Origin of the sequence: Streptomyces sp. P3 (genome assembly GCF_003032475.1) — a bacterium.
GTDB lineage: Bacteria > Actinomycetota > Actinomycetes > Streptomycetales > Streptomycetaceae > Streptomyces.
Genome location: NZ_CP028369.1, coordinates 6,704,405 through 6,760,845, shown reverse-complemented (window position 1 = coordinate 6,760,845; position 56,441 = coordinate 6,704,405). Strand labels below are relative to the sequence as shown.

Below are 56,441 nucleotides of genomic sequence, written 5' to 3'. Positions count from 1 at the left end.
TCTGGCGGGTTACCTCCTGCCGACCCTGATGGTGCTCTGCGGCCTGCTGATCCTGTTCAACCCGACTCAGCGGCTGTTCTACTCGATCATCGCCATCCTGCTCTCCCTGGGCACATGGCTCACCTCCAACATCGGCGGCTTCGTCGTGGGCCTGCTGCTGGGCGTCGTGGGCAGTTCGGTGGCCTTCGGCTGGCTGCCCGACCAGGAGCCTCGCGTGAGCCGCCGCAAGCGGCGCGAGGGGAACCAGGGGCCGTCGACGACGGAGACGTTCCTGAAGAGCGGACCGCTGCCCGACACGGGCAAGCCCGCCTGACGACGACCTTGCCTCACCTCACCGGCGGGGCCGGGACGACCTGCGCACAGCGGGCCGCCTCCGGCCCCGCCGGTCGTGCGCCGGGCCCGGGCCCGGGCCCACGCGGCCACGCTCGTGGCCTCGGCCCTCCCCTGTCCGGCCACCGAGAACTTCGCGACGGAGACCCGACACCGGCCGTCCCGCGCCGAGGCGCCGGGCATCCGGCGCTCCGGGGCGACCCGGCCCTCGCGGACGCCACCCGGTCACCCCCGCGGCGCCACCCGGTCACCCCCGCGGCGGCGCACGGGTCTGCCGCCGGCGGCCCGGACGTGCGGGTGCGACGGCGCTCCGCCGCGCGGTGGGCATCACGCCGGTCACAGGGCGCGTGACGGGCGGGGGGAGGGGTGCGACGACGCACGAGAGGGGATTCCGCCTGGACTGACCAACGGTCAACCCACCAGCGCACTTACGCCCGGACTCCCCTGTTCACCGCGTTCCGGATCACAATGCGGCTGCGTCTCCTCACTCCTGGTGGGTGCTCACTTGACTACCAGTGGTCACACGCGGTTGGCTCCGAGCCAACGCACGTCCTCCGCCGGTGCACACCCCTGCGTTCCGGCGGCGCTCGCCCCGTCCTCCTGCTCTGCCGCCCAGCGAGGTGCAGCCCCCCATGAACACTCCCGTCCCCGCTCCCGCCGGTCCGTGTCCCGGCGCAACCCTGCGTCTGGCCGCCCTCGCCGCGGCCTGCTGCCTCCTGCTCGCCGGCTGCACCGGCGCCGCATCGTCCGGCGCGGACGGGGCGGCCGGCGCGAGTGGCCGGCTCAAGGTCGCCCTGGTCACCCACGGCGCCGCGAAGGATCCCTTCTGGGAGCTGGTGCGCAGGGGGGCGCAGGCGGCGGCCGCCAAGGACGGCGTCGATCTGACCTACACCAGCGACTCCGACCCCGCCGGACAGGCCGAACTGGTGCGGGAGGCGATCCGCGAGCACGTCGACGGCATCGCCGTGACCCTGGCCAAACCGCAGGCCATGAGGAGTCCGGTGGCCGAGGCCAAGGCGGCGGGCATACCTGTCGTCGGCCTCAACTCCGGTATCGACGCCTGGCGTTCGCTGGGGCTCCTGGAGTACTTCGGCCAGGACGAGAGCGTGGCGGGCCGCGCCGTCGGCGACAAGCTCGACGCCCTGCGGGTGAGACACGCCCTGTGCGTCATCCACGAGCAGGGAAACGTCGCGCTGGAGGCGCGCTGCGCGGGCGTGAAGAAGACCTTCGACGGTGAGACCCGGATGCTCTACGTCGACGGGACGGACATGGACGCCACGACCGCCGCGCTGACGACCCGGCTGCGGCAGGACCCCGACATCGACGAGATCATCACCCTCGGCGCGCAGTTCGCGCTCGCCGCGGTGCGGGCGGCCGACGAGGCCGGCAGCAAGGCCGAGGTCGCCACCTTCGACCTCGACAAGGACCTGGTCACCGCCGTCCGCGACGGTCACGTGCAGTTCGCGGTGGACCAACAGCCCTACCTGCAGGGGTATCTGGCCGTGGACGGGCTGTGGCTCCACAGGACCAACGGCAACGTCAGCGGCGGCGGCGTCGCGCCCGTGCTGACCGGCCCGGCCTTCGTCACGAAGACCAACGTCTCCGACGTCGCCCGCCTGGCCGCCGCAGGAACCCGCTGACCCGTCTTCGACCGCCCCCTCCCCCCGCTGATCGCCCTAGGACGACTATGTCTCCACGGACAGGTGCCCGGCGCCGCCGTCTCGGCTCCATACGTCTCTCACTGTTCCTTCTCGCACTGGTGCCCAGCGTCACCCTGGCCGCCATGTGGGGTGTGACGACGACACAGATGTTCTCGGAGGGACTGCGGCTGCGCGAGCAGACCGAACTGAGCCGCTCCACCGGCGCCATGGGCACCGAGGCGACGCTCGCCCTGCAGCGGGAACGCAGCCTGTCGGCGGTGTGGCTGACCTCGCGGCCCGCGGGTTCCCGGCCCGCGCTGGAGGCCCAGCGCGCGAAGACGGACGTGGCGGTCGCCAAACTGGTCGCGCACGCGGACGACATCCAGCGGGCGCCCGCCCGCGTCCGGGACCGGCTTTACTCGGTCGTCGCCTCGGTGAGCAGCCTCGAGTACTACCGTGGTCAGGTGGACGCCCCGGTCGACATCACCGCCGCACAGGCACTGGACCAGTACACCTCGATCATCGACGACCAGATCCACGCCTTCCAGGAGCTGTCCCAGGTCGACGACGGCGACCTCACCTCGCAGGCCGGCCCGCTCATCGCCCTCGAACACGCGGCCGAGCTGGTCTCCGAGGAGGACCTGAACCTGACGCTGGCCGGGCCCGCGGGGCGGATGGACGACAAGGCGTGGGCCGAGTTCGCACAGCTGGTGAACAGCCGGCGCTGGCTGGTGCAGGACCAGATCGTGCCCTCGCTGACCGGCGCCGCGAAGGCGCAGACCGAGGAGATCCTGACGAGTTACCAGTGGCAGACACTGGAGGCCGTCGAGGACAAGGTGCTCGCTGCCCGGACGAAGCAGGGCGAGAACGGCCAGATCGCGCTGCCGGACGTGCAGAAGGAGTGGCGCGCCGCCCTGATCGACGTCTCCGACGCGTACGAGAAGCTGATCCGGCAGCAGACCGCGCACCTGCTGCAGCGCAGCGCGGACGAAGCGCACGGGCTGCTCCTCACCGCCGCCTCGCTGAGCGCCGGCGGTCTCGTCGCCCTGCTGCTGTGCGTCGGCATGTCGTGGCGGATCACCCGGTCGCTGTCCCGGCGGCTGCGCGGACTGCGCATGGCCACGCTGAGTCTGGCGCACGAGCGGCTGCCGGACGTGGTGGCCCGGCTGGACCGCGGGGAGACCGTCGACGTGGACGCCGAGACCCCGCCACTGGACTACGGTGGCGACGAACTCGGCCAGGTGGCCAAGGCGTTCAACACGGCGCAGCGCACCGCCGTGCTCACCGCGGTGGAACTCGCCGACACCCGGCGCGGCTTCGAGAAGGTCATCCTCGGTATCGCCCGGCAGAGCCAGAACCTGGTCAACCTCCAGCTCAGCAAGCTCGACGCACTGGAGCGCCGGCACCAGGACCCGGACGTCCTCGCCGGTCTGTACGAACTGGACTCCACGGCGAGCCAGTTGCGCCGCTACGAGGAGAACCTCGTCATCATCAGTGGCGGCCGGCCCGGGCGCAGCTGGTCGGAGCCGGTGGCGCTCACCGACATCCTGCGCAGCGCCGTCGGGGAGGTCGCCGAGTACCGGCGGGTGGAGGTGCACACGGAGGAGGAGGTGTGCATCGCGCCGCCCGCCGTGGCGGACGTCATCCATCTGCTCGCCGAGCTCATCGACAACGCGACCTCCTACTCGCCGGCGCCCGGCCCGGTCGGGGTGCGGGCCACACTGGTCGCCAGGGGGCTCGCGATCGAGGTCGAGGACCGCGGCCTGGGCATGTCGGCGGAGGACTACGCCTCGTTCAACGCGCAACTGGCGGTCCCTCCCCAGTTCGACGTGGTGGCGCTCGCCGACGACCTGCGGCTGGGCATGTTCGTGATCGCCCGGCTGGCGACCCGGCACGGCATCGGCGTGACCCTGCGCTCCTCGCCGTACGGCGGCACCACCGCGATCGTGCTGCTGCCGCACGAGGTCGTGGTCCGCGAGTCCCCGGACCCCGAGGACCCGGCTGTCGGGATCTCCCGCGCGGCGACGTCCGCCGGACCCGTGGCCGAGGCTGCGACTGCGACTGCGACGGAATCGGAGGCGGAGGCGGAAGCGGAGACGGAGGCCGGCGCCGGCCGGGGAGAGGCCGACGACCCGCCCCCGGGGCAGGGTGCGCCGGGCCCGGCGCGCGAGGGGCACGACGACGCGCGGGAAGCCGTCGGCGGGGAGCCGGCGCACTCCCCCCACGCGGCGCGCACGGCTCCCCCTGCGGCGCACGGCGGCCCCGGTGTGCCGCGCGAGGGCCTCGCTGCCGCGGACGAGTCCCCGAAGGGAGCGCGGAGCGTGTCCGGCGGGGAGAACGGGCACGGCCGGCCCCGGCCCGACGAGGACGCGTCCCCCGTTCCCGGCCAGGACCCGGAGCGGGACGGCCACGGCGGGAACCCCAACCGCGTCGCCCCGGACCGGGACCGCAGCCGGGACGACGGCCGGCCCGGAGACCGGACCCCGTCCCCCCTGCCGGTCCGCAACACCTCCGGCCGGGCGCACGAACCTTCCGCCGGCGCGGCCGGCGCGCCCGCCGCCGGCTCCCGCCCCGGCGGCCTCACCCCGCTGCCGCGCCGGATCCCGCAGACCAGCCTCGCGGACGAACTGCGCGAGGACGCGTCGTGCGCCGACACCGTCGAGGACGACCGTGTCCCGGACGACTTCACCGCAGAGCGCGCCGCGTCGTCCCTCGCCGGATTCCAGCGCGGCACGCTGCGGGCGCACGCCGACGCCGGCCGGCCGCCGTCCGATCCTCGGAAGACGACCGCCGAGGAGACCCCCGGCCCGCCGGTGACCGCCGCGGGCGCCGCCAAGAACCCGACCCCGCCCGCCGACCGCTCATGAAGGACACCGCCATGACACCCTCCCTCCCCGGCACGAACAGCCAGCTCGACCAGTTGCTCACCGGTCTCGTGGACCGCGTCGCCGACGTCAACCAGGCCGTGGTCCTCTCCGAGGACGGACTGGTGGTCAGCAAGTCCACCGGCTTCCTGCGCGAGGACGCCGAACGGCTGGCGGCGACGGCGTCCGGGCTGATGAGCCTCAGCAAGGGCGTCAGCATGGACTTCCGGGGCGGCCCGGTGCGCCAGGCCCTCATCGAGATGGCCCACACCTACCTGATCCTGACCTCGGCCGGTCCGGGCGCCCATCTCGTGGTACTGGCCGGCAAGAACGCGGACGTCGGCGTGGTGGCGTACCAGATGAACATGCTGGTGAAGAAGATCGGCGAGCACCTCAGCGCGGCGCCGCGGGCCCATGTCGGTCCCGCCGTGCGCACCCACGGCGGGTGAGGTGAGCGGAGGCGACGAAGCGGGCCGGCTGGTCAGACCGTTCGCCCTGACCGGTGGACGGACCCGGCCCAGCCGCGCCGACTTCACGCTCATCACGACGGTCACGGCGGTGCACCCGCCGCCCGCCCGGGTGGCGCGGCCGCAGCCGGAGTACGCCCGCATCCTGCGGCTGTGCGCCCGGCCCGTCGCGGTGGCGGAGCTCGCGGCCCATCTCGACCTGCCGGTGAGCGTGGTCGTCATCATGCTCTGCGACCTGCTGGAGGCCGGCCTGATCACGGCCCGGGCACCCCGCTCGGTCACCGGTTCCGCGGACCTGGACCTGGACCTGCTGCAGAAAGTGAGGGACGGCCTTGGCCGGATCTGACAGCGCCGCGCCCGTCGGCGGGTCGGCGGCGGCGCCGGACACCGTGAAGATCCTCGTCGCCGGCGGCTTCGGCGTCGGCAAGACCACCATGGTCGGGGCGGTCAGCGAGATCGTGCCCCTGCGCACCGAGGAACCGCTCACCGTCGCCGGCCTGGACGTCGACGACTTGAAGGGCATCGAGGCCAAGCGGTCCACCACCGTGGCCCTCGACTTCGGGCGCATCACCATCGGCGACGACCTGGTGCTGTACCTCTTCGGCACGCCGGGCCAGCAACGGTTCTGGTTCATGTGGAACGACCTGGCGATCGGTGCGCTCGGGGCGGTGGTCCTCATCGACGTGCGCCGGCCCGAGTGCAGTTTCGCCGCCGTCGACTTCTTCGAGCGCCGGGGCATCCCGTTCGTCATCGCGGTGAACGGCTTCCACGGGCTGCACCCCTACCCCATCGAGGACATCAGGGAGTCGCTGGCACTGCCGGCGCACGTTCCGGTGCTGCTCTGCGACGCGCGCGAGCGGGAGTCGTGCCGGGAGGTGCTGATCGCGCTGATCGACCACCTGATCGACGATGTCACCGCCGGGGCCCGGCGGGGTTAGTGCCTCTCGGCCGCGGCGGCGCGCGCCCGGCGGGCGCGCGCCGCCCCTCGGCGCCCCTCACCGCCCCTCGGTGCTCAACGGGCTCACCGCGGGCTCACCGCGCTCAGTGGGCTCCGGCCTCGCGCAGTACGGCGATCGTCTGCGGGTGGGGTCCCGCGGCCGCCCACTGCAGGGGCGTCATGCCCGTGCCGTGGTCCTCGCGGCGGTTGGGGTCGGCGCCATGGGCGAGGAGGACGCGGACGGTTTCGACGTGTCCCCAACAGGCCGCCGCACACAGGGGAGTTCCCTCGGCGCCGAGGCCGGCGCTCTCGGCGTCGGGCGGTGCCCCGGCCTCGAGGAGTCTGCGGGCCGTCTCGGCTTCGCCCTGGACGCAGGCCGCGTACAACGGAGTCGTCCCCTCGGCGTCGGCCGCCGCCGGGTCGGCGCCGGCCTCGAGCAACCGGCCGACGCCCTTCCCGTCCTCGAACCTCGCCGCGCACACCAGACGCTTCGTCAGTTTCTTCCGCCGTCTCCTGTTCACGGGCGCCGACCTTAGTCCGCTGCGGCGCAGACGTCGCCGGTATTCCTCATGAGCGTCACACAGGAATGCGGCGGGAAGCCGCCAAGCCTGTCCCAGTGATTGACGTGCGCCCCTTGCGCCCCTACCTTCTGACCGACTCACCGAACTTGGTTCGAAATGTCGAACCGACGTGGTATCCGGGCACCCCGCTGTATCCCCCTGGAGCGCACATGACCCCCAACCCGTCCCGCCGCCTCTTCCTCGGCGCGGCCGCCTCCGTCCCCCTGGCCCTCACTCTCGGCGTCCCGTCCGCCCACGCGGCCGACTCCGCGTACGTGATGGCCTATTTCACCGAGTCGACGAATCTCGGCGACGGCACCGACTACGGACTGCATCTGGCGGTCAGCACGGACGGGCTGCGCTGGATGCCGCTCAACCAGAACAACCCCGTGGTCACCCCCACCGAGGGCGCGCTCGGCCTGCGCGACCCGTTCATCCTGCGCAAGCAGGACGGCACCTTCGTCGTGCTCGCCACCGACCTCAAGGGGACGGACTGGAACTACGTCAGTCAGTACGTCCACGTCTGGAACTCCACCGACCTGCGCACCTTCACCGGATACCACCGGCTGAAGCTGCACGACATGAACACCCACAGCTGGGCGCCGGAGGCCTTCTGGGACGCGAGCCGCGGCCAGTACGCGCTCATCTACTCCGCCGTCAACAGCAGCGGCCACAACGTCATCATGGTCAACTACACCACCGACTTCGTCACGGTCTCGGCCCCCCAGGTCTTCTTCGACCCCGGCTACGACGTGATCGACGGCGACATGGCCGTCGGCGTGAACGGCGTCAACTACCTCTACTTCAAGAAGAACGGCACCCTTCTCGGCGCCAGGTCCAGCTCCCTGAACCCCGGCAGCTTCACGCCCTTCAGCACCGCCGTCTCCCACGGCGGCACGGAGGCCCCGACCCTGGTCAAGTCCCTCACCTCCGGCACCTGGTACCTGTGGGGCGACACCTACACCCCCAACGGCGTCTTCTACGCCTGGCAGTCCTCCGACCTGTCGGCCGGCACCTGGACCGCGCTGGACCAGAAGGCCTACACCCAGCCGGTCAACTCCAAGCACTGCGGCATCACGACGATCACCTCGACCCAGTACGACAACCTCGTGGCGAAGTGGGGCGCCCCGGCCTGGAACCGCCTCAAGTCCTACAACTTCCCGGCCCGTTACGTGCGCCACTCCAACTACGTCGGCCGGATCGACGAGTACCCCGTCGAGCCGTACAAGGACTCGCAGTGGACCCTGGTGCCGGGCCTCGCGGACAGCTCCGGCGTCTCCTTCCGCTCCGTGAACTACCCGACCCGCTACCTGCGGCACTACAACTACGCACTCCAACTCGACGTGAACGACGGCACGTCGACGTTCGCCGGGGACGCGACGTTCTACCGGACGGCGGGGCTGGCGGACGCCGGCTGGTCGTCGTTCCGCTCGTACAACAACCCCACCCGGTACATCCGGCACGCGAACTACGTCCTGCGCATCGATCCCGTCTCGACGGCGACGGAGAAGCAGGACGCGACGTTCTACGTGGGGTACTGAGGCGGCCGCTTCGGCGACGGCCTCACAACCGCGCCAGGAGCGGCAGCAGTTCGACGGCCGCCGTCACGTCGTCGGTGAGCGGACGGTCGTCCGTGCCTGCGGGCAGGGCGGCCGCCGCCGCCGCGAAGGCGGCGACCGGCGGCGACCCCGGCAGCATCCTCAACGCCCGTACCGATGCGACGAGTTCGCAGGCGACGACGACGGCGTAGGCGTGCGCCGCGCGCAAGGCCTGGCGGGCGGCCTGACCGGCGAAGCTGGCGGCCTCCTCCAGGCCCCGCGACAGGACGGCGTGCCCCGCCGACGCGGGCATCGCACAGGAACGCAGCTCCGCGAGCGCCGAGTTGGCGGTGTACTCGAGGATCATCGCGCCCGAGCTGCTCGCGGGCCCTGCGCCGAGGAAGGCGGGCAGTCCGGTCAGCCCGGGGTCGCCGAGCGCGGCCAGGCGGGCCGCGGAGAGCTGTGCGGTCTGCAGCAGCGCGAGTGCGCACGCGTCCAGGGCGAGGCCCAGCGGAGCGGCGAAGAACCCGCCGTGGTGGTAGGCCGCCGCGCCGTCGGGATCCATGAGGGGATTCTCCGACGGGCAGTTGATCTCCACCTCTACGACCTCGCGCAGTCGTTCGCAGGCGTCCAGGGCGCACCCGTGCACCTGGGGGAAGGCGCGGAACCCGAAGGGGTCCTGGACCCGGCTGCCCGGGTCGGGCGGCGGCCGGCCGGGCAGTCCGAGCAGCCGCCGTACCTCGCCTGCCGCGTGGGCCGCGCCGGGGTAGGGCCGCAGCGCGTGCACCGGCGCCGCGTACGCCTGGGGCGACCCGGACACCGCGACGAGTGAAAGAGCGGCGACGGCGTGGGTGGCCCGCAAGAGCATCCCCACCTCACCCTGCGCCAGAGCCGCCTGCGCCAATGCCAGGGCATTGCTGCTGAGCAGCGCGAGAGCGTCCCCGGCCTGCAGGACGACGGGGACCGGGACGCGGCCGGGGAGCGGCGCGAGGGCCCGGCCCGGCACGGAGCCGACGGGAGCGTGCTCGGGGCGGTCGGCCGGTCCGGACGGCGGGGCCGGCAACGCGGCCAGAGCGGCGGCGAGTCGAGAACCGTCGGCAAGCCGGGCCCCGGGCCTGCCGCGGGAGCCGGACCCGGCGGGTGCGCCGGAATCGGTGAGAGCGCCGGGAGCGGTGGGAGCGCCAGCCGTGGGAGCGCCGGTAGCCGTGGAGGCGTGCACGGCGACAGACACACGGCGGGGCGGCTCCGTGGGCGCCCCGGCATCCCTGGCGCGGCCGGCGGTCACACTCCGGTCCGCTTCGCCCGAAGCGATCGCCGCGACGGGCGCTGCCGGCTCCGCGAGCGCGGCGGGCGCCGCAGGCCCCTCGGGCAGTCCGGGCGGTCCGGGCAGGGCAGGTGGTTCAGGCAGCCCGGGCCGTGGTAGTTCGGGCACCGCGGGCCGATCGGTCGTGCCTTCCGGCCCCTCGCCGGCCCACGGCCGCTCCCCGAGGAGGGTGAGACCCGTCTGGGCCAGCGCCGTCAGGTCGCCGGTGCCGACACCGCCGTATTCGCTGACGGCCGGGTGGACGCGAAGCCGCAGGGCCTCGGTGAGAGCGTCGACGAAGGCCGGTTGGATGCCGGAACCGCCGGCGAGGAGTTGGTTGGCGCGGATCGCGAGCATCGCCCGGACCTGACGTCCGGGCAGCAGGTCGCCCGCCCCGCCGGCGTGGCTGCGCAGCAGGCGCAGTCCGTGCGCGACCTCGTCGTCCTGGTCGACCGCCACGGAGCGCTGGGCGCCCACGCCGGTGCCGCGGCCGTACAGCCGCCCGGCGGCGGCGAGCCGCCGGGCCGTCCGCCAGGAGCGCACGGCCCGCTCCCGGGCCTCGGGGGCCACCACGGGCACGGCCGCGCCGTCGGCGAGCGCGATCAGCTCGCCGACGGTGAGGGCGGTTCCGTCCAGGACGACCCGGGCGCCCTCTCCGTGCGGGGCGACCCGGGCCGTTCCGTCTGCCGGCGTGTCCAACGGTCCGGTGCGTCGGTGGTTCGGGCGGGCGGGGCCGGGCTCAGTCCAGACCCGCGGACTTCAGCCAGGCCCGGGCGACGTCCAGCGGGTCCTTGCTCTCCAGCTGCACCTGGGAGTCCAGGTCGAGCAGCGTCTTCGTGTCGAGTTTGGCGGATACGGCGTTGAGCGCCTCGATGCCCTCCTGGGAGAGGCCGCTCTTGTAGACGAGCGGCGTCACGTTCGCGAATCCGAAGAGGTTCTTCGGGTCCTGGAGGACGACGAACTTCTCCCTGGTGATGGTCGGGTCCGTGGTGAAGATGTCCGCGGCCTGCACGGTGTTCTTCTTCAGCGCCGCCTGGGTCAGGGGGCCGCCCGCGTCGAGCGCCTTGAAGTTCTTGAACTTCAGCCCGTACACCGACTCCAGTCCGACCATGCCCTGCTGCCTGGTCTGGAACTCGGGCGAACCGCCGAGAACGAGCTCGGGCGCGGCGTCCTTGAGGTCGGCGAGCGTGGAGGTCGAGGTGAGGTCGTACTTCTTCGCGGTCTCCGCGTTGATCGTGACGGAGTCCTTGGCCTCGGCGGGCGACGACTCCAGCAGCGTCAGCTTGGAGTCGAGCTTCGTCTTCACCGCGGCGTTCACCGTCGCCGGCGAGGTCTGGGCCGCGTCCTTGTCCAGATACGCGAGCAGGGAGCCGTTGTACTCCGGCAGGACGGTGATGGAACCGTTCTTGAGCAGCCCGTACGTGGTCTCACGGCTGCCGATGTTGGGCTTGTAGGACACCTTCACGCCCTTGGCCTTCAGGGCCTCGCCGTAGATGTCGGCGAGCAGGACGCTCTCGGCGAAGTTGTTGGAGCCGACGACCACCGTGTCGCCTGCCGCCTTGTCGCCGGCGAGCGGGTCGTCGGTGTCACCGGACGAGGAGCCACATCCCGCCAGCAGGAGCGCCGTCGCGGCCAGGGCGACGGCCGCCGCGCCGGGGTGGTTCCTCAGGGACCTGCTGCTGTGGGCGTTGGAAGTCACGGTTCCCGTTCCGAGCTGGGGGGTTGATGAGAACTCAAACACTTGTCTCCCGATCCAATCCATCCGCTTCTCGATCGGTCAAGAGCAGCCGGGTCACCGATCGGCGTCGATCCGTGATCGCCGCCATGCGAACCGTAAGTCCTCCCGCGCACCACGGGAGGTCTCCCTTCGTAATGGATTCTTGACGCGGGGCGACGTGCTCGCGCGTTCGAATGGGCGATAGTGTCGCCGTAGTTGACGTTCGCCACGGCAGTGGGCGTCGGCCACAGCGGTGTACGGGGACCCCGAACGTGTCACAGCCGTGCGGACACATGCGCGCACAGAACAGACGGACAGCTCGCATGCCCCCGGTGCACGCCTGCAACACCCTCTTGGAGGAGGCCCGGTGTCCACGAAAGAGGTGGACGCGCCCGCCGGCTCGGCGTCCTCGGCCTCGCCGCCCGCGCCCCGGGGCCTGCGGACCTTCGCCGACCGATGGCCCTTCCAGCGCAAGCTGAACGTGCTCGTCGGCATCCCGCTGGCGGTGATCGCCCTGCTGCTGACGTACCTCGTCGTCGACCTGGTGCAGGAGTCCGACCGCGCCGCGAACGCCGCCCGACTGGTCCGCGACAGCACGCAGGTCGCGCAACTCGTCGCCCTGCTGCAGGCCGAGCACCAACAGGCGATCCTGCTCTCCGTGCGGTTCGAGGCGGCCTCCGGCGTCGACGCCCCCTCCGCCGAGAGCTACCGGCAGTCCCAGGCCGCCGTCGACGAGCAGGTGCAAAAGGTCGTCGACGCCTTCGGCGACCGGCTGCCGGACACCGAGGCCCGCGCCCTGAGGGAGGTCCAGGGGCTGGCCGGACTGCGGCAGACCATCCAGCAGGGCTATCTGCCCGCCGACAACATCGACCCCGCGTACTCGGGCGCCGCCGACGGCCTCATCGAGGGCCTCGGCCTGGAGCACAACTCCGCGCTCGCCTCCACCTTCACCGGCAACCTCCTCGACTCGCTGCTGCGCGCCGACGCCGCCCACGGCGCCTACGAGACCGGCGTGTTCTCCGCCGGGACCGGTGACAGCAACGCGCTCATCGAGTTCACCGGCGCGGTCGGCTCCTACGAGTTGTTCACCTATCAGGCCGCGCGGTTCGAGCGGTTCGCGAGCCCCGCGCAGTCCGACGAGTTCAGCGGCATCGAGCACAACATCTCGCAGGCCTCCATCAGCCGTCACTACGCCGATCTGGCGGTGGACCCCAGCGCGTTGCAGGCCGAGTCGAAGGCCGACATCCGGGCGGCGCTGCGGGCGGCCATCGCCCGCTACCCCGACTACAGCGCACAGGCCGGGTCCCGGCTCGCGATCACGGCGTCACTCATCGGCCAGATCGCCGACCGGGCCGACTCCGCGGCCTCCAGCGCCCGGTGGCGCGCGGTCCTGCTGCTGAGCCTGGCGCTGTGCTGCTTCGCGCTGTGGATCACTCTCTCCGTCCTGGTCCGCCGTTCCGTGGTCCGTCCGGTGCTGGCGCTGACCGGGGCGGCGCAGGAGGTCGCCGACGTCGCGGGCCGCGAGCTCGCCCGTGTCGCCGACGACGACGCCGAGGAATCCGGCTCCCCACGGCTGCGCGAACTGCCGGTCACCGCCGACGACGAGATCGGTGAGCTCGCCGAGGCCTTCAACAACGTCCAGACCACCGCGGCCGCGCTGCTGGAACGCCAGGTGCTGAGCCGGCGCAACGTCGCCGAGATGTTCGGCAACGTCGGCCGGCGCGTCAGCAACCTGACCACCCGTCAACTCGCGCTGATCGACTCGGTGGAGCGCGGAGAGACCGACCCCGCGCTGCTCGAACGCCTCTACTCCATCGACCACATCGCCGTCCGGCTGCGCCGCAACGCCGACAGCCTGATGCTGCTCGCCGGCATCCGCGAGACCGTCCTGGACGCCGGCCCCACCGCGCTCACCAACGTCGTACGCGCCGCGCTGGGCCAGATCGAGGGCTTCCAGCGGGTCCGGCTGCGCGCGGCGACCGAGGCCGTCGTGGAGCCCGACATCATCGGCGACCTGACGCTGATGATCGCCGAACTCCTGGAGAACGCCGTGTCATTCTCGCCCGAGGACAGCCCCGTCGAGGTGGTGGTCGGCTCCGACGACGACGGCGCGTCGGTCACCGTCTCCGACCACGGCCTGGGCATGAGCGCGGAGCGCCTCGCCGAGGAGAACGCGCGTCTGGTGCGCCGCGAGCGCCTCGACCTCGTGCCGACGAAGGTGCTCGGCCTGTTCGTGGTCGGCGCCCTCGCCCGCCGCCGGGACGTCGACGTCACCCTCACCCGCACCCCGGGCGGCGGTGTGACGGCCGAGGTGATGATCCCGTCGACACTGCTGGTGACGACGAGCGAGGCCGGCCAGGGGGGCAGGCCCCTCTCCCCGGGTCCGTCGGCGTCCCCCGCCTCCGCCGGACGGGCCGCTGCCCCGTCGGCTCCCGCGGCGGGACCGTCCCCGTCCGTCTCCGTCCCGTCCTGGGCCGCGCGCGAGGAGGACCCGGCCGCGCTCCCCCGCCGGATACCCCGGCGCGAGGCCGCCCCGACGGCGGAGCCGGACGACTCCCGCAGCACCTCCACGGACCGGGAACCCGGATCTCCGTCCGGCCCGGCAGGCAGCCCCGCCGACGCCGTCGCCGACGCCGTTGCCGAGGACCGCACGACCGGCTCCGCCTCCGCCGCCACCCCGGGCACGGGGTACGAGCCGGGAGGAGCCGCTTCCGGCGCGTCTCCAGCCGTGCGCTCCCGCGCGCCCGAGGCCGAGCCGCCCACCCACGTCGGAGGGCCGGGCATCCCCGCGCCCCGCACGGCCGAGCGCACACCGCGCACCCGCGCCGAGGCGGAGCCGCAGGCACCCGCCCCGTCGGCGGAACGCCCGGCCACCACCACGGCGAAGAACACTCCGGCGGCCCACTCGCCCGAGCCGAGGCCGGCATCGGCATCGGCATCGGCTTCGGCATCGGCATCGGCATCGGCTTCGACGTCGTCCCCGCTGCCTGCCCGCCTGCCTGGTGGGCCGCAAGGCGCCGGCTCGTCCACGCCCGCCTCTGCCGGCGAGGCCGACGCCGCCCGGCCCCTGCGGCGTCGCGTGCGCGGCGCCACACTGCGCACGGACGCCGACACCGCCGCGCAGCGGACGGCGAGGCAGGCCGCCCGCCCCGCCGACGCGGACGCCGTACGCAGTGCGCTGGAGGAGTTCGAGGCCGCCGTGGCCCGCGCGCACCGCGACACCGGTGAACACCCGCTGCCCGCCGACCCGGCCGCTCACCGCGGCGCACGCGGGGACGACGGCCGCAGCGACCACGGACGCGACCACCGTCCCGACGGTGACCCCGACGGGGCCGACCGGACCGACCGGACAGCGACGTCCGACTCGTCGGGCCGGGACCGCACGCACCACCAGAACCACCTTCCGGAAGGAGCCGAGCAGTGAGCACGTCGACAGGTGAGACTCCCGCCGGAGACGCCACGCCGACCGATCTGCGGGCCGCCGCAGCCGACTTCACCTGGCTGCTCAGCCGTTTCGCCACCGAGACCGCAGGGGTCGTGGACGCCATCGCGGTGTCCTCCGACGGACTGCTGATCGCCGTGTCGGAGCTGCGCGAGCACGCCGACTCCGAGCGGCTGGCCGCGATCGTGTCGGGCATCACCAGCCTGGCGGCGGGCGCCTCCGGCAACTACGGTCTGGGCGGCCTGAACAAGGTCATCATCGATCTGGAGGGCGGTCACGTGCTGGTCTCCGCGATCGGCAGCGGCGCCGTGCTCGGCGTGGTCACCGACAAGGAGGCCAAACTGGGCAACATCGCCTACGAGATGACGGTGTTCGCCAACCGCGCCGGCAGCGCGCTCAGTCCCCAACTCGTCCTGGAGCTGAAGAACAGCGTCGGCGTCACACGGCCGCGCTGACCGCGAGCCACCGCAGAGAAAGCGAACACCGATGGCGGACGGCCGCACCCCGCGCGGGGCCGGCGAGGACGGCGTCGCCCCCGTCGGGCCCGCGCCCGCCGTCCGGCCCTTCCTCGTCACCGCCGGACGGGTCGCGGGCGGCCCGGGCGAGGCGTCGTCCGGCCGGACGATGCCCGTGGAGACCCAGCTGGTCGCCACGGCCGACGGGCTCGGCGCGCTGCACCGGCTCTCCTTCGAGCAGCACGACATCGTCGCCGCCTGCCGCGTGCCGCAGTCCATCGCGGAGATCGCGGCGCGGCTGCGGCTGCATCTGAACGTGGTGCGGGTCCTCGCCGAGGACCTGCGGGCGGCGGGGCAGCTGTCGGTGCACGTTCCCGACTCCGGCGTCACCCACGACGCGTCCGTACTGCGCAGGGTTATCGATGGCCTGCGGGCCATCCCCGACTCCCGGGGGGTATTCCGTGACACCGACTGAACCGCTGGTCCGCGCCTCGGCCGGACAGGCCGCCGTGCGACCGCCGCTGCCGGTGAAACTGGTGATCGCGGGCGGCTTCGGCGTGGGCAAGACCACCGCGGTCGGCTCGATCTCCGAGATCGAGCCGCTGACCACCGAGGCGGCCATCACCGAGGTCGCGGCGGGTGTGGACGACCTCAGCCACACCCCGCGCAAGACCACCACCACGGTGGCGATGGACTTCGGCTGCATCACCATCGACCCGACGCTCAAGCTGTACCTGTTCGGCACGCCCGGACAGGAGCGGTTCGGGTTCATGTGGGACGACATCGTGGAGGGCGCGATCGGCGGGCTCGTCATCGTCGACACCCGCCGCCTCGACGACTGTTACGCCGCAGTCGACTACTTCGAGCACAAGCGGATCCCGTTCGCCGTGGCCGTGAACGCATTCGACGGCCAGCTGGCGCACACGCTGGACGAGGTCCGCTGGGCCCTCGACGTGTCGGACGGCGTGCCGCTGCTCGTCTTCGACGCCCGCGAGCGCGGCTCGGTCCGCGACGCCCTGCTCGTCGTCCTGGAACAGGCGCTGGCCCGCTCCGAGGGCTGAGAAACACGTTCTGCAGTGGTGCGATGTCGCGGTGCGGGGCCTGGTCTGGTCTGGTCTGGTCTGGCCTTTGTCTCAGAAGCTGTTTCAGGACCGGTGTCAGAACCGGTGTCACGACCTGGGCCAGATCACGTTTCTCCACTGGTTTCGGAAGCAGTTTCACGACCTGCACCAGGTCGACTCCCGGGACCGGTCGAGATCCGGCACCACGAGGTCCGGTCCGACTCAGGTGCGGCCACGAACGAGTACGGCCGGCCGGGGCGTAGCCGGCCCGAGGAGCGTACGCTGCGGCCTCGGACGTGACAGCACAGGCGGTCGGGGCCGGTCGCTGTGAGCGCCGGCCGGCCACTACTCGGTCTCGGCCCGGTGAACCGTGCCGCAGCGCATGGCCTGATGTACGAGAGTGCGATCATGCGCTTCGAGCCGAGTTCGCACTCACCGCACTCACCCCACTCACCAAAGAACAGTGCCCGGGCTGGAAGACCTTCGGACTCGCGGAGCGACGGGTTCACGGGTGGCTGCATAAGTTTGATCGTCCTGCTCATCGAAATCCCGGTCGCCCTTCTGCTGGGGCTGACGTCGGCCGTCCGTGGATGGGGCCGTGCGGACGAGGACGCCGTGGCACCCCCGACGGACTGGGTCCCGGTGCTCTGGCTCGGCGGATTCACCTTGGGCGTGCTCGTGATCGCCGTGCTCTTCCTGCTCTCGGGGCATCCGTTCGCAGGAGCGATCCAACTGTTTGTGGCAGCCGTGGCACTGGTTTTCACCATCGCTGCCGGGCACGACCGGTATGAGGGTGCCGACCCGCCTTCGCCGTCGACCAGGGCCGCGATGCCGCACGCGTCTTCGAACGACGTCACCGACCGGTGGGCCCCCAGCGGCGGATGCCCGAGCGCAGAGCCCTGCACAGGCGCAGCGACCCGGCCGGCTCCTGCTCCTGCCGGCCGGTGAGGAAGCCGGCGATGCGGAGCATCGCCGGGCCCGTGCGCGGGTCGGGCATGCCTTCGCCCGCAGGAAGCACGACAAGATCCCTCGTGACTGCCGACAGCGCGGCGAGGGCCTCCACCACGCAGTCCATGGTGTCGCGCACATGCACGACCTCGCCTTGGCCGCGTGATCAGAACAGCCGCGGCCAGGCCCTGACCTGCAAAGTCGCGGCTTTCCGCAACACGCTTCAGTGGGCGCGCCGCACCCCCGGCGAGACCGTCGCGCGGGCGAGGGCCCAGAAGACGCCCAGGGTCGCGAGGGCCATACCGGCGACCAGGGTGGCGCCGCCGACGACCTTCTCGTAGTCGTGCTGGTAGAGGCCGTCCACGATGAAGCGGCCGAGTCCGCCGAGGCCCACGTACGCGGCGATGGTGGCGGTGGACACGATCTGGATGGCCGCCGAGCGCAGTCCGCCGAGGATGAGCGGCAGCGCGACGGGCAGCTCCACCTGGAGCAGGATGCGCCGTTCGGCCATGCCGATGCCCCGCGCCGCGTCCACCGGGGACGGGTCGACGGAGCGCACCGCCTCGTAGGTGGTGACCAGGATCGGCGGAACGGCGAGGACGACCAGCGGGATCATCACCGGCATCATGCCGAAGCCGGTGCTGAGGGTGATGAGCACCAGCAGACCGAAGGTGGGCAGCGCCCGGCCCGCGGTGGCGATCAGGGTGAGGGTGTTGCCGCCCTTGCCGTAGTGGCCGGTGAGGAGTCCGACCGGCAGTCCGATGAGGGCGGCGAGGGCGAGCGCCTCGAGCGAGTACTGCAGGTGCTCCAGCAGCCGGGTGGGGATGCCGTCGTAACCGTGCCAGTGGGCACCGTCGCCGAAGAAGGCGTTGACGAAGTTCAGTACGTTCACCGGACTGCCCCCTCCAGGACGGGCGCCGCCTGCGCGGCCCGGCGGCGGCCGGCGGCGCTCGGCATCCACGGGGTCAGCAGGAGCCGTACGAGGACCAGCGCGGCGTCCACGAGGACCGCGAGGACGGCTGTGGTGATCACGGAGTTCCAGGCCAGTTCCGGCCGGTTGTAGATCTGCGCGTCGTGCAGCAGGTTGCCGAGCGCGCCCTGGTTGCCGATCAGCATGCCGACGCTGACGAGGCTGATGCTGGACACCGTCGCGACCCGCAGACCGGCGATGATCGCGGGCACCGCGATCGGCAACTGGACCTGCAGATAGCGACGTACGGGCCCGAAGCCCATGGCGGTCGCCGCGGCGAGGGTCTCCTGCGGCACCGAGCGCACGCCGTCGACGATCGCCGGGACGAGCACGACCAGGGTGTAGACGGTGAGCGGGATCATCACCGTCAGCTCGGTCTGCCCGGTGTAGTCGATGAGGACGACGAAGAAGGCCAGGGACGGGATGGCGTAGAGCACGGTCGTCACCCACAGCACCGGCGGGTACAGCCAGCGCAGCCGCACGCACAGCTGGGCCAGCGGGAGCGCGAGCAACAGTCCGCCCAGCACCGGCAGCAGGGCTTCGCGCAGATGCAGCCCGATCAGGCCGAGCCAGTCGTGCTGAAGGTCGCTCGGGATGTCGAAGAAGCGGTTCACCGAACGGCCTTCGAAACGGTTTTCACGGCCGGCTGTTCCTCCTGGCGTTCCCGCCCCTCCTGCCGGCCCGCCGCGTGGGCGCCGCGGATCGCCTCGGCGATCGCCGCCTGCGACGCGACTCCGGCGGCCCGGCCCTCCGCGTCCACGGCGACGGCCCAGCCGGTGGGCGACAGGACGGCGCAGTCGAGCGCGGCACGCAGCGAGTCCTGACCGGCGACGAACGGCCGCCCGTACGACAGCAGTCGGCCGGTGTCGATCTGTCCCGCGGTCAGCGCGTCCGGCTCACTCCAGCCGAGCGGGCGGCCGTCCAGGCCGGTGACGAGGAGGTAGGGGACATCGGCCGTGGCCTTGGCGGTGATCTGCTCGGCGGTGGAGTCGACCGCGACGATGGGGGCGGTGAGCAACTCCAGCCCGGCGGAGGAGAAGAACGACAGTCGGCGGATGCCCCGGTCGGCGCCGAGGAAGTCCTCGACGAACGCGTCGGCGGGGTCGGACAACAGCTCGGCGGGCGGTGCGCACTGGGCGAGCCGCCCGCCGGTCCGCAGCACGGCGACCATGGTGCCGAGCTTGACCGCCTCGTCGATGTCATGGGTGACGAAGACGATGGTCTTGCCCAACTCTTCCTGGATGCGCAGCAGTTCGTCCTGCAGTCCCTTGCGGACGACCGGGTCCACGGCGGAGAACGGCTCGTCCATCAGCAGCACCGGCGGGTCGGCGGCGAGCGCCCGCGCCACGCCGACGCGCTGCTGCTGGCCGCCGGAGAGCTGGTAGGGGTAGCGCTTGGCGAACGAGGCGTCGAGCCCCACCCGTTCCATCAGCTCCCTGGCCCGTGCGCGGGCCCTGTCCTTGCTCCAGCCCAGCAGCCGGGGGACGGTGGCGATGTTGTCGACGATCGTGCGGTGCTGGAAGAGCCCGGCGTTCTGGATGACGTAACCCATCGACCGGCGCAGCGAGTTGACCGGCTGCTGACGGCTGTCGACGCCGTCGATGAGGATGGCGCCCTCGGTGGGTTCGACCATCCGGTTGATCATCCGCAGAGTGGTCGTCTTGCCGCAGCCCGACGGACCGACGAGGACGGTGATCGAGCGGTCCGGTATGTCGAGGGAGAGCCGGTCGACCGCCACCGTGCCGTCCGGATACCGCTTGGTGACTCCATCTATCCGTATCAAAACGCCGAACACCCTTCGGGTCTGGCCGTTTCCGCCCGTACTCGACCACACGAGTTCAGGTCATTGCGGGGAGAGTCTAGTCCGCCTCTGTTTCAGACGTTTTTTCGAGGCGGCAGGGCTCGGCACCCGGCAGTCAGGTCCCGGGAAAACACGTGAGAGCGCTTCCGCTGTGTGTGATCTGCGAGTTCTCTGAGTCTCACCCCGTGCTCAGCAACGGCTCGGGGATCCCTCGGACACCGCCTCCGCCGTCAGGGCCATGAACGAAACGAACGCGGGCGGCGTCCGGCAGCGGTCGGCCGAGATCGTGGTGCCGGTGCACCCCGAGGCCCACGTCCTCGCCGAGGGCACCGGGCGTCTCCCCGTACACCTCGCGATCGGCCGCCGGCTCAACCGCCGGGCCGCCGTGGTCCCGGGCGCCGAGCGGGAGTTCGTCTCCCGCGCGTGCGACCTGCCGGTCGGGGCCGGTCCGAGGACGCGCTTCCCGGAGGCGCAGTGCGGGTTCAGGGCCGCAATTGCCGGCGTTACCTGCGTTCCTGCGCTTCTTCCGTTACCTGGGTAACCTGCCGCGTCTGCGTTTCTCCGCGTTTCTCGACTCTTCTCCCGACGCGGGCCGACACGCCGGAGGGGCCTCTCGATCTCCGGAACGTGAGAAACGTCAGGCCGCCGCCGTTCCCGCGGCGGCCGCGGGGAAGCCCGGGGTGCGCAGCACGCCGCCCCCGGTGACCACGGCGTAGACCTCGCAGTCCGCCTGCGAGGCCGCCCACTCCACGCCCTCGCGGCCCAGCGCGAACGCGGCGGTGGCGACGGTGTCGGCCAGGGTCAGGTCCGGGGCGACGACGGTGAGGCTGTCGAGGCCGGCCGCCGGAAGACCGGTGCGCCCGTCGAGGATGTGGTCGCCGCGCTCGTAGCGTGCGGACGTGGCGACCGCCGCGTCGGTGAGGCCGAGGACGGCGCACACCTTGTCGGCGACGAAGGGGTGCCGCACGCCGACCCGCCAGGGACCGCCCGAGACGACGACGTCGCCGCCGGCGTTGAGGCAGAACCGGGTCAGTCCGGCCGCGGCCAGCAGGTCCGCCGCCCGCTGCACCGACCAGCCCTTGACGACCGCGCAGGGGTCGAGGCCACGACCCGGCAACCGGACGTCGAAGGCGCCGCCGGTGGCGATCCGGTACTCCTCGCACAGGCCGAGCACCTCGGCGAGGTCGTCGCTCATCCCGTCGGCGGACAGCTCGCCCCGGTCCAGCCGGGACACCTCGCTGTCCTCCCGGTAGGGGCTGAACCGCTCGTCGGCCTCGCGCAGCCACGCGAAGACGGCGTCCGCGGCGCCCTCGGGGACCGACGGGTCGGTGACGTCGTCCACTCGCAACGAGACGGGAAACCCCATGACGTGTTCGACGCGGTGCACGTCAGGCGCCCTTGGCGTCGATCGCGGCCTGCAGCGACTCCTTGTAGCCGTCACTGGTGAGGGTCGCTCCGGAAACGGTGTCGATGTCCGCGCTCTGCGCCTTAAGCGTTTCCGCAATCAACTTCGGCACCGCCGCCGTCGTCTGCGGATGATTGGGCTGCTTCAGCATCTGAACGGCCGTGATCTCACTGCCGTTGTAGGTGATCCGGACCTGGACGTCGCCCTTCTCCGTGGTGACCGTCGTTCCGGTGAACGTCTGCGTCCCCGGCGAGGACGACGAGGACGCGGGCGCGGGTGACTCGGCGACGGTGGACGTGGTGGTCGACGCCCCGGTGGACGGCTCGTAGCGCCAGACCGGGACGAGTCCCGCGACGGACAGGATCAGGACAGGTACGGCTCGCTTCACGATGTCTCTCTCATCCCGCCAGGCTGAAGCGTTCGAAGTGGATCTGCGGCCTCGGCACGCCGAGCTCGCGGAGGGTGCCGAGGACCGCGTTCATCATCGGCGGCGGCCCGCACAGGAAGACGTCCCGCTGCGCGATGTCCGGCACGAGTGCGGACAGTTCGCGCGGCGCCAGCCGGTCGGGCACCGGTGGCCCGGTGACCAGGTGAAGCTCCGCCCCCTTGGCGAGGGCGAGTTGGTGCAGCTCGTCATAGAGGACGGCGTCGCGTTCGCCGGCCACGCGGTAGATGACGACGGCATGCCCGTGGATCTCCTCGAGAAGCGCACGGATGGGGGTCACGCCGACGCCGCCGGCGATGAGCAGCGCTTCCGGGCGGGTGCGGTGCATCGCCGTGAACGCGCCGTAGGGACCCTCGGCGAAGACGCGCGTGCCGGGCTTGACATGGCGCAGGCCCGCGGAGCCGTCACCGGCGGCCTTCGCGGTCAGCCGCAGGCGGGAGCCGTCGGGCGCGGCCGACAGGGAGAAGGGGTTCGCCTGCCACCAGCGGTCCTTGGTCATGAACCGCCAGAGGAAGAACTGGCCGGCCCGGGCGGGCATCCGGTCCAGGTCACGTCCGGTGATGTAGACGGAAACGACGTTGTCGGCCTCGGGAACGACCGCCTCGACGCGCAGCTGGTGACGCCAGTTCCGCCACAGCGGCAGAACGAGGCGGCCCAGGAAGACCGAGCCGAGGGCGACGCCCCACACGCCGTACCAGTAGGCGGTGGCGGCGGACGACGCCGTGAAGGTGGTGCCCACCGCGATCTGGTGCGTGAAGGCCAGCACCACGGCGACGTAGGCGTACAGGTGGACGAAGTGCCAGGTCTCGTAGGCCAGCCGACGACGTGCCCAGCGGGCGGAGACACCGCCGACGACAAGGATCAGCGCCATGGCGACCACGGCGCGGAAAACGCCTTCGACGGTTTCGGCAAGGTCGACGAGCTGGTTCACCGGGTTCATCGAGGACGACTCGGCGTAGCCGAAGGCGATGAACACCACGTGCCCGACCAGCGTCCACAGCAGGCCGAAGCCGGTCCAGCGATGCCAGTTGGTGAGCCGGTCCATGCCGATGCGACGGTCGAGCCAGGGCAGTCGGGCCACCAGCAGCAACTGGAACGCCATCAGCAACGCTCCGTACAGACCGGCGAAACGGCCGATCACGACCAGTGCGTTGGAGGCGAAGCCGGCCTGGACGGCGAACAGGGTCACGACGGCCGCGTTGGCGGCCAGCACGGCGTACAGGCCGGTGCGGGCCACCACTTTGGGTCGGATCGCCGTGGGGGGCGAGGGGGGCGATTGGACGGTCGTCACGGACGGAATCTCCTAGATCGGGTCCTCAGAACACAGAGCTTCTCCGTGCTTTGCTGTCATTCTCCTGTCGTACAACTTTCAAGATCTTATCGATGTGCGCGCACACGAGACGCGGCTCTGGTGCTGCGGGGCGAGTGGCGCACTATGGGCGGGTGGAAAAAGTACGACTCCTCGTCGTGGACGACGACCCGCCGATCGCCGATCTCGTGGCGACGGTCGCCCGCTACGAGGGCTGGGACGCGGTGACCGCGAACTCGGGTGAGGAGGCGCTGCGCCGTGCCGCCGACTTCCATCCGGACATCGTGGTGCTCGACCTGATGCTGCCCGACATCGACGGTTTCGGCGTGCTCGACAAGTTGCGGAACAGCGGCACCATGGTTCCCGTCGTGTTTCTGACGGCCCGGGACGGGGTCGCCGACCGCGTCGCGGGACTGACCCGGGGCGGGGACGACTATCTGGTGAAACCGTTTGCGGTCGAGGAGCTGATGGCCCGGCTGCGCACTGTGCTGCGGCGCAGCACGGGTCCCGGGTTCCAGCGTTCCGTGCTGCAGGTGGCGGACCTCACCATGGACGAGGACACCCGCGAGGTACGGCGCGACGGGAAACTTCTCACGCTGACACCGACCGAGTACGAGGTCCTGCGTTACCTGATGCGCAAGTCCCCCACCGTGCTCACCAAGGCGCAGATTCTCGACCATGTGTGGGAATACGGTTTCGGCGGCCGTTCCAACGTCGTCGAGCTGGTCGTCAGCCGGCTGCGCCGCAAGCTCGACGCGACGGGCGACGACCCGCTGATCCAGACGGTACGCGGTTTCGGATACGTACTGCGGCAGGCGGCCGAGTGATCGCCCGGTTCCTCCGGTCGTACCACAGGCTCCGGCTGGGCACCCGGCTGGCGCTCGGCCTGGGCGCGCTGTCGTTGGTGGCGTTCGCGGTGGTCGGCGCCATGCTGACCATGTACATGCGGAACTATCTCGACCACCAGCTGCGCGACCAGATCAAGCTGGTGCAGGTGGTGCAGTCCAAGGACGCCAAAGCGCACGGCGTCGTGGAGCGCAAGCCGTACTACGGCTGGTACACGGCCGTCTACGACGTGTCGGCGGACGCGGCCGTCCTGCGCCGGCCGGCCGACGTGCCCGCCGACACCACGGCGCTGACCACCCTCGCCCGGCGGATGTCCGACTCGACCGTCGACGTCACCCGCACGGAACGGATCGGCGCGGGCACGTACCTTCTTCGCGCCTGCGAGGTGTCGCCCGGGGTGGTGCTGGTCAGCGCCGCGCCGACCGAGGACATCGACGGCACCGTGCGACAGCTGATCACGATGCAGGTGGTCGCGTTCGGTCTGGCCCTGCTGGCGCTGGTGGTGTTCGGCCGGCGGATGCTGAAGAACGGTCTGAAACCGCTCAGCGACATGGCGCACACCGCGCACGGGATCGCCTCGCACGACCTGAGCGAGTCGGCCTCCCGGCTGCACCTGCGGGCGGACTCCCCCGGCGGCGGCCCCGAGGTCGAGGAGCTCCGGACGGCCTTCAACACGATGCTGGAGCACATCGACGACTCCCTCGCCGTACGCGCGGAGGCCGAGCAGCGCCTGCGCCGCTTCGTCGCCGACGCGTCGCACGAACTGCGCACGCCGCTGATGTCGGTACGCGGTTACGCGGATCTTTTCCAGTACGCGGCCGCCAACGCCCCCGAGGAGCGCGACAAGCACCTGGCCCGGCTGCGCGCCGAGGCCGCCCGGATGGGCGTCCTCCTCGACGACCTCCTGCTCCTGGCCCGCCTGGACGCCGCCGAGGTGGAGACGCCCCTGCGGATGGAGAACGCCGACCTCGTGGACCTCGCCGAGCAGGCCGCCGACGCGTTCCGGGCGAGTCACCCCGGGCATCCGGTGACGGTGCTCCCCGGACCGGCCGCCGTACGGCTGCGGATCGATCCGCACCGCATCCGCCAGGTCCTGGACAACCTCCTCACCAACGCGGCCGTGCACACCCCGGCCGGCACGCCGGTCTCGGTCGAGGTGTCCGTCTCGGCGGAGACGGCCCGGATCCAGGTCACCGACCAGGGTCCCGGCATCCCGCCGGACGAGCGCGAAAGCGTCTTCGACCGTTTCTACCGCGTCGACAAGGCTCGCAGCCGCGACCGAGGCGGCAGCGGCCTCGGCCTCTCGGTCGCCCGCTCCCTGGTACGCGCCCACGGCGGCTCGCTGGACCTGGACGACACGACGACCGCCACCGTCTTCACCATGACGCTGCCCCTGGGATCGGTCCGGAGCAAGCCGGGAAACCCGGAACCGCCGGGCGGCCGAACAGTCGGGTAGCGGAGCAGGCGAAGTGACCCGGCGGCCCCCTGGGCCGACACGCCGACCCGTGCCGGTCGCCCCGCAAGCGCAGCGGACCTGGAAGGGGCCCCGGAAGGCCCGGAAGGGTCACGGTGCCGCGGGCCGGGTGAACCTCGGCAGGCGGCCGGGATGAACGGGGCGGGACGCGGGCAGAAATCCCACAGTCGCATCGCGTCTCACCGCACTCCGGCCCCACGGCACCCCCGCTCCCGCGGCGCGCCGCCGCAATCTGCCCCACCACGCCCCAGCCCGGCGCGCCCCGCCGCGCCTCAGCCCCGCCGCACCCGGTTCGACCGCACACCGGCCCACCGCACCCCTTGGGCCGCACCGCCGGACCCACGCACCCCCGGCCCCGCCGCACCCCGGCCCCGCCGCACCGCAGCCCGCCGCCCCACCGCATCGCGGTCGCCCTTCGGCCCGCACTCCGTCGGCTTCCGGACACCGCACCGCCACACCGGAGGGGAACGACTCCCGTCCCCCTCGCCGAGTTCGCCCCCGATCCGCCGCGCCGCCGGGTGCGGTGACGACGAGGAAGGACGACGCGCGCCGTGTCCCTGTTGCCCCTCGAAGACCCCGCGTCCCCGCCGCCGGCGTCGCCGCCCGCGGACGGCCGCCGCCGCCCGTCGGCCTCCACCGCCACCCGCCGCGCCCTCGCCCTGCTGCCGCTGCTGTTCCTCGCGGTGTGGGCGGCGGTCGACTGGCACGTCGTCCGCGACGGCGTGGCCCGGCTGGCCGCCGCCGATCCCCGGTGGCTGCTGACCGGGCTCCTGTTCACCTGTCTGGGGGCGGTCGCCTCGGCCTGCGTCCGGCAGGGCGCGATCACGGACCGGCTGCCGCCGGGCGCGCTGCTGGCCTCGCAGATCGCCGCGGGCGCCGCCAACCACGTGCTGCCCGCGAGCATCGGCGCTCATGCGGTGACCCTTCGGTTTCTGCAGCGCGAGGGCATCCCGCTGAACCGCGCCACCGCCTCGATCGCCCTGTACTCCCTGGTCAAGGGTGTGGCGAAGATCCCCCTGGTGCTGGTCTTCCTGCTCGCGGCCCCCACCGCCGTACCCCTCGCGGAATTGTTTCCGCAAGGGCGGACGCTGTTTCTGGCCGCCGCGTTCCTCCTGCTGGTCCCGGTGGCGGTCGCGGCGCTGTTCGCGGTTGCGCGGCCACTGCGCCGTCCCGCCCTGGACTTCGTCCGGACTGCCCTCAGCGACGCCCGGCGCCTGCACACCCGGCCCGCCCGCTTTCTGCCCCTGTGGGGCGGAGCGGTCGTGGCTCCGCTGCTCCAGGCGGGTGTGGTGGCCTGCGTGGGAACGGCGCTGGGCCTGCCCCTGTCCTGGTCGCAGCTGCTCTTCGCGTTCCTCGCGGCGAGCACCGCGGCCGGTGTGGTGCCCGCGCCGGGCGGTATCGGTCCGATCGACGCGGCGCTGGTGCTCACCCTGGCCGGGTACGGCACGCCGCTGCCCCACGCCACGGCGACCGTCATCGGCTACCGGGTGCTGACGGTCTGGGGACCCCTGTTGCCGGGGATGGTGGTGCTGTCGGCGATGGTGCAGCGCGGACGGCTGTGAGCCTCACCGGCCCGAGACCGCGCGACGAGCCGCCGTGCGCCCTTCGCCGAAGCGCCGGACCCCCGCACGCCGCACCCGGCGTCGGGCCCCGGCGCACCTGACGCGTCACGCCTGTCCGGCACGTCACACGCGTCATGCCGGTCGCACGCGTCCCCGCAGCGACAGCCGGGTCAGGTCAGTCCTCCGCCGCCAGCCGCAGGGAGACGCTGTTGATGCAGTACCGCTGGTCGGTCGGGGTCTGGTAGCCCTCGCCCGCGAACACGTGTCCGAGGTGGGACCCGCACCTTGCGCACCGCACCTCGGTGCGCAGCATCCCGTGCGAGCGGTCCTCGATCAGCTCCACGGCGTCGCTGTCCTTCGGGTCGAAGAACGACGGCCAGCCGCAGTGGGAGTCGAACTTGGTCTCGGAGGTGAACAGTTCGGCGCCGCAGGCCCGGCAGGAGTAGACGCCCCGGGTCTTGGTGTCGGTGTACTCGCCGGTGAACGCGGGCTCGGTCGCGGCCTGGCGCAGGACGGCGTACTCGGCCGGCGTCAGCTCCGCCCGCCACTGCTCGTCCGGCTTTTCGACGTCGTACGACATGAGCCTCAGCCCCTCACTGGGAAAGACGGTCCAGAATGCGCGGGCCCAGGTCCGTCACGTCGCCCGCGCCCATGGTGAGAACGAGATCACCGGCCCTCGCCATTCCCGCGATCACGGCAGGGGCCCCGTCCTTGTCGTGGACGGCTGTCACGTCGGCGCCCGCGGCCCGCGCCGCGTCGATGATCAGCTCGCTGGTGACGCCCGGAACGGGGTCCTCGCGGGCCGGGTAGATGTCCAGGACGACGGAGGCGTCCGCCAGGGCGAGCGCCTGCCCCATCTCCGTGCCCAGTTCCTGCGTCCGGGAGAACAGGTGCGGCTGGAAGAGGACGAGGATGCGGGCGTCACCTACCGCCGCGCGCATCGCCTCCAGGTCGGCCGTCATCTCGGTCGGGTGGTGGGCGTAGGAGTCGACGACCTGCACGCCCGCCGCCTCGCCCTTGAGCTGCAGCCGGCGCTTGACGCCCGTGTACGCGGCCAGGGCGGGTGCGAGCTCGGCCGCCGGGACGCCCAGTGCGACACCTGCCGCCAGCGCGGCGACGGCGTTGTGGGCGTAGTGCCGGCCGGGCACGGAGACGGTGAACGTGAGCTGCTCGCCGTCCAGCAGGACGGTCACCTCGCTCCTGAGGCCCTGCGGGACGACCGACAGCACCCGCACGTCGGCGTCCTCGGCCTCGCCGTAGGTCACCGTGCGCACGCCCTCGACACGCCGGGTCAGTTCCCGCGCGCCCTCGTGGTCGGCGGCGATCACCAGGGTGCCACCGGGCACGATCTTGCGGGCGAAGGTCTCGAAGGACTCGTAGATCTCGTCGATCGAGGCGTAGTTCGCATGGTGGTCGAGTTCGACGTTGAGGACGATGGCGACCTCGGGCGCGTACTTGTGGAAGCTGCGGTCGGATTCGTCCGCCTCGGCGACGAAGATGTCGCCCTCGCCGTGCAGGGCGTTGGAGCCGGGGGCGTCGAGGTCGCCGCCGATCGCGTACGACGGCCGCAGGCCGAGCTCGCTCAGCGAGACCGCGAGCATGGACGTGGTGGTCGTCTTGCCGTGCGTGCCGGCGACGGCGATCGGACGCAGTCGGTCCATCAGCCGGGCGAGCGCGTCCGAACGGTGGACCACCGGGATGCCCAGTTCGGCCGCGCGGGCGAGCTCGGGGTTGTCCGCGCGGATCGCCGAGGAGACGACGACGCAGCTCGCGTCGTCGGCCAGGTGTCCGGCGGCGTGCCCGATGTGCACGGTCGCCCCGAGTGCCCGCAGTGCGGCCGCGGTCTCCGACTCCTTGGCGTCGCTTCCGGCGACCTTCGCACCGCGCTGCGCGAGGATCTTCGCGATGCCCGACATCCCGGCCCCGCCGATGCCGATGAAGTGCGGTCGGTCCATGGCGGTAGGAAGGCCGGGTGCCATGTGCGTGTCTCCAGGGTGCGCTACGACGGTGAACGCGCCCCAGCCTATGGGGTCGGGCCGACCATACGGCCCCAGGGGCGCGGAGAACCCCCCGCCCGACCCCGGACGGCCCTCGGCCGCGGCCGTCGCCGGGGCGCGGCCGTCGCCGGGGCGCCCGACCCGTCGCACCTCCGAGGACGCCCCGCACGCCCGTCACCGGGCGGCGGGGCCCCACGGTCCCGTGGCCTCACGGTCCCGCGGCCTCAACGGTCCCACCTTCCCGTGGCCTCGCCGTCCCGCCGTTCCGCGGCCCTCGCGCGCGCGGCCCCGCGTCTACGCCTTGCTGTGCGAGAACAGTTTCAGCACCGGGACGCCCACCTTGTGGCGGGCCCGGGAGGCCCAGTCCCGGTGGAAGAACTCCTCGACGTAGTGCGGATCCGTCAGCACGATCACCTCGTCGGCCCCCACCTCCGCCACCAGGGACTTCAGGGCGTCCAGCGGATGGTCCTCCACCAGGCGCCCCACCGCCGGGCTGCCGGACGCCTGCAGCGCCTGGAGCGACACCTCCAGCGCCCGCACGCCGAAGCCCTTCGCCTCGTCGCCCTCCGGCGTCTCGCGCTCACGCGCGGCCTCGTCCAGCTCGCCGAGGGCGACGTCGTCGATGGCCCTCAGCAGACGGTCCGCCTGGTCGCCGCGCGGCTGGAGCAGTACATGGAAGGCGACCTGCTCGTCCCCGTGCAAGGTGGTGACGAACTCCACGTCGGCGGACGTCAGGGCCTTCTCGATCATCAAAACGCTTGTGAACACCGGCGCCCCATTCTCTGTGAGGACCTCGTGGCCCTCTGTCCTCCGTGGGCCGATCGCGGCCCTGCGGAAACCATCCTTCCCCGTGATCGCACGGGTACTGCGAGATTCAGTGTGCCCGGCGGACACCAAACGGAACGGACGACTCCATCGATGTGGACCGTCGGCGGTGCGCCGACCCGTCCGTGGCGTCACGGCCGCCGGTACCTGCAGAACAGGAAACCCTCCTCCTCCAGCAGGGACTCCAGTGCGAACCGCTGCGGAACCGCGACCGACGGCCCGCCCGCGATCCGCTGGGCATCGCCGGCGGTGAGCATCGGGGCGACGGTCAGGCACAGCTCGTCCAGCACCCCGGCCGCCACGAACTGCCCCAGCAGCCTCGGGCCGCCCTCCGTCAGCAGCCGGGTGTGCCCGAGCGCGCCGAGGGCCTGTACCGCCCGGGCGGGCTCCACGCCCGTGCCGTCCCCGGCGATCACCACCTTCGCACCCGCCTTCCGCGCGGCGGCCACCCTGTCGGGCGCGGCGGCCGCGCCGGTCAGGATCAGGGTCGGGACCAGCGGCGACGTGAAGAGCGGGAGGGAGAGGTCCAGATCGAGACCGGCGGTGACCACCGCGACCGCGGGGGCGGGCGCCTGCCCGGCCGCCGCACGCCGTGCCGCGAACTCCGCACGCGCGCGTGCGGGGCGGTACCCCTCGAGCCGGACCGTTTCCGCACCGACGACCACCACGTCCGCGAGCCCGCGCAGCGTGCCGAAGATCCGCATGTCGGCGGCGGTGGAGATGGGCTGGGAGCGGCCGTCGTGCTGGGCGGCGCCGTCGAGGGTGGACACCATGTTGGCCCGCAGCCAGGGCCGCGGCCCGCCGGACCGGGCCTGCGGGTAGGCGTAGGCCTCGGCGAGCTCGTCGAGGCTCCACTCACGGTCCTCGGCGGCATCACCCCCCTCGCCGGGGGCTCCGAGCGGGCCGCCGCCGGAGCCGGTCGTCGCTGTCTGGTCGGTCACAGGGAACAGCCGTCGCATGCCAGGCAGTCTGGCACGCCCGTAGCATGGGGAACCGTGTCGTCCTCCTTCGCCGCCCCCGGCCTCAGCCCGACAGCCGACGCTTCGCCGGCCTCCCTCTGCGCCCGGCAGCCGCACGTCCCCGCGGACCGGCTGGTCGCCGAGATGGTGCCGCCTCCCCGGTTCGACTCGGTCCGCTTCAGCACCTACCTGCCGGACCCGAACCAGCCCAGCCAGACGCAGGCGGTCGGCGTCCTCGAGGGTTTCGCCGCCGGACTCGGCGGGGCGCACGCCACGGGCACCGGCCGACGGGGGTTCCTCGGCTTCGGCCGGCCGAAGCCGCCCCGGACGCCCGCCGGGCCGCGCGGCGTCTACCTGGACGGCGGCTACGGCGTCGGCAAGACCCACCTCCTGGCGTCCCTGTGGCACGCGACCCCGGCCGAGCCCGCCCTCAAGGCGTTCGGCACGTTCGTCGAGCTGACCAACCTCGTCGGCGCCCTGGGCTTCCAGCAGACGGTGCGCACGCTCTCGGGGCACCGTCTGCTGTGCATCGACGAGTTCGAGCTGGACGACCCGGGCGACACCGTTCTCGTCTCCACGCTGCTCGGCAAGCTGGTCGACGCCGGTGTGGCGCTCGCCGCGACCTCCAACACGCTGCCCGGCAAGCTGGGCGAGGGCCGGTTCGCGGCGGCCGACTTCCTGCGGGAGATCCAGGGTCTGTCGGCACAGTTCCGCGCCCTGCGCATCGACGGCGAGGACTACCGCCACCGCGGTCTGCCGCAGGCTCCGGCGCCGTACTCCGACGAGCAGGTGGCGAAGGCTGCGTACGCCACGGAGGGCGCCTCGCTCGACGACTTCCCGCACCTGCTGGAGCATCTCGCGAAGGTCCACCCGAGCCGCTACGGCGCGCTGACGGACGGTCTGAAGGCGGTCTGCCTCACGGACGTACAGCCGGTGCCCGACCAGTCCACGGCGCTTCGGCTGGTGGTTCTGGCCGACCGGCTCTACGACCGAGAGGTCCCGGTGCTGGCCTCGGGAGCCCCCTTCGACCGGCTCTTCAGCGAGGAGATGCTGAACGGCGGGTACCGCAAGAAGTACTTCCGCGCGATATCCCGGCTGACCGCGCTGGCCCGCGACGCCAGGTCGCTCGTCAAGCCCGACTGAGCGGCCTCGGCCGTCCGATGTCAAGAGCCGGTTCGCGCCACGCGTCCCGCTTTTTTGAGGCGCGCTTCCTCTGGAAACACCGAGTTAACCCTGCAAACAACTTTGCAGGGTTACCTTGTTTCTTGACCAGTCGTTGACCAACCGTTGGTCCGGGCTAGAGGTGTGAGATCGCCGGAGGGAGGCGCATGTTCCGAGGTACGTCGGCCCGCGCCGTGATCTCGCTCCTCGCCGCCGTCCTGCTCGCCCTCGCGTTCTTCGCACCGACGCCTTCCTTCGCGACCGCGCACACGGCGCGTCATGCCGAGGCCAGGACCCAGCCCGGAATCACCCTGTCGGTCAAGACGCCGCGCCACGAGAAAGTCACCGTGCGCGACTGCGGGCTTCCCGGCGGTCCCGCCGACTCCCGTCGCACCCGCGACCGCCACCGCGTCACCGCCTGCGCAGCCTCGGCTCCCCACGAGCCCGAGCGCGCGTTGCCGGCGCAGGACCCCGCGGCCGCGCACCGGCCGGCCCCGCCCGGCGATCTCCGGCACCGCACCTCGAGAACCTCGACGACCCACTCTCCGGAGGCACTTCAGGTCTTCCGCTGCTGAGCGGGCAGAACAGAGCAACAGTCCCCCACCTGTCCTGTGTCCTGCACGTCCGACGCGCCCCCACGGCGCGCCGAGGAGGAGTCACCACGTCATGCAGCCCCTCATCGACAACGCCCGTACCTTCGGACAGCGCCCTGAGGAGTTCGCCAGGCTCGCCGAAGGCCAGTCCCCGCAGGTTCTCTTCATCACCTGCTCCGATTCGCGGGTCGTTCCCGCGCTGATCACGGGCGCCCGGCCCGGCGAGCTCTTCGAGCTGCGCACCGCGGGCAACATCGTGCCCCCCTACGGTTCCGACCGCCCCACCGGCGAGGCCGCCACCATCGAGTACGCCGTGGAGGTGCTCGGCGTCCAGGACGTCGTGGTCTGCGGCCACTCGCACTGCGGCGCCGTCGGCGCGCTCGTGCGCGGCGACGACCTCGACGGCGTGCCCGCCGTACGCGACTGGCTGGCGCACGCCGCCGGCGAGCCCGGCGCAGCCGATCCCAACGACCCGACGGTCATGCGCGCGGTCCAGCACCATGTGCTCGCCCAGGTGCTGCGGCTGCGTTCGTACCCGTGCGTGGAGAAGCGGCTGGCCGACGGCCGGCTGCGGGTGCGCGGCTGGTACTACGAGGTGCACACCGGCGCGGTCCTCGAGCACCGCGTCGACACCGACGGCTTCGAAGCCCTGTGAGCGCCGCCGTGACGCAGCAGAAGCCCACCGGGCGAATATCCCGGTTCCCGCACCTCAAGCAGGACTTCGTCGCCTCTCTCGTCGTCTTCCTGGTCGCGCTGCCGCTGTGCGTCGGCGTCGCCGTGGCCTCCGGCGTGCCGGCCGAGCTCGGGCTCGTCACCGGCATCGTCGGCGGCCTGGTCACCGGGCTCATGCGGGGCAGCAGCCTGCAGGTGTCCGGTCCCGCCGCCGGTCTGACCGTGCTGGTCTTCGAGGCGGTGCGGGAGTTCGGCCTGCCCGCCCTCGGGGTGATCGTGCTGATCACGGGCGCGCTGCAGCTCGCCATGGGCGCACTGCGGCTGGGCCGCTACTTCCGCGCCATCTCGGTCTCGGTCGTCGAGGGCATGCTGGCGGGAATCGGCCTGGTCCTGATCGCCGGTCAGCTGTACGCGGCGGCCGGCGCCAAGGCGCCGGCGTCCGGTCCGGCGAAGATCGCCGGACTCCCCGAGGCGGTCGTGGACGCGCTCGGCAGCGCCGCCGGGTCCGCCTCGCTCGCACTCGGCGCGGGCACCGTCGCGGTGCTGGTGTTGTGGAAGCGGTTGCCTGCGATGTTCCGCACCGTGCCGGGACCACTCGCCGCGGTGGGCCTGGCCACGCTCGCCGCCCTGCTGTTCGACCTGCCCGTGGCCACCGTGGAGGTGCGGGGCCTGCTCGAGTCCGTCCAGCCTCCGCCGCTGGGCGCCTTCGGCGACCTGGCGAACGTCGGTCTGCTCGGCACGATCGTCGCGTTCACCCTGATCGCGTCCGCCGAGTCGCTGTTCAGCGCGGCGGCGGTGGACCGGCTGCACGACGGCCCGCGCACCGCGTACGACAAGGAACTCATGGCGCAGGGCGCCGGCAACGCCGTCTGCGGCGTGCTCGGCGCGCTGCCGATGACCGCGGTGATCGTCCGCAGCGCGGCCAACGTGCAGGCGGGGGCACGGACGAAGGCGTCCCGTGTGCTGCACGGCGTGTGGCTGCTGCTGTTCGCGGCTCTGCTGCCGGATCTGCTGGCGTACATCCCGATCCCGGCGCTGGCCGGCATCCTCGTCCACGCGGGCGCCAAGCTCGTGCCGGTTCCCTCGCTCGTGGCGCTGTGGCGCGAGCACCCCGGCGAGGCGCTGATCCTGGTCGTCACGGCCGTGTCGATCGTCGCGGTCAGCATGTTCGAGGGTGTCCTCATCGGTCTCGCGCTGGCGGTCGTCAAGACGGCCTGGGAGGCCTCGCACATCCGGCTCGAGGTCGTCGACAAGGGGGCGGGCCCGGTGCAGGCGTACCTGTCGGGCAACGCGACCTTCCTGCGCCTGCCGAAGATCCTCGACAGCCTGGAGGCCCTTCCGCAGGACCGTCCGGTCGAGCTGGACCTCTCGGGTCTGCACCACCTCGACCACGCCTGCCGGACGGCCCTGGAGAACTGGGCGGAACGCCACAGCGCCCACGGCACGGAACCGGTGAAGGTCACCGAGCCGGTGAAGGCCCGCCAGGCCACGGCTGCGGCGACGGAGCCGGCCCGGGCCGGCTGACGCCGGACCTGCCCGCCGTCCGGTCCGGGGCGTGGCCCCGGACCGGACGGCGGGCATATCGTTGCAGGAGTAGGCAGAACGGCTCGATCGGGACCTCTGGCCGAGGAGGTCGACATGCTCGAGGAGCTGCTGGGAGCGGCCGCGGCGGTCGTCGCGGGAGGCCTCGTGTACCTCGGGGCCGCCGCACGGGTCGTCAAGCAGTACGAGCGCGGGGTGGTCCTGCGGCTCGGCCGGCTGCACGGCGACGTCCGCCGGCCGGGGTTCACCCTCGTCATCCCCGCGGTGGACCGGCTGCGCAAGGTCAACATGCAGATCGTGACGATGCCCATTCCGGCCCAGGAAGGCATCACCCGCGACAACGTGACCGTGCGGGTCGACGCGGTCGTGTACTTCCGGGTGGTGGACGCGCCGGCCGCGGTCATCAACGTCGAGGACTACCGGTTCGCGGTCTCCCAGATGGCGCAGACCTCGCTGCGGTCGATCATCGGCAAGAGCGAGCTGGACGACCTGCTGTCCAACCGGGAGAAGCTCAACGAGGGTCTGGAGCTGATGATCGACAGCCCGGCCATCGGCTGGGGCGTGCAGATCGACCGGGTCGAGATCAAGGACGTCTCCCTGCCGGACGCCATGAAGCGTTCGATGGCCCGTCAGGCCGAGGCCGACCGCGAACGCCGGGCGCGGATCATCAACGCCGACGCGGAGCTCCAGGCGTCGAAGAAACTCGCCGAGGCGGCCGCGCAGATGTCCGAGCAGCCGGCCGCGCTCCAACTGCGGCTGCTGCAGACGGTGGTGGCGGTCGCCGCGGAGAAGAACTCCACCCTCGTGCTGCCGTTTCCGGTGGAGCTGCTGCGTTTCCTGGAGAAGGCCCAGCAGCAACCGCCTGCACAACAGCCCGAGCAGCAGCAGCGGCAACCGCTACCGCAACATTCCGAGGAGCAACCGGTTGCCCAGCAGCGTCAGCAGCAAGCGTTTACGCAACCGTCGCAGTGGCAACCGCTTCCGCAACAGACTCAGCAGCCGCCGCCCGCTCCGCCTGCTCCTACCCCTCCGGAGGCCGCCGACGAGTGACACCTGCGCCGCGCGTGGTTCCCGGGGCGCGCCACGGGTGATAGACACAGCGGGATCACAGTCCTGTCCGCCAGCAGGAAGGTTTTCCCATGTCCGCGACACGACGTCAGATCCTCGTCGGCACCGGTGCGCTGGGGGTGGGCGCGAGCATCGCGTTCACCGGCGCCCTCTCCGACCTCTTCGCGGGCACCGCGGCCGCGCAGGGCCTCGGTCACAAGGGGTACGGCCCCCTCGTCCGCGACCCCCACGGCCTCCTCGACCTCCCCGAGGGCTTCCGCTACCGGGTCCTGTCCCGCGAGGGCGAACCGCTGCGCTCCGGCGAGGGCCCGGTGCCCTCCAACCACGACGGCATGACGGCGCTCCCGGGGCAGGGCGGCCGCGTGCACCTGGTCCGCAACCACGAGAACCGTCCCGCCGCCGCGCATCCCGTTCCCACCGTCAAGGGCCTGACCTACGATCCGGCCGGCAAGGGCGGCTGCACGGCCCTGACGCTCGACTCCCGGGGCCGGGTGCTCTCCGAGCGGGTCGCGATCGCGGGCACGGCCGTCAACTGCGCGGGGGGACCCACTCCGTGGCACACCTGGCTGACCTGCGAGGAGACCGAGGACAAAGCCGGCACAAACGGTTACACCAAGGATCACGGTTTCATCTTCGAGGTCCACCCGTCCGACCCGCGCCGCACCGGAGCCGTGCCGCTGACCGCGATGGGCCGTTTCCAGCACGAGGCGATCGCCGTCGACCCGCGGCGCGGAATCGTTTACGAGACGGAGGACGCGTTTCTTCACCCCTTCGGCCTTTTCTATCGTTTCCTACCGGAGAAGCCGCTGGGCGGTGTCGGCTCGCTGCGCGCGGGTGGCCGGCTGCAGGCGATGCGGGTGCCCGGCGTGCCGGATCTGTCCTCCATCCAGGACACGGGCCGTGTCTTCGAGGGCATCGAATGGGTCGACGTGCCGGATCCCCTCGCCGCTCAAACGCCTGTCCGGCTGCAGGACTTCGGCCCGAAGGGCATCACCCACGCCCAGAAGCTGGAGGGCTGTTACTGGGGCGGGCAGTGCGTGTACTTCGTGTCGTCGTTCGCGCGCGGGACGGACGGCTCGGCGGCCGACCACTTCGGCCAGATCTGGCGTTACGACCCGCAGCGCCGCCGTCTCACCCTCGTCATCGTGTTCGGACCCGACACGGACGTGCAGCTGCCCGGCGAGTCCCCGGACAACATCTGCCTCGCCCCCAGCGGCGGCCTGATGGTCTGCGAGGACGGCAACGGCGCGCAGCACGTCTTCGGCGTGACCAGAGGCGGCGACGTGTACGCGATGGCGCGGGGGCGCCAGAACATCGGCACGCCCGAGGAGCCCGAGTGGGGTGAGTTCGCCGGCGTCACCTTCTCCCCCGACGGCGACACGATGTACGTCAACTGCTACACGCCCGGGACGACGTTCGCCGTGACGGGCCCCTGGCGGCGCTGACCGGGCTCGCGTGAGTCCCGGGTGAGGCGCGGCGGCGCGGCTGGACGGAGCACGCGGGCGCGCAGGCGGGTGACGACATCGGGACCGCGGTCATATTTCCGTACCGACCACCGGGCGTCCCGCATAGGTTCATACGATGATCCTTCCTGCGCGCCGTCGCCAGGCCGCCGCTCTCTGCGCTCTCGCGGCCGGACTCACCGCACTCACCGGCTGCGGCACGCCCGAGCGTCCGGTGACCGCCCGTCCGACCGCCACCGCCGCCACCTCCACACCCGCCACGGCTCCCTCCTCACCCCGGGCTTCCGCCTCCGCCGCATCCACCACACCCGCCGCCCCCTCCCGGCCCCCCACCCTGGCCCCCGGTCCGGCCGGACTCACCCCAGTCTTCCGCAGTGCGCCCCACGCCGCCGGCCGGACCGTCGCCCTCACCTTCGACGCCGACATGACCGCCGACCAGGGGGCCCGGGCGGCGGCCGGCGAGCATTTCGACAACCCGGGCCTGATCGCGGCGCTGCGCGAGCTGAAGGTGCCCTCCACCGTGTTCATGACCGGCCGCTGGGCCGAGGAGTACCCCGCCCAGGCCCGCTCGCTGGGCCGTGACCCGCGGTTCGAGATCGCCAACCACTCCTACAGCCACTACGCCTTCACCGGCGACTGCTACGGGCTGCCGACCGTCCCCGAGGCCGGGATGAGAACGGATGTCGAACGGGCTTACACGGCGTTCCGCAAGGCCGGCGTGCCGAACGCGATGCCGTACTTCCGTTTCCCCGGCGGTTGCTACGACAGCCGGGCGCTGCGCGCGGTGAGCGGCACCGGTGTCACCGCGGTGCAGTGGGACGTGGTGAGCGGGGACGCGTTCGCCACCGACGCGGACGCCGTGGCCCGGCAGGTGCTGGACGGCGTGCGGCCCGGCTCGGTGGTCGTCATGCACTGCACCCGCAGCGCGGCTCCGACGACCGAGCAGGCGGTGCGGACGATCGTCCCGGAGCTGCGCCGGCGCGGATACCGGTTCGTGAAGGTTTCCGAGCTGATCGCGGCGGCGAGCGGGCGGCGGTGACCTGCAGGGCCGGCGGTCGAACGTGCGGCACCACCGCCTCCCCACACCCCCGGGCCCACGAGTCCACGAGTCCACGAGCCGGACGGTCCTGCGCCGTCGGCCCCCACGCGGGACCACCCGACGCCCATCCGACCACCGACCACCGACCACCGGCGTACCGCTTCAGCGGGCGCACCCCCGCCGCCCGCCCACCGCCTCCCACCCGCTCCGCACGGGCCGCCCACACCTCGCTGCCCGCCCACCACACCGGCCCGATCCCGCCTCCGCCCGGGCGGCCCGTGGCTCCGCTTCGACGACCGGCCGGAGCTTCGTACGCTGGAGTCATGAGCGACGACAGCGAGCGTGAGTACTGCCTGATCGACGCAACCCGGCCATCCCTGGCCGAGGGGCCTCCGTACGCGGAGTGCGTGCAGTGCCGCAAGCCGACGGAGTACCCGGATTCCTACAAGGGCATCACGCTGTGCCCGGTGTGCGAGTGGCAGGAGGCCCAGCGGACCGCGTGCTCGGGATGACGGCTCCCGGCCGCCGGGCAGACGCCCGCCCCCCGCCCCGTGCCCCGCGCCCCCGTGCGGTCGGCTGCCCGCCCGTGCCGAGAACCGGTCAGGACGACCGGCGGGACGTCAGCGCGCAGGCGGCGGCGATCGCGGCCGCGCCCAACAGGGCCGCCGCCGCCGTCGGCCACAGCGGCAGGTGGACGGTGGCCGTCCGGGAGCCGCCCACCAGGCCGCTGACGGCCGCGTGCGCCGGGGACCCGCTCACCACCAGCGCCAGCAGTGCCGCCAGCAGCAGCGCGGGGACCGCCCGGCCCGGCGAGCGCAGCACCGGCCAGGCGGTGAGCGCGCCGACGGCCGCGCCGAGCAGCGCGCAGGTCAGGACGGCGAGCAGGCCTGCGCCGGCCGCCTCGAGAACCGGGACCCGCCGCTGGTGGTCGCTGCCGACCGGGTCGCTGACGAAGGTGACGAGCATGGTCGCCGCCACGCCGAACGCGGCGGCCGCGGACAGGGCGACCAGCACACAGGCCAGATGCGCCCGCGCCGGCCCGGCCGCCGCGGCGACGACGGTGCGGGCGGCCGGCGGCTCGTTGGAGACGCAGATCCGCACCAGCCAGGCGGCCACGGGCAGCAGGAACGCGGCCGCGTAGCCGAGCGAGTCCAGCAGCGGCTGGCCGCCCCGCACGCCGACGCCGAGGAAGACGGCGTACAGCAGGAACGGCGGCAGCCAGCGCTGCGAGCGGACGAGCAGAGCGCTCTGGTAGCGCAGCAGGGCGGTCACGGGCGGCTCTCTTCTTGACGGACGCTCACCACGTGCCACGGCGGGTCGGCGGTCAGCAGGGCGCGGAGCAGGACGTCGGAGTGCGAGCCCGGGACGGTCAGCCGGTGGCGGCGCTCGGCCGTCTGCTCTGCCGACGTGGCCAGCCGGAGCGCTTGCGGTGGCAGGGCCGCGGCCGGGCCGTGCACCTCGACCGTCGTCCGCGGGCCGGCGGGCGCGGTGTCCGGGTCGGCGTCGGAGTCCACGCGCGCGTGCAGACCGCCGTCCCGGACGGTGAGTACGACGTCGGTGGCGTCGGCGAGTCGGCGGGGGTCGTGGTCGACGAAGACCACGGCCGCGCCGGCCGCCGTCCGCTCGGCGACGGCCCGCTCCAGCTCGGCACGCGCGTCCGCGTCCAGGCCGGTCCAGGCCTCGTCCAGGATCAGCAGTTCGGGTTCGGCGAGGAGCGCCTGCGCCACGGCGACCTTCTGGCTGGTGCCCTTCGACAGGCGGCTCATGGGGGTGCCTGCGTGCGCGGCGACGCCGAAGCGGTCCAGCCAGTGGTCCGCGGCGCGTTCGGCGGCCGGGCGGGACAGACCGTGCACGGCGCCGAGGTGAGTGAGGTAGCCGGCGGCGGTGAACGGGAGGGCGGCGGGGAAGCGTTCGGGAACGTAGGCGGTACGGGGGCGGCCGGTGACCCGGCCTTCCGTGGGGGCGTCGACGCGGGCCAGCAGGCGCAGCAGGGTTGACTTGCCTGTTCCGTTGGGGCCCGTGACGCGGGTGAGCGTGGCGGGGGCAGGCCGCAGGGTCACGTTGCGCAGCACCCAGGGGCCGCGTAGGCCGTAGCGGCGGCCCACGTCGTCGAGGCGTAGATCGCGTTCCATGGCAGGCATCCTCTCGCAGGTCCAGTAGCCTGCGCGGGTGAGTGAGAGCCCCTTCCAGACCGAGCCGAACCCCCGTGACCGGGCACCGCAGTTCGTGCTGCCGCTCGTCGTGCGGGTGGAGAAGTCCGCTCCCCCCGCGCGCGTCGACGCCCTGGAGACCGCCGCCCGTGCCGTGCTCGTGATGCTGGGGGACGAGCGGTCCGTCGCGGACGGCGAGTGGGCGCAGGTCATGCGGGACTGGCAGGACGCCCGCATCCGCAAGGTGGTGCGGCGGGCCCGGGGGGCGGAGTGGCGGCGGGCGGCGGAGCTGCCGGGCATCACCGTCACGGGGAAGTCGGCGGAGGTACGGGTGTTCCCTCCCGTGCCGCTGGACGGCTGGCCCAAGGAGCTGGCGAAGCTCCAGGTCTCCGGGACCGATCTCGACGACCCGGAACCGCCCGGCGCCGTGGAGCCGGGGACGGTCGTGCTGTGGATGAGCCCTGAGGTGGACATGTCGGCGGGGAAGGCGATGGCCCAGGCCGGACACGGCGCGCAGCTCGCCTGGTGGGAGCTGTCGGACGCGCAGCGGGCCGCGTGGCGCGAGGCGGGCTTTCCGCTCGCCGTGCGGACCGCACCGCCGCAGCGCTGGCGTGAACTGACGGCGAGTGGACTGCCGCTGGTGCGGGACGCGGGGTTCACCGAGATCGCGCCGGGCAGCTGCACGGTCGTCGCGGACCATCCGGCCCTGCGCGCCCGCTGATCCCTCGCGGCACACGCTCCCCCGCGGTCCCCTCGTCGCATCTCGGCCCCCTGTCGCGTCGCACCCCCGCACCCCGGCACGCCCTCGCGGCCTCCCGGCCCCGCGGCGGTCGCCGGTCTCCTCGAGCCCGACTCCAACCGTCCTGTCCCGGCTTCTCCCGTACCGCCGGTCCTGCCCGTCGTGCCGTGCGGAACCTCAAATGTTGCTCTGAAGCCGGGCGGGGTGCGGTTCGGGGGCGGACTGCGGGGTCATACCACCGTCACCGTGCAGGGGGACGAAGGAGACGGGGAACCATGGTGCGACTGGGAACGGGGATCGGCTGGCGGCCGGAGATCGCGGACGCCGTGGAGCGCATGCAGGGCATCGACTGGGTCGAGGCCGTCGCCGAGAACCTGTGTCCCGGCCACCTGCCGGACTCGCTGCTGCGGCTGCGCGAGCGCGGGGTCACCGTGATCCCGCACGGCGTATCGCTCGGGCTCGGCGACGCGGAGCGCCCCGACGCGGGCCGGCTGACCGCACTCGCCGAACGGGCCGAGGCCCTCGGCTCGCCGCTGGTCACCGAGCACATCGCGTTCGTCCGCGCGGGCGGCCCGCTGACGGCGTCCGCACGGCTGGAAGCCGGGCATCTGCTGCCCGTGCCGCGCACCCGGGACGCGCTCGACGTGCTGTGCGAGAACGTGCGCATCGCGCAGGAGCAGCTGCCCGTCCCGCTGGCCGTCGAGAACATCGCCGCGCTCGTGGCGTGGCCCGGCGAGGAGATGACCGAGGGACAGTTTCTGTACGAGCTGGCCGACCGCACCGGTGTGCGCCTGCTCGTCGATGTGGCCAACCTGCACACCAACCACGTCAACCGGGGTGAGGACCCCGTCGAGGCGCTCTCCGGGCTGCCGTTGGAGGCCCTCGCCTACGTTCATGTCGCGGGCGGCTTCGAGCGGGACGGTGTCTGGCACGACAGCCACGCCCACCCGGTGCCCCGCCCGGTCCTCGACGTCCTGACCGAGCTCGCGTCCCGGGTGTCGCCGCCGGGAGTTCTGTTGGAGCGGGACGACAATTTTCCCCAACCAGCCGAACTGGAGAGGGAGTTGGGCGTGATCCGGGAGGCCGTGGAGCTCGGCTCTGCCCGTCGCGGAGCAACCGTGACCACCGACGCGGACGTCCTGCCCGCGGCCACGCGGATCCCCGTGCCGGCTCGGACCGCGGCCGGGGCTGCAGAGGGAGCGGGCACGGCAACCGCTTGCGCGGAAATCGCCGTTGCGGCCGGGGCTGCAACGGGAGCCGGCGCCGCAATCATGACTACAACCGCTTATGCAAAAGTTGCCGTTACCGCAGGGGCTGCAACCGCTTGCGCAGACATTGCCGTCGCCGCAGGGGCTGCAACCGCTTGGGCAGACATTGCCGTCGCCGCAGGGGCTGCAACCGCTTGCGAAGACGTTGCAGTTGCGGACGGTGCTGCCGCAGGCGTCGTCGCCCGCAGGCCGGAGCGGACCCCTCCCGGTGAGGCGATCCGTCAGCGTCTCGGCCTCGCCCAGACGGCCCTGTTGTCCGCGCTCGTCGCCGGGACACCGGTTCCTGAAGGTTTCGACCGGGTGCGACTCGGCGTCCAGGCCCGGGCGCTGGCAGCGAAGCGGGCCGACGTGGTGGCGAAGGTGGCGCCGGAGCTGCCGCAGATACTGGGAAGCGGTTACCGAGCGGCTTTCGTCGCCTACGCGGCGGGCCACCCGATGCACGCCGGTTACCGGCAGGACGCCCTCGACTTCGCCGCACAGCTCCTCGGGGAGGGCCGCCCCGTGGAGGGACGGGCCCGCCGTGAGTTGCGCCGCTGGTGGCTCGATCGCTCGGGCCCCGTTCCCCGCCGGAGCTCGCGGCTCGGGCTCGGGCTCGGGCTCGGGCTCGGGCAGGTGGGACGGTCACTGATCCGCCGATGACACGGCGTCCAAGCCCGCCAATAACGCCAAGACCGCGGACCGCTCGGGCCGCCCGCCTGTCCGCGGCGTGCGGGCGAACGCCCGGAGTGTGCCGGGGTTAACACCATCCGCTGCTCGACGCATCCATCAACCGTTTACCGCCCGTTTCCCCCACTTTCACCACCCCCTCACACCTTCGGTTTCGCCTGATATGCACGGAATCATACTGTTCACCGGTGAGCCGAACTGCACACAACCGGCGCAGTAACATTCCAGAACATCCAGTTCCGCTACCGAAGTGCACTTGCGTGCAGTGCCGCGAGCAGGAGGCACCATGCGACCGCGACCCCCGGTCCAGGGCAGAGGCATCTTCAGCGGCACCGGGCTCATCATCACGTGCCTGGCCGCCACTCTCGCAGCGCTGGTCTTCCCGATCTGGTCGTACGCCGACCGCGCGGACTCCGGTGTGGACGTGCTCAACGCGCAGACCGTGTCGACACAGTACGGACCGCTGTCCGCGCTGGACCGGGAGTTCGTCGCCAAGGTCCGGCTGGCGGGACTGTGGGAGTTGCCCGCCGGCCGCCAGGCGGAGACGAAGGGCACCACCGAGGCGGTGCGCGCGGCGGGCAGGCACCTCGTCGAGGGACACGCCTTCCTGGACGATCGGGTCCGCGTCGTCGCCTCCCAGCTGGGCCTGTCGCTGCCGAACGAACCCAACGACCAGCAACAGGGCTGGCTGAGTCAGCTGACCTCGGCCCAGGGCCGCCAGTACGACTGGGAGTTCGCCAACATCCTGCGCCTCGCGCACGGCCGGGTGTTCTCCGTCGTCGCCCAGGTACGGGCGAGCACCCGCAACTCCCTGGTCCGGGCGCTCGCCGACGACGCCAACACCACCGTGCTGGACCACATCAAGGTTCTGGAGGCCACCGGGTACGTCGACTTCGACGCCCTCGCCCGGGACATGGCTGCCGACGTCAAGCCGCCTCTGGACCGCTCACCCGCCCCGCCGGGCCCGACGACCGACCCCGGACCGGTCGTACCGCTCACCGCGTCGCCGGACCCCACCTACCCGCTCCCGCCGGCCGCGGCCAGTCCGCCGCCCGTCGGCTGAGCCCGCCGACGCCCGCGCCCCACACCCACCACCCCCGCACCCCCGCACCCCCGCACCCCCGCACCCCCGCACCCCGGTAACGGAACATCACCTACCGCGCCCGCCCGACGCGGACGACACCCGAGCCCGGCCAGGTACCTGACTCCGCGTGAGCGGGTGCCCTCCAGGTGGGGGGCGTGCTGCACCAGCCGGGGGCGCACAAGGGGCATTGGCGACGACACCCGTCACCGGTGCTTGCCTTCCCCCACCACCGCACCAAACATCCCTTCTGTCGCCGCCGTGCATCGAAGGGACCCCGATGAGAGCCGCCGCCCTCCACTCGGCTGCAGGAGCCCTGCTGCTGACCGCCCTCTCCGCCGTCCCGGCGGGCGGCGTCCCGGGCGCGGCCGCCGGGCGTTCCCCGGCGTCCGGTGTGGCGCTCGCCGCCGCGCGGGCCGCGGCGAAGGGCGTCGCCTTCGGGGCCTGCGCCGAGGCGGAGGAACTGCCCGCCGCCATGAAGTGCGGCACGGTCGCCGTACCGCTCGACTACGCCCGTCCGGACGGCAAGCAGATCAAACTGACCGTCAGCCTGGTGCAGGCCACCCGCCGAGACCCGCACAACAGCAAACATCGGGTGCCCCGGCAGGGCGCCCTGGTGTTCAACCCGGGCGGTCCCGGCGGCTCGGGGCTGTACTTCCCGCTGACCGGGCTCCTGCCGGAGTGGAAGCGCATCGGGGCGGCCTACGACCTCGTCGGCTACGACCCGCGCGGGGTCGGCCGCTCGGGGCCCCTGTCCTGCCAGGACCCCAAGCGCTTCTTCAAGGGCCCCTCCCCCGCGCCGACGCATCCCTCGGAGTCGTACAAGCGGGAGCGCATCGCGCAGGCCAAGGCGTACGCGCAGGGCTGCGCGAAGCGGGCGGGCGGCGCGCTGCGGCACTACAACTCGCTCAACAACGCCCGCGATCTGGACGTGCTGCGGGCCGCGCTGGGCGAGGAACGGCTGACGTTCATGGGCGCGTCGTACGGAACCTACTTCGGGGCGGTCTACGCGACCCTGTTCCCCTCCCACGTGCGGCGCATGGTGTTCGACGCGGCCGTGAACCCGGACCCGGCGCAGATCTGGTACCGCAACAACCTCGACCAGTCGATGGCGTTCGAGAGCCGCTGGACGGACTTCCGCGAATGGATCGCCGCGCACGACGACGTGTACGGCCTCGGCGCCACCGCGCAGGAGGTGCTGTCCAGCTACGAGCGGGCGCGGGCCCGGCTCGCCGCGGAGCCGGCCGGCGGGACGGTCGGGCCGAGCCAGCTCCAGGGCGCGTTCCTGCAGGCCGGGTACTACGACGACTACTGGCCCGCTCGTGCGCAGGCGCTGTCGGAGTACCTGAAGGGCGATCCGAAGCAGCTGATCGCGCAGGCCGCTCCGGTGCGGGGGGCCGCGGCGGAGGCGGAGAACGCGAACGCCGTGTACACGGCCGTGGAGTGCAACGACGCGTCGTGGCCGACGGACTGGAAGGTGTGGGACCGCGACAACACGCGCCTCGCGCGGGTCGCGCCGTTCGAGACCTGGGACAACGTGTGGGCGAACCTGCCCTGCGCGTACTGGCCGGCGCCACGGCAGCGGCCGCTCGACGTGCGGACGGGGCCGGGCGAGCTGGCGCCGACGCTGATCCTGGCCGCCGAGCGGGACGCCGCCGCGCCCTATGACGGTGCGCTGGAGATGCACCGCCGCCTGTCGGGGTCGGTGCTGGTGACGGAGCGGGACGCCGGCACCCACGGCATCGCGGGCGGTCCGAACCGCTGCGTCAACGGGCATCTCGAGGCGTATCTGCTGGAGGGACGTCTCCCGGCCCGGCGCTCCGCCTGCGCGGCGCACGCGGAGCCGAAACCGCTCGCGTCGCGGTAGGGCGCCGGACAGGCGGCGGGGCCGCGTGGGGCTGGTCGCTCCCACGCGGCCCCGCCGCCTGTCGATGCGCTCCCGCCCCGGGGCGTCAGGCCAGCCCGGCGACGAGATCCGCCACGGACTTGCGGCGGCCCGTGTAGAACGGGACCTCCTCGCGGACGTGCATACGGGCCTCCGAGGCACGCAGGTGACGCATGAGGTCGACGATGCGGTGCAGCTCGTCGGCCTCGAAGGCCAGGATCCACTCGTAGTCGCCGAGCGAGAACGAGGCGACCGTGTTGGCGCGGACGTCCGGATAGCCGCGGGCCATCTTGCCGTGGTCGGCGAGCATGCGGCGGCGGTCCTCGTCGGGCAGCAGGTACCAGTCGTAGGAGCGCACGAAGGGGTAGACGCTCACGTAGTCGCGGGCCGTCTCGTCGGCGAGGAACGCCGGGATGTGCGAGCGGTTGAACTCGGCGGGGCGGTGCAGCGCCATGTTCGACCAGACCGGCTCGAGTGCGCGGCCCAGTTTCGTGCGGCGGAAGAGGTTGTACGCCTCCTGGAGCTGGTCGGCGGTCTCGGCGTGCCACCAGATCATGAGGTCGGCGTCGGCGCGCAGACCGGACAGGTCGTACGTGCCGCGGATCGTCACGTCCTTGGCCGCGAGCTGGTCGAACAGCTCCTGCACCTCGTCGGCGAGGCCCGCGCGGTCCTCGGGCAGCGCGTCCTTCAGCCTGAAGACGGACCACAGGGTGTAACGGATGACCTCGTTGAGGTCCTTGGCCAGCTTGCCCTTGTTGGGGATCCTGCCGGGCTCGGTGGTGGAGGCGTCGTCACTCATGGTTCTCATTCTCCCGCTCCGCCGTGCAGACTCTGCACCGGGGCGGCCGCGAGGTCCCGTACCGCGCCGAGATCGCCGCCGAGCTGGTCGGCCGCGGCGTACGCGCTCGCGATGCAGGCCGGGATGCCCACACCGTCGTACTGCGCGCCGCACACCGCGAGGCCGGGGAGTTTCGCGACGTGCTCGCGGATGCGGGCCACGCGCGCGTGGTGGCCGACCGGGTACTGGGGCAGGCCGCCCGTCCAGCGGGTGACGCGGGTTTCGACGGGCGCGGCGGCCAGGCCGACGGCCTCGCGCAGGTCGTGGCGGGACACCGCGACGAGGTCGGCGTCCTCGCGGTCGAGGATCTCCGTCTCGCCGTACCGCCCCACCGAGGTGCGCAGCACGATCGTGCCCGGGTCCTCGTCGGCGATCCAGCCCCACTTCTGGGAGGCGAACGTGGACGCCTTGATGGCGTGTCCGTCGACGGGCGGGACGAGGAAGCCGCTGCCTTCGGGCAGGGTGGTCCCGGCGCGCCGGTAGGCCAGCGTGATCAGCGCCATGGAGGCGTACTCCACCGTGCGCAGCTCGGCCGCGGCACCGGGGGCCTCGGCGGCCAGCAGCGCGGCGGCGGCCGGTGCCGGGACGGCGACGATCACGGCGTCGGCGTGGAGCACCCGCTCCCCGGCGGTGACGCGCCAACCGCCCGCTGCGTCGCGGCGCAGCCCGCTCACCGGTACGCGCGTGTGGATCTCTCCGCCGCGCGCCTCGACGGAGGCGGCGACCGCGAGCGGCAGGCAACCCACGCCGCCCTCGATCCCCAGGAAGACCGGCCCGGTCTGCTGGTTCGCGGCGGCCTTGGCCTGGATCTCGCGGACGGCCTCCGTCAGGGAGGTGTGCGCGCGCGCCGCCTGGAAGAGCTGCGGGACGGCCGAGCGCATCGAGATCCGGTAGGCGTCTCCGGCGTACACCCCGCCCAGCAGCGGTTCGACGAGACGATCGACGACCTCACGGCCCAAACGGGCGGCCACGTACTCACCGACCGCCACGTCCTCCCCGAGCGGTGTGGGGGGCAGGCCGGCGTCGCGCTCGATCCGGGCGACGCCCTCCTCGGACAGGACGCCGGACAGGGCGTCGCCCGTGCCGGGGACGCCCATGACGTGGCCCCTGGGCATGGGGCGCAGGGCGCCGCGGGTCCAGATCGAGGCGGAGGCGGTGGCCGGTGGCTGCAGACGCTCGGCGAGGCCGGCCTCGCGCGCGAGGGCGACCGCCTCGGGACGGCGCGCCAGCATCGACTCAGCGCCGAGGTCCACGCGCACGCCCGCGATCTCGCCGGGCAGCAGTTTGCCGCCGACCCGGTCCGACGCCTCCAGTACGGTGACCCGGGCCCCGCGCCCGAGCAGCCGGTGGGCCGCGGCCAGTCCGGCGATGCCGGCTCCCACGACGACGACGTGTTGACCCCTGCCCGTACCCGTTGCGCTCATGACTCCACTCTCTCAGACCCCGCCGACAGCGCCGCCGGCCCCCGGTGTCCTCCTCGCGTCCCGACCGTGACCTCTTCGGAACCGGCCGACGCCAACGTTCGGGGCCGTCCGGGCGTCGAAGAGGCGTCAGTGGTCAGTCATCAGCCGTTCACACCCTCGGGGGGACACCCGCATGCGCACACGACGATCCTCAGGACGCCCCGCGCGCCGTTCCGCACGGCCCGCCCACGCCCTGGCCGGCCTTCTGCTGGCCGCGGGCCTCGTGCTCACCGGCTGCAGCAGCGGCGCGGACGACAGCGGGAGCACCGCGTCCGACAAGGCCGCCGCCGGTGACGCGGCCGCCCGGGAGACGGGCGCCCCGTCGGACGCTGACGCGAAGGAGGGAGCGGGTGCGAGCGGCTCGAAGGCCACCGCGGCTCCCCGGCCCGCCGCGAACCGCATCATCCGCACCGCCACCCTGACCGTGCAGGTCAAGGACGTCTCCAAGGCCCTCGACGAGGCGCGGACGACCACCGAGAACGCCGGCGGCTATGTGGGCGACGAGACGACCGTCCGGGACGAGGACGACGCCGAGCGGACCCGTGTGGTGCTGCGGATCCCCGTCGAGAAGTACGACGACGTGCTCGCCGGCCTCCAGGGCGCGGGCAAGCTGCTGGAGCGCACGGCGAAGGCCCAGGACGTGACCGACCAGGTCGTCGACGTCGAGAGCCGGATCGCCTCGCAGCGGGTCAGCGTCGCCCGGGTCCGTGAGCTGATGGACCGGGCCGTCAAGCTGAGCGACGTGGTCGCCCTGGAGGGCGAACTGAGCAACCGTGAGGCGGCGCTGGAGGCGCTGCTCGCGCAGCAGGCCTCCCTCAAGGACCGCACGAGCCTTGCGACCATCACTTTGACCCTGGCGGAGAAGCCGGCCGTGGAGGCCGTCGAGGACGACGACCCGGGCTTCGTTGACGCGGTGACGGGCGGCTGGGGCGCGTTCGTGACGGTGCTGCGCTGGATCGCCGTGGCGTTCGGCGCGACGCTGCCGTTCCTCGCGGCGGGTCTGCTGCTCCTGCTGGTGTGGCTGCGGCTGGTGCGGCCGCGCCGCCGGGCCGCAGAGGCGACCTGGGCGCAGCTGGGCGTCCCGGGCCAGTCCGGGGCCGCGCAGTCCGGGGCCGGCCAGGTGGGCGCCGCGCGGACCGGGAGTGGACCGGCGGGGAGCGGGGAGGCCGGGGCCGGGCGGAGCGAGGCCACGGCGGGCGAGCCCGGACAGGACTGAACTGCGCGTCCCCCGTAGCGTGTTCGTATGAGCATCGAGCGACTGGTCGTGATCGGCGGGGACGCCGCGGGCATGTCCGCGGCGTCCCGGGCCCGCCGTCTGAAGGGGCCCGAGGAGCTGGAGATCGTGGCCTTCGAACGCGGGCACTTCACGTCCTACTCGGCGTGCGGCATCCCCTACTGGGTGGGCGGCGACGTCGCCGGGCGGGACGATCTCGTCGCCCGCACCCCGAAGGAGCACCGCGCGCGCGGGATCGATCTGCGGCTGCGCACCGAGGTCACCGAGATCGACGTGGCCGGACGGCGGGTACGCGCGCGTGCGGTGGATTCCGGGGCGTGGTCCTGGACGTCGTACGACAAGCTCGTCGTCGCGACCGGGGCCCGCCCGGTCCGGCCGGACCTGCCCGGTGCGGACGCGGCCGGTGTGCACGGGGTGCAGACCCTGGACGACGGTCAGGCGCTGATCGACACGCTGTCCCGCGCGCGGGGACGACGGGCCGTGGTCGTGGGGGCCGGCTACATCGGAGTGGAGATGGCCGAGGCGCTCATCAACCGCGGTTACGAGGTGACGGTCGTCAACCGGGGCAGCGAGCCGATGTCGACCCTCGACCCGGACATGGGCCGGCTGGTGCACGTGGCGATGGAGGCAATGGGCATCGCCATGGTGAACGACGCCGAGGTGACCGAGGTGTGCACGACGCGGGACGGCCGGGTCCGGGCGGTGCGCACCGAGGACGCCGAGTACCCGGCGGACGTGGTGGTCCTGGGCATCGGCGTCCGGCCGGAGACGGCGCTCGCGCAGGCCGCCGGTCTGCCGGTGGGCGGGCACGGCGGACTGCTCACCGACCTGGCGATGCGGGTGCGCGGCCACGAGGAGATCTGGGCCGGCGGCGACTGCGTCGAGGTCCTCGACCTGGTCTCGGGCCAGGAGCGCCACATCGCCCTGGGCACCCACGCCAACAAGCACGGGCAGGTCATCGGCGCCAATGTCGCAGGCGGTTACGCCACGTTTCCGGGTGTGGTCGGCACCGCCGTCAGCAAGGTCTGCGAACTGGAGATCGCCCGGACCGGGCTGCGCGAGAAGGACGCGCACAGGGCGGGCCTGCGCTTCGAGACGGTCACCGTCGAGTCGACCAGCCGGGCCGGTTACTACCCCGGTGCCTCCCCGATGACGGTCAAGATGCTCGCCGAGCGCAGGACGGGCCGTCTGCTGGGCGTCCAGATCGTCGGGCGGGAGGGCGCGGCCAAGCGGGTCGACGTCGCGGCGGTGGCGCTGACCGCCGGGATGACGGTGGAGCAGATGACGTCCCTCGACCTGGGCTACGCGCCGCCGTTCAGCCCGGTGTGGGACCCGGTGCTGGTGGCTGCCAGGAAGGCCACGGCGAAGGTGCACGGCAGCGGGCGGGGGTAGGGCGGCGCGGGGCTGAGCCGCGCCGCCCCGGACGCGCCCCGTGGTGAGCGCGACCGGCCCCGCCGGTGCGCTTGCGCGCATCTTTTCTCAAGCGGTTTCAGCTTCTCCAGCGGTTCAGCGGGTCTCGCGACGGAGCGGTTGCGCTCCGTCGCGAGCCGTTCCGTCGCGAGACCTCGTCGCACCCCGTTGCGCCCAGTGGGTCGCGAACGGTTGCGCTCAGCGCGTCCCCGACGGTTGCCTCAGGTCGGCTCCTCAGGCCGTTCCGCTCAGGCGCGGCAGCGCGGAGACCGCCGCGGCCGGGTGCTGCTCCGCCGGCTTCGCGTGCGCCGCCGAAGCGGGTCGCGACCGCAGCCGGTTGCTGACCGCCTCGTCCAGCGTCACCGGCCGCTGCATCTGCGAAGCGAGCCGCCCGGCCTCCTGGCCGAGTCGTGCCACGTCCTCCCAGGGCAGCCGGATCACCAGCGAGATCTCCGCCTCGCCGTCGGGCGTGGCGTGCATCGCGGGGGTAACTCGGTCGTTCATCGCTGTTCCTCACGTCGTCCCCGCGACCCGCCTTCCTTCGTGCCGCGAGCGGTTGCCGGTTCATACGCACTGCCGGGAAGCGGCGTTCACCGATTCGCCGAACGGATCGGGGGCACAACTTCCTTGTGGTCATCCCCGTGCATGACGTGAACCCCGTGCGCCGCACCCCGGTGGTGACGTACGCGCTGATCGCCGCGAACGTCCTCGTGTTCTGGTTCATGCCGGGCCTGTCCGGTTCCGTGGCGGGCGACAGCGGCCTGGCCCAGACGTGCCATCTGCACGCCTTCCTCGAACACTGGGCGGCCGTGCCGCGCGAGTTGATCGACCATCGGTTTCCGCAGCTCGTCCCCACCGGCGAGGTGCGGGGCGCATCCTGCCAGCTGGGCCCGCCGGACTACACCAAGTCCCCGGCGCTGAGCGTGCTCACGGCGATGTTCCTGCACGGCGGCTGGTTGCATCTGCTGGGCAACATGCTGTTTCTGCTGATTTTCGGCAACAACATCGAGGACCGCATGGGGCATGTCCGCTTCGCGGTCTTCTACCTCGTGTGCGGCTATGCCGCCTCGTACGGTTTCGCCCTGGTCAACTCCGACTCCACCGATCCGCTGATCGGCGCGTCGGGTGCGATCGCGGGCGTGCTGGGCGCCTACCTGGTGCTGTATCCGAAGGCCCGGGTGTGGGTTCTCGTGCCGTTCCTGGTGTTTCTGCCGCTGCGTCTGCCCGCCTGGCTGGTACTGGGCTTCTGGTTCGCGCTGCAGGCGGTGTACTCCTCGGGCGAGGGCGTCTCGGGCGCCGGGACCGTGGCGTACGCGGCGCACGTGGTCGGCTTCCTCGCGGGGATGCTGCTCGGCTGGCCGCTCAAGCCCGGCACGCCGGCGCCGCCGGAGCCGCGCGGCCTGCTGTTCGGCAGGCGGGCGCGTCCCCGGCACACCTGGTGATCAGCGGGCCGTCCGCGTGTGGACGTACTCGACAAGACGGGTCAGCGCGTCCGGGTCGGTGGCGGGCATGACGCCGTGGCCGAGGTTGAAGACATGGCCCTCGAGTCCGGCGGCCGCGTCCAGGACCTCGCGGGCCTTGACCTCGACGGCCTCGGCGCCGGCGAACAGGACCGTCGGGTCGAGGTTGCCCTGGAGCGCCTTGCCGGGGCCGACCCGACGGGCGGCCTCGTCGAGCGGGACGCGCCAGTCGACACCGACGACGTCCGCGCCGGCCTCGCCCATGAGCCGCAGCAGCTCACCGGTGCCCACGCCGAAGTGGATGCGCGGGACGCCGTAGCCCTCGACCGCGCGGAACACCTTCGCGGAGGCGGGCAGCACGGAGCGGCGGTAGTCCTCCGGGGCGAGCGCGCCCGCCCAGGAGTCGAAGAGCTGGACGGCGCTCGCCCCGGCCTCGATCTGCACCTTGAGGAAGGCCGCCGTGATCTCGGCGAGACGGTCCAGCAGATCGGCCCAGAGTGCGGGGTCGCCGTACATCATCGCCTTGGCGTTCTCGTACGTGCGCGACGGCCCGCCCTCGACGAGGTAGCTCGCGAGGGTGAAAGGGGCGCCCGCGAAACCGATCAGCGGGGTGGCGCCGAGCTCGGCCGTGAGCAGTCCGACGGCCTCGGTGACGTAGGAGACGTCCTCGGGGGTGAGGTCGCGCAGCCGGGCGAGGTCGGCGCGGGTGCGGATCGGGCGTTCGACGACCGGGCCGACGCCGGGCTTGATGTCGAGGTCGATGCCGATGGCCTTGAGGGGGACCACGATGTCGCTGAAGTAGATCGCCGCGTCCACGTCGTGCCGGCGCACGGGCTGGAGGGTGATCTCCGTGACCAGCTCGGGCCGCATGCAGGACTCCAGCATCGGGACGCCCTCGCGGACCTTGCGGTACTCCGGCAGCGAGCGTCCGGCCTGCCGCATGAACCACACGGGCGTGTGCGGAACGGGCTCACGCCTGCACGCCTTCATGAAGGCGCTGTCGTAGGTCGCTGTCGGCTGCCGGCCCGCCGGGCTCTCGTTCGCACTCACGACGGCAAGTCTCGCACGAGGCCGGAGGCCGTGCGGCCGCCCCCTCTTCGTCCGGTCGCCGCGTGCGGACGCGTCCCGGGCGTGCGCGGTCCGTGCGCCTGTTCGCCCAGCGCGCACCCGTCCGCAGGCCCCGCGCGGGTGTCTTGCCCTGCGCGAAGCCCCCGTTCCCCTTAATCTTCCCCGCATGGCTGCGGCTCAGGGACGACTGTCGGACGACGCTGGCGGGATGGATGACGCGAACGAGGGGGACCGGGACGGGGGCAGGTCGGCTCCGTTGCCGTTCCGGTCCGCCGTCGACGGGCTGAGAGCGGCCCGGCTGCGGCCGCAGATCGAGGTCGAGCAGACGCCGGCGCCGAAGCGGCTCGCCCCGTTCGCCCACGCGCTGGAGGCGACGGTGGTGGACGGCGAGCAGGACCTGGCCGACGGCCGCCTGGTGCTGCTGCACGATCCGGCCGGGCACGACGCCTGGCGCGGAACGTTCCGCCTGGTGACCCTCGTGCGGGCGGAACTGGAGCCGGAGATGGCCGCCGACCCGCTGCTGCCCGAGGTGTGCTGGTCGTGGCTGACCGGCGCGCTCCAGGCGCGTGGGCTGACGTACGGGGAGCCGAGCGGGACCGTCACGCGCGCGAGTTCGCACTACTTCGGGGGGCTGGCCGAGCGTCCGGCGGCCTCGCAGATCGAGATTCGGGCGTCCTGGACGCCTCGCGAGGGCCTGGGCGGAGTCCCGGACACCGGGGCGCACCTGTCGTCCTGGTGCGATCTGCTGGCACAGGTGGCCGGGCTGCCGCCGGCCGGACCCGGCGACGCGTCCGTGGTGACCCTGCCGCAGCGCCGGGGGCCGCAGTCACGTTGACCATCTCTTTGTCGATACGGCCATTTTCGATCCCGTCTGACACCCACTTAAACCGACTCGATCTTCGGATGATCGATCGCATGTCCGAATTGCACGGATTGTTACTCACTAGATCGTGATCATTTTCTAAAGGACCCCGGGCCCGCTGCCGAAGACGACTGTGACCTTGAAAGCACGGTTCGTCCCGGCTTCCCTCCCCACGAGCCCCCCACGAACCGGCTCCCGTCCCCCATCCAGGAGGCCTGGTGTCCGTTCTCCTCGAGCAGCCCGCAAGCCTGGTCGCCTACCGCCCGAACAAGCCCACCGCCATGGTGGTCGTGGCCGACCCGCGCGTCCGCTCCACCGTCACCCGTCACCTGTGGGCGCTCGGTGTGCGCGACGTCATCGAGGCCTCGTCCGTCGCGGAGGCTCGTCCCCGCATCGGCAACCCCCGCGACATCTGCGTCGCCGACGTCCACCTGCCCGACGGCTCCGGCCTCACCCTGCTGTCGGAGACCCGCGCCGCGGGCTGGCCCAACGGGCTCGCCCTCTCCGCCGCCGACGACATCGGCGCGGTGCGCAACGCCCTCGCCGGCGGCGTCAAGGGCTACGTGGTCACCGGCACGCGCACCAACCTCGGCCTGCCCGGCCGTCCCGGCGCCGCCCCCATGGGCTCGGCCGCCCGTCTGCACCGCCGCCCCCCGGGTGCCCCGAGCCACCCGGGCGGCTACCGCGAGCTCTCCGGCCGTGAGGTCGAGGTGCTGCGGCTGGTCGCGGAGGGTCAGTCGAACAAGGCCATCGGCGTCTCGATGGGCCTGTCCGCGCTGACCGTCAAGAGCCACCTCGCCCGCATCGCCCGAAAGCTCGGCACGGGCGACCGCGCCGGCATGGTCGCGGTGGCCCTGCGTACCGGCATCATCCACTGATCCCCTGCCCGGCCCCGGCGTCCCGGACTCCCCCCGGATCCCCGGGACCGCAAGGAGCGTCGCCCCGTCCTCACCGGCCCCTCACGTCACCTCCCCGCCGTTCCCCCGCCTGACCGGTTTACGACCCTGCGCCGCCCGCCGACGGAACGTTCCGTCGGCGGGCGGCGTCGATACACGGATACCCTTGACAGGTGACCGACGCCCAAGAAACCGCAGCAGCCAGTTCACTGCGAACCACCGGAGGCGCCCCTCCGGACGAAGGCGGATCCACTGCTTCCGGGGCGCCGACACCTCTGCTCGAGCCGCGCGAGGGCATCCCTCCCGTGATCGCCGACGAGGCCTCCCTCGCCGCGGCCGTCGCCGCCTTCGCCGCGGGCTCCGGCCCGGTCGCCGTCGACGCCGAACGCGCCTCCGGCTACCGCTACGGACAGCGCGCCTATCTGGTGCAGCTGCGCCGCGAGGGCGCCGGCAGCGCGCTGATCGACCCGGTGGCCTGTCCCGACCTCTCCGTGCTCGGCGCGGCGCTGTCCGACGCGGAATGGGTGCTGCACGCCGCCACCCAGGACCTGCCGTGCCTGCGCGAGATAGGCATGGTGCCGACGCGGCTGTTCGACACCGAGCTGGCCGGACGGCTCGCCGGGTTCCCGCGGGTCGGCCTCGGCGCGATGGTGGAGGGCGTACTGGGCTACGTCCTGGAGAAGGGTCACTCCGCGGTGGACTGGTCGACCCGGCCGCTGCCCGAGCCCTGGCTGCGCTACGCGGCCCTCGACGTGGAGCTCCTGGTCGACCTGCGCGACGCGCTGGAGAAGGAGCTGGACCGGCAGGGCAAGCTCGACTGGGCCCACCAGGAGTTCCACGCGATCGCCTCCGCCCCGCCGCCCGAGCCCCGCAAGGACCCCTGGCGGCGTACGTCCGGCATGCACAAGGTGCGTCGGCGGCGGCAGCTGGGCGTGGTGCGGGAGCTGTGGGAGGCACGGGACCGGATCGCCCGCCGGCGCGACGTGTCGCCGGGCAAGGTGCTGTCGGACGCGGCCATCGTGGAGGCC

Annotated in this window: 53 protein-coding genes and 1 pseudogene (2 of these 54 running past the window's edge); 35 read left to right on the top strand and 19 right to left on the bottom strand. The window is 72.6% G+C overall.

What is annotated here, in order from left to right; all coding sequences use genetic code 11:
• From C6376_RS29660 to C6376_RS29635, 6 genes are all read left to right on the top strand, one after another.
• A protein-coding gene (locus C6376_RS29660; RefSeq protein ID WP_107446220.1) for a DUF6114 domain-containing protein crosses the window boundary here: on the top strand, positions 1–313 show its 3' portion. Its footprint begins 149 nt before the window's first position; the window shows 313 of its 462 coding nt (coding positions 150–462); its start codon lies beyond the left edge, outside the window; it ends in the stop codon at positions 311–313.
• Positions 314–962: 649 nt separating this feature from the next.
• Complete coding sequence (locus C6376_RS29655) at positions 963–1,970, top strand: substrate-binding domain-containing protein (RefSeq protein WP_107446219.1); 1,008 nt, start codon at positions 963–965, stop codon at positions 1,968–1,970.
• Positions 1,971–2,017: 47 nt separating this feature from the next.
• Positions 2,018–4,837, top strand: a complete 2,820-nt coding sequence (locus C6376_RS29650) for a nitrate- and nitrite sensing domain-containing protein (protein WP_107446218.1) — start codon at positions 2,018–2,020, stop codon at positions 4,835–4,837.
• An 11-nt stretch (positions 4,838–4,848) separates the two neighbouring features.
• Complete coding sequence (locus tag C6376_RS29645; RefSeq protein WP_107449269.1) at positions 4,849–5,283, top strand: roadblock/LC7 domain-containing protein; 435 nt, start codon at positions 4,849–4,851, stop codon at positions 5,281–5,283.
• 1 nt (position 5,284) lies between these two features.
• Positions 5,285–5,647 (top strand): DUF742 domain-containing protein, encoded by a 363-nt coding sequence (locus C6376_RS29640; protein ID WP_107446217.1) that lies wholly within the window; start codon positions 5,285–5,287, stop codon positions 5,645–5,647.
• Positions 5,634–6,239 carry an ATP/GTP-binding protein gene (locus C6376_RS29635; protein ID WP_107446216.1) on the top strand — a complete coding sequence of 202 codons (606 nt, stop codon included), beginning with the start codon at positions 5,634–5,636 and terminating at the stop codon, positions 6,237–6,239. The genes C6376_RS29640 and C6376_RS29635 overlap by 14 nt, the downstream gene beginning before the upstream one ends.
• Before the next feature lie 103 nt (positions 6,240–6,342).
• Here C6376_RS29635 and C6376_RS29630 read toward each other — a convergent pair whose 3' ends face one another.
• Positions 6,343–6,759 carry an ankyrin repeat domain-containing protein gene (locus C6376_RS29630; protein WP_107446215.1) on the bottom strand — a complete coding sequence of 139 codons (417 nt, stop codon included), beginning with the start codon at positions 6,757–6,759 and terminating at the stop codon, positions 6,343–6,345.
• Positions 6,760–6,968: 209 nt separating this feature from the next.
• Between C6376_RS29630 and C6376_RS29625 the strand changes: the two genes are divergently transcribed.
• Positions 6,969–8,339 (top strand): glycoside hydrolase family 43 protein, encoded by a 1,371-nt coding sequence (locus C6376_RS29625; protein ID WP_107446214.1) that lies wholly within the window; start codon positions 6,969–6,971, stop codon positions 8,337–8,339.
• A gap of 22 nt (positions 8,340–8,361) precedes the next feature.
• Here C6376_RS29625 and C6376_RS29620 read toward each other — a convergent pair whose 3' ends face one another.
• Together C6376_RS29620 and C6376_RS29615 are read right to left on the bottom strand one after the other, a co-directional pair.
• A complete protein-coding gene (locus C6376_RS29620; RefSeq protein WP_107446213.1) occupies positions 8,362–10,338 on the bottom strand; it encodes an aromatic amino acid lyase in 1,977 nt (658 codons plus the stop codon).
• A gap of 40 nt (positions 10,339–10,378) precedes the next feature.
• Positions 10,379–11,338: an ABC transporter substrate-binding protein gene (locus C6376_RS29615; RefSeq protein ID WP_107446212.1), complete on the bottom strand. Its 960-nt coding sequence runs from the start codon at positions 11,336–11,338 to the stop codon at positions 10,379–10,381.
• 385 nt (positions 11,339–11,723) lie between these two features.
• Between C6376_RS29615 and C6376_RS29610 the strand changes: the two genes are divergently transcribed.
• The 6 genes and pseudogenes from C6376_RS29610 to C6376_RS45590 form a co-directional block, all read left to right on the top strand.
• On the top strand, positions 11,724–14,780 hold the full coding sequence (locus C6376_RS29610; protein WP_107446211.1) for an ATP-binding protein: 3,057 nt from the start codon (positions 11,724–11,726) through the stop codon (positions 14,778–14,780).
• Positions 14,777–15,253 (top strand): roadblock/LC7 domain-containing protein, encoded by a 477-nt coding sequence (locus C6376_RS29605; protein ID WP_107446210.1) that lies wholly within the window; start codon positions 14,777–14,779, stop codon positions 15,251–15,253. Before C6376_RS29610 ends, C6376_RS29605 begins: the two co-directional genes overlap by 4 nt.
• A 31-nt stretch (positions 15,254–15,284) precedes the next feature.
• Positions 15,285–15,728, top strand: coding sequence for a DUF742 domain-containing protein (locus tag C6376_RS29600; protein ID WP_107446209.1), 444 nt, complete (start codon positions 15,285–15,287; stop codon positions 15,726–15,728).
• Positions 15,715–16,314, top strand: a complete 600-nt coding sequence (locus C6376_RS29595) for an ATP/GTP-binding protein (protein WP_107446208.1) — start codon at positions 15,715–15,717, stop codon at positions 16,312–16,314. The genes C6376_RS29600 and C6376_RS29595 overlap by 14 nt, the downstream gene beginning before the upstream one ends.
• A gap of 390 nt (positions 16,315–16,704) precedes the next feature.
• Positions 16,705–17,262 carry a DUF6234 family protein gene (locus tag C6376_RS46495; RefSeq protein ID WP_367881090.1) on the top strand — a complete coding sequence of 186 codons (558 nt, stop codon included), beginning with the start codon at positions 16,705–16,707 and terminating at the stop codon, positions 17,260–17,262.
• Between the two features lie 19 nt (positions 17,263–17,281).
• Positions 17,282–17,428 (top strand): annotated as a pseudogene (locus tag C6376_RS45590) (IS5/IS1182 family transposase); the annotation flags it as partial.
• Between the two features lie 57 nt (positions 17,429–17,485).
• Here C6376_RS45590 and C6376_RS29580 read toward each other — a convergent pair.
• From C6376_RS29580 to C6376_RS29570, 3 genes are read right to left on the bottom strand one after another with little or no spacing between them, the layout of a single operon-like run.
• Positions 17,486–18,154, bottom strand: coding sequence for an ABC transporter permease (locus tag C6376_RS29580; RefSeq protein ID WP_107446206.1), 669 nt, complete (start codon positions 18,152–18,154; stop codon positions 17,486–17,488).
• Positions 18,151–18,846 (bottom strand): ABC transporter permease, encoded by a 696-nt coding sequence (locus C6376_RS29575; protein WP_107446205.1) that lies wholly within the window; start codon positions 18,844–18,846, stop codon positions 18,151–18,153. The genes C6376_RS29580 and C6376_RS29575 overlap by 4 nt, the downstream gene beginning before the upstream one ends.
• A complete protein-coding gene (locus C6376_RS29570; protein WP_107446204.1) occupies positions 18,843–20,015 on the bottom strand; it encodes an ABC transporter ATP-binding protein in 1,173 nt (390 codons plus the stop codon). Before C6376_RS29570 ends, C6376_RS29575 begins: the two co-directional genes overlap by 4 nt.
• A 256-nt stretch (positions 20,016–20,271) precedes the next feature.
• Between C6376_RS29570 and C6376_RS44775 the strand changes: the two genes are divergently transcribed.
• Positions 20,272–20,574, top strand: a complete 303-nt coding sequence (locus C6376_RS44775) for a hypothetical protein (protein ID WP_216825618.1) — start codon at positions 20,272–20,274, stop codon at positions 20,572–20,574.
• A gap of 96 nt (positions 20,575–20,670) precedes the next feature.
• On the opposite strand, the gene C6376_RS29560 is transcribed toward C6376_RS44775, so the two are convergent.
• The 3 genes from C6376_RS29560 to C6376_RS29550 are packed head-to-tail and all read right to left on the bottom strand — an operon-like array spanning position 20,671 to position 23,174.
• Entirely contained in the window at positions 20,671–21,420 is a 750-nt protein-coding gene (locus C6376_RS29560) for an FAD:protein FMN transferase (RefSeq protein ID WP_254076119.1), read from the bottom strand.
• A gap of 1 nt (position 21,421) precedes the next feature.
• Positions 21,422–21,826, bottom strand: coding sequence for an FMN-binding protein (locus C6376_RS29555; protein WP_107446203.1), 405 nt, complete (start codon positions 21,824–21,826; stop codon positions 21,422–21,424).
• Between the two features lie 10 nt (positions 21,827–21,836).
• Positions 21,837–23,174 (bottom strand): ferric reductase-like transmembrane domain-containing protein, encoded by a 1,338-nt coding sequence (locus C6376_RS29550; protein ID WP_107446202.1) that lies wholly within the window; start codon positions 23,172–23,174, stop codon positions 21,837–21,839.
• A gap of 92 nt (positions 23,175–23,266) precedes the next feature.
• Between C6376_RS29550 and C6376_RS29545 the strand changes: the two genes are divergently transcribed.
• The 3 genes from C6376_RS29545 (at position 23,267) to C6376_RS29535 (ending at position 27,074) form a co-directional block, all read left to right on the top strand.
• Entirely contained in the window at positions 23,267–24,019 is a 753-nt protein-coding gene (locus C6376_RS29545) for a response regulator transcription factor (RefSeq protein WP_107446201.1), read from the top strand.
• Positions 24,016–25,494: a cell wall metabolism sensor histidine kinase WalK gene (locus C6376_RS29540; RefSeq protein ID WP_107446200.1), complete on the top strand. Its 1,479-nt coding sequence runs from the start codon at positions 24,016–24,018 to the stop codon at positions 25,492–25,494. The genes C6376_RS29545 and C6376_RS29540 overlap by 4 nt, the downstream gene beginning before the upstream one ends.
• 569 nt (positions 25,495–26,063) lie before the next feature.
• The gene (locus C6376_RS29535) at positions 26,064–27,074 is read left to right on the top strand and encodes a YbhN family protein (RefSeq protein ID WP_107446199.1); all 1,011 of its coding nucleotides are present in this window, start codon (positions 26,064–26,066) and stop codon (positions 27,072–27,074) included.
• A 175-nt stretch (positions 27,075–27,249) separates the two neighbouring features.
• Here C6376_RS29535 and msrB read toward each other — a convergent pair whose 3' ends face one another.
• The 4 genes from msrB to C6376_RS29515 form a co-directional block, all read right to left on the bottom strand.
• The gene (gene msrB / locus C6376_RS29530; protein WP_107446198.1) at positions 27,250–27,654 is read right to left on the bottom strand and encodes a peptide-methionine (R)-S-oxide reductase MsrB; all 405 of its coding nucleotides are present in this window, start codon (positions 27,652–27,654) and stop codon (positions 27,250–27,252) included.
• A 13-nt stretch (positions 27,655–27,667) separates the two neighbouring features.
• Entirely contained in the window at positions 27,668–29,053 is a 1,386-nt protein-coding gene (gene murC / locus C6376_RS29525) for a UDP-N-acetylmuramate--L-alanine ligase (protein WP_107446197.1), read from the bottom strand.
• Between the two features lie 312 nt (positions 29,054–29,365).
• Positions 29,366–29,839, bottom strand: coding sequence for an indole-3-glycerol phosphate synthase (locus tag C6376_RS29520; RefSeq protein ID WP_173985757.1), 474 nt, complete (start codon positions 29,837–29,839; stop codon positions 29,366–29,368).
• 188 nt (positions 29,840–30,027) lie between these two features.
• Positions 30,028–30,855, bottom strand: coding sequence for a pyrimidine reductase family protein (locus C6376_RS29515; protein ID WP_107446196.1), 828 nt, complete (start codon positions 30,853–30,855; stop codon positions 30,028–30,030).
• 36 nt (positions 30,856–30,891) lie between these two features.
• Here C6376_RS29515 and zapE point away from each other — a divergent pair, with 36 nt between their 5' ends.
• The 8 genes from zapE to C6376_RS29475 all read left to right on the top strand — a co-directional run bounded on the left by zapE (position 30,892) and on the right by C6376_RS29475 (position 38,905).
• Positions 30,892–31,998, top strand: a complete 1,107-nt coding sequence (gene zapE / locus C6376_RS29510) for a cell division protein ZapE (protein ID WP_107446195.1) — start codon at positions 30,892–30,894, stop codon at positions 31,996–31,998.
• A gap of 185 nt (positions 31,999–32,183) precedes the next feature.
• Positions 32,184–32,591, top strand: a complete 408-nt coding sequence (locus C6376_RS29505) for a hypothetical protein (protein ID WP_107446194.1) — start codon at positions 32,184–32,186, stop codon at positions 32,589–32,591.
• Positions 32,592–32,682: 91 nt separating this feature from the next.
• Positions 32,683–33,264 (top strand): carbonic anhydrase, encoded by a 582-nt coding sequence (locus C6376_RS29500; RefSeq protein WP_107446193.1) that lies wholly within the window; start codon positions 32,683–32,685, stop codon positions 33,262–33,264.
• An 8-nt stretch (positions 33,265–33,272) separates the two neighbouring features.
• Entirely contained in the window at positions 33,273–34,805 is a 1,533-nt protein-coding gene (locus C6376_RS29495) for a SulP family inorganic anion transporter (RefSeq protein WP_107449267.1), read from the top strand.
• A gap of 114 nt (positions 34,806–34,919) precedes the next feature.
• The gene (locus C6376_RS29490) at positions 34,920–35,873 is read left to right on the top strand and encodes a slipin family protein (RefSeq protein WP_107446192.1); all 954 of its coding nucleotides are present in this window, start codon (positions 34,920–34,922) and stop codon (positions 35,871–35,873) included.
• 89 nt (positions 35,874–35,962) lie between these two features.
• Positions 35,963–37,336, top strand: a complete 1,374-nt coding sequence (locus C6376_RS29485) for an alkaline phosphatase PhoX (protein WP_107446191.1) — start codon at positions 35,963–35,965, stop codon at positions 37,334–37,336.
• A 136-nt stretch (positions 37,337–37,472) separates the two neighbouring features.
• Positions 37,473–38,393 (top strand): polysaccharide deacetylase family protein, encoded by a 921-nt coding sequence (locus C6376_RS29480; RefSeq protein WP_173985756.1) that lies wholly within the window; start codon positions 37,473–37,475, stop codon positions 38,391–38,393.
• Positions 38,394–38,716: 323 nt separating this feature from the next.
• Positions 38,717–38,905, top strand: a complete 189-nt coding sequence (locus tag C6376_RS29475; RefSeq protein WP_107446190.1) for a hypothetical protein — start codon at positions 38,717–38,719, stop codon at positions 38,903–38,905.
• A gap of 88 nt (positions 38,906–38,993) precedes the next feature.
• Here the strand turns inward: C6376_RS29475 and C6376_RS29470 are convergent, their stop codons facing one another.
• On the bottom strand, positions 38,994–39,665 hold the full coding sequence (locus C6376_RS29470) for an ABC transporter (RefSeq protein WP_107446189.1): 672 nt from the start codon (positions 39,663–39,665) through the stop codon (positions 38,994–38,996).
• Positions 39,662–40,525: an ABC transporter ATP-binding protein gene (locus tag C6376_RS29465; RefSeq protein ID WP_107446188.1), complete on the bottom strand. Its 864-nt coding sequence runs from the start codon at positions 40,523–40,525 to the stop codon at positions 39,662–39,664. Before C6376_RS29465 ends, C6376_RS29470 begins: the two co-directional genes overlap by 4 nt.
• Positions 40,526–40,562: 37 nt before the next feature.
• On the opposite strand from C6376_RS29465, the gene C6376_RS29460 reads away from it, so the two are divergent.
• From C6376_RS29460 to C6376_RS29445, 4 genes are all read left to right on the top strand, one after another.
• Positions 40,563–41,264, top strand: a complete 702-nt coding sequence (locus tag C6376_RS29460; protein WP_107446187.1) for a peptidyl-tRNA hydrolase — start codon at positions 40,563–40,565, stop codon at positions 41,262–41,264.
• A 293-nt stretch (positions 41,265–41,557) separates the two neighbouring features.
• Positions 41,558–43,189, top strand: coding sequence for a DUF692 domain-containing protein (locus C6376_RS29455; RefSeq protein WP_107446186.1), 1,632 nt, complete (start codon positions 41,558–41,560; stop codon positions 43,187–43,189).
• A 313-nt stretch (positions 43,190–43,502) separates the two neighbouring features.
• Positions 43,503–44,279 carry a DUF4142 domain-containing protein gene (locus C6376_RS29450; protein WP_107446185.1) on the top strand — a complete coding sequence of 259 codons (777 nt, stop codon included), beginning with the start codon at positions 43,503–43,505 and terminating at the stop codon, positions 44,277–44,279.
• Between the two features lie 298 nt (positions 44,280–44,577).
• Positions 44,578–46,164: an alpha/beta hydrolase gene (locus C6376_RS29445; RefSeq protein WP_107446184.1), complete on the top strand. Its 1,587-nt coding sequence runs from the start codon at positions 44,578–44,580 to the stop codon at positions 46,162–46,164.
• An 85-nt stretch (positions 46,165–46,249) separates the two neighbouring features.
• On the opposite strand, the gene hemQ is transcribed toward C6376_RS29445, so the two are convergent.
• The gene (gene hemQ, locus C6376_RS29440; protein ID WP_107446183.1) at positions 46,250–46,981 is read right to left on the bottom strand and encodes a hydrogen peroxide-dependent heme synthase; all 732 of its coding nucleotides are present in this window, start codon (positions 46,979–46,981) and stop codon (positions 46,250–46,252) included.
• Positions 46,982–46,986: 5 nt separating this feature from the next.
• Positions 46,987–48,444: a protoporphyrinogen oxidase gene (gene hemG / locus C6376_RS29435; RefSeq protein WP_107446182.1), complete on the bottom strand. Its 1,458-nt coding sequence runs from the start codon at positions 48,442–48,444 to the stop codon at positions 46,987–46,989.
• Between the two features lie 172 nt (positions 48,445–48,616).
• On the opposite strand from hemG, the gene C6376_RS29430 reads away from it, so the two are divergent.
• Both C6376_RS29430 and C6376_RS29425 read left to right on the top strand, forming a co-directional pair.
• Entirely contained in the window at positions 48,617–49,699 is a 1,083-nt protein-coding gene (locus tag C6376_RS29430; protein WP_107446181.1) for a DUF4349 domain-containing protein, read from the top strand.
• Between the two features lie 27 nt (positions 49,700–49,726).
• A complete protein-coding gene (locus C6376_RS29425; protein ID WP_107446180.1) occupies positions 49,727–51,109 on the top strand; it encodes an FAD-dependent oxidoreductase in 1,383 nt (460 codons plus the stop codon).
• A gap of 252 nt (positions 51,110–51,361) precedes the next feature.
• Here C6376_RS29425 and C6376_RS29420 read toward each other — a convergent pair whose 3' ends face one another.
• On the bottom strand, positions 51,362–51,631 hold the full coding sequence (locus C6376_RS29420; protein WP_107446179.1) for a hypothetical protein: 270 nt from the start codon (positions 51,629–51,631) through the stop codon (positions 51,362–51,364).
• 125 nt (positions 51,632–51,756) lie between these two features.
• On the opposite strand from C6376_RS29420, the gene C6376_RS29415 reads away from it, so the two are divergent.
• Positions 51,757–52,569 (top strand): rhomboid family intramembrane serine protease, encoded by an 813-nt coding sequence (locus C6376_RS29415; protein ID WP_107446178.1) that lies wholly within the window; start codon positions 51,757–51,759, stop codon positions 52,567–52,569.
• On the opposite strand, the gene hemE is transcribed toward C6376_RS29415, so the two are convergent.
• The gene (hemE, locus tag C6376_RS29410; RefSeq protein WP_107446177.1) at positions 52,570–53,637 is read right to left on the bottom strand and encodes a uroporphyrinogen decarboxylase; all 1,068 of its coding nucleotides are present in this window, start codon (positions 53,635–53,637) and stop codon (positions 52,570–52,572) included.
• A gap of 184 nt (positions 53,638–53,821) precedes the next feature.
• Between hemE and C6376_RS29405 the strand changes: the two genes are divergently transcribed.
• The 3 genes from C6376_RS29405 to C6376_RS29395 all read left to right on the top strand — a co-directional run.
• Positions 53,822–54,490, top strand: coding sequence for a DUF3000 domain-containing protein (locus C6376_RS29405; protein ID WP_107446176.1), 669 nt, complete (start codon positions 53,822–53,824; stop codon positions 54,488–54,490).
• A gap of 245 nt (positions 54,491–54,735) precedes the next feature.
• Positions 54,736–55,395 carry a response regulator transcription factor gene (locus C6376_RS29400; protein ID WP_107446175.1) on the top strand — a complete coding sequence of 220 codons (660 nt, stop codon included), beginning with the start codon at positions 54,736–54,738 and terminating at the stop codon, positions 55,393–55,395.
• A 191-nt stretch (positions 55,396–55,586) separates the two neighbouring features.
• A protein-coding gene (locus C6376_RS29395; RefSeq protein ID WP_107446174.1) for an HRDC domain-containing protein crosses the window boundary here: on the top strand, positions 55,587–56,441 show its 5' portion. Its footprint extends 432 nt past the window's final position; 855 of the gene's 1,287 nt are visible here — the first part of the coding sequence; its start codon is at positions 55,587–55,589; its stop codon lies beyond the right edge, outside the window.

What these genes read in the sequence shown, in the direction of transcription:
- C6376_RS29655 (WP_107446219.1), top strand. Translation starts at nt 963, where the DNA reads ATGAACACTCCCGTCCCCGCTCCCGCCGGTCCGTGTCCCGGCGCAACC.
- C6376_RS29650 (WP_107446218.1), top strand. Translation starts at nt 2,018, where the DNA reads ATGTCTCCACGGACAGGTGCCCGGCGCCGCCGTCTCGGCTCCATACGT.
- C6376_RS29645 (WP_107449269.1), top strand. Translation starts at nt 4,849, where the DNA reads ATGACACCCTCCCTCCCCGGCACGAACAGCCAGCTCGACCAGTTGCTC.
- C6376_RS29625 (WP_107446214.1), top strand. Translation starts at nt 6,969, where the DNA reads ATGACCCCCAACCCGTCCCGCCGCCTCTTCCTCGGCGCGGCCGCCTCC.
- C6376_RS29600 (WP_107446209.1), top strand. Translation starts at nt 15,285, where the DNA reads ATGGCGGACGGCCGCACCCCGCGCGGGGCCGGCGAGGACGGCGTCGCC.
- C6376_RS46495 (WP_367881090.1), top strand. Translation starts at nt 16,705, where the DNA reads ATGTACGAGAGTGCGATCATGCGCTTCGAGCCGAGTTCGCACTCACCG.
- C6376_RS44775 (WP_216825618.1), top strand. Translation starts at nt 20,272, where the DNA reads ATGAACGAAACGAACGCGGGCGGCGTCCGGCAGCGGTCGGCCGAGATC.
- C6376_RS29545 (WP_107446201.1), top strand. Translation starts at nt 23,267, where the DNA reads ATGTGCGCGCACACGAGACGCGGCTCTGGTGCTGCGGGGCGAGTGGCG.
- msrB (WP_107446198.1), bottom strand. Translation starts at nt 27,654, where the DNA reads ATGTCGTACGACGTCGAAAAGCCGGACGAGCAGTGGCGGGCGGAGCTG.
- murC (WP_107446197.1), bottom strand. Translation starts at nt 29,053, where the DNA reads ATGGCACCCGGCCTTCCTACCGCCATGGACCGACCGCACTTCATCGGC.
- C6376_RS29515 (WP_107446196.1), bottom strand. Translation starts at nt 30,855, where the DNA reads ATGCGACGGCTGTTCCCTGTGACCGACCAGACAGCGACGACCGGCTCC.
- C6376_RS29505 (WP_107446194.1), top strand. Translation starts at nt 32,184, where the DNA reads ATGTTCCGAGGTACGTCGGCCCGCGCCGTGATCTCGCTCCTCGCCGCC.
- C6376_RS29500 (WP_107446193.1), top strand. Translation starts at nt 32,683, where the DNA reads ATGCAGCCCCTCATCGACAACGCCCGTACCTTCGGACAGCGCCCTGAG.
- C6376_RS29490 (WP_107446192.1), top strand. Translation starts at nt 34,920, where the DNA reads ATGCTCGAGGAGCTGCTGGGAGCGGCCGCGGCGGTCGTCGCGGGAGGC.
- C6376_RS29485 (WP_107446191.1), top strand. Translation starts at nt 35,963, where the DNA reads ATGTCCGCGACACGACGTCAGATCCTCGTCGGCACCGGTGCGCTGGGG.
- C6376_RS29480 (WP_173985756.1), top strand. Translation starts at nt 37,473, where the DNA reads ATGATCCTTCCTGCGCGCCGTCGCCAGGCCGCCGCTCTCTGCGCTCTC.
- C6376_RS29475 (WP_107446190.1), top strand. Translation starts at nt 38,717, where the DNA reads ATGAGCGACGACAGCGAGCGTGAGTACTGCCTGATCGACGCAACCCGG.
- C6376_RS29465 (WP_107446188.1), bottom strand. Translation starts at nt 40,525, where the DNA reads ATGGAACGCGATCTACGCCTCGACGACGTGGGCCGCCGCTACGGCCTA.
- C6376_RS29455 (WP_107446186.1), top strand. Translation starts at nt 41,558, where the DNA reads ATGGTGCGACTGGGAACGGGGATCGGCTGGCGGCCGGAGATCGCGGAC.
- C6376_RS29450 (WP_107446185.1), top strand. Translation starts at nt 43,503, where the DNA reads ATGCGACCGCGACCCCCGGTCCAGGGCAGAGGCATCTTCAGCGGCACC.
- C6376_RS29445 (WP_107446184.1), top strand. Translation starts at nt 44,578, where the DNA reads ATGAGAGCCGCCGCCCTCCACTCGGCTGCAGGAGCCCTGCTGCTGACC.
- hemQ (WP_107446183.1), bottom strand. Translation starts at nt 46,981, where the DNA reads ATGAGTGACGACGCCTCCACCACCGAGCCCGGCAGGATCCCCAACAAG.
- hemG (WP_107446182.1), bottom strand. Translation starts at nt 48,444, where the DNA reads ATGAGCGCAACGGGTACGGGCAGGGGTCAACACGTCGTCGTCGTGGGA.
- C6376_RS29430 (WP_107446181.1), top strand. Translation starts at nt 48,617, where the DNA reads ATGCGCACACGACGATCCTCAGGACGCCCCGCGCGCCGTTCCGCACGG.
- C6376_RS29425 (WP_107446180.1), top strand. Translation starts at nt 49,727, where the DNA reads ATGAGCATCGAGCGACTGGTCGTGATCGGCGGGGACGCCGCGGGCATG.
- C6376_RS29420 (WP_107446179.1), bottom strand. Translation starts at nt 51,631, where the DNA reads ATGAACGACCGAGTTACCCCCGCGATGCACGCCACGCCCGACGGCGAG.
- C6376_RS29405 (WP_107446176.1), top strand. Translation starts at nt 53,822, where the DNA reads ATGGCTGCGGCTCAGGGACGACTGTCGGACGACGCTGGCGGGATGGAT.